The sequence below is a fragment of the Microbacterium sp. ZOR0019 genome (genome assembly GCF_000800925.1).
Taxonomy (GTDB): Bacteria; Actinomycetota; Actinomycetes; order Actinomycetales; family Microbacteriaceae; genus Microbacterium; species Microbacterium aurugineum.
Genome location: NZ_JRKC01000076.1, coordinates 1 through 49,591 on the forward strand (window position 1 = coordinate 1; position 49,591 = coordinate 49,591).

Here is a 49,591-nt window from a genome sequence, read left to right on the forward strand (position 1 = left end):
TCCGCGTCTTCTCGGCATGCGCTTCGGCGAGGCGATCGAGTCCGCGCATCGCTCTCCGTGCTTCGGCATGCTCCGCGCGGGCCTGTGACACCGTCTGCTCCTGCAGCTCCGAGAGCGTCGTCAGATCGGCGAGCAGCGTCCGGCCTGCCACACGCGCCGCGGCAAGGGCGGCGAGGGAGCGGACGTCGACGGCCTCGTTCCCGCTGCCCGCCAGGTGCGCACGCAGCGACCGGTCGCGGGCTTCGGTGTGCTGTGCGTCGATCACCGCCCGTGAGAGCCGCTGCGCAGCCGCTCTCTCCTGGATCTCGCGCACGCGCAGCAGACCCGCCAAGGAGAAGGACCGGCTCATGCGACAGCTCCGAACGTCGAGACGAGCTCCTCGAGTCGACGCCAGGACTCGTCGATCCCGCTCGTCTCATCGAGGGACTGGGTGAGGAAGGCGGAGATCGCCCGCTCATGGGTGATCGCGGCGTCGATGCGCGCGTCCGCTCCCGCCTGGTAGGCACCGATGTCGATCAGGTCGTTCGCCCGTCGACGCGCGGCGAGCACGGCACGCAGGGTCGCCGCGTCCGACCGTTGTCCGGCGGCAGTGATCTTGCCCGCCACGCGGGAGACCGAGCCGAGCACGTCGATCGCCGGATGGTGTCCGGACAACGCGAGCGCCCGATCCAGCACGACGTGACCGTCGAGGATCGATCGCACGGTGTCCGCGATCGGTTCGTTGTGGTCGTCGCCGTCCACGAGCACGGTGTAGATGCCGGTGATCGAACCACCGCGATCGGTGCCCGCGCGTTCGAGGAGGCCCGCGAGGAGCGAGAAGGTCGACGGTGGATACCCGCGGGTGGCGGGGGGCTCGCCCGCGGAGAGACCGATCTCACGTTGCGCCATCGCGACGCGGGTGAGGGAGTCCATCATGAGGATCGCGTGCGCGCCGTCGTCGCGGAAGGCTTCGGCGATCCTCGTCGCTGTGTAGGCGGCACGGATGCGCGCCATGGCCGGTTGGTCGGAGGTGGAGACGACGACCACCGAGCGGGCGAGGCCTTCGGGACCCAGATCGTCCTCGATGAACTCGCGCACCTCGCGACCGCGCTCACCGACCAGGGCGATCACCGTCACCTCGGCGTCGGTGCCGCGCGCGATCATCGACAGCAGCGAGGACTTGCCCACACCGGAGCCCGCGAAGAGCCCGACGCGCTGCCCTCGGCCGACGCTGACGAGGGTGTCGAGCGCCCGCACCCCGAGCGGAAGCGGGGAGTCGATCCGATCGCGGCCCATGATCGACGGCGGAGCATGATCCAGGCTCACCTCGGTGGCGCCGTGCAGCGGCCCCTTCCCGTCGATGGGACGGCCGAGCCCGTCCAGGACACGTCCGAGCAGGGGCGTTCCGGTCGGCACGCGCAGGGGTCCGCCGCGACCGCGCACCGGTGCCCCCACAGTGAGCCCGCTGACGGCGCCCAACGGCATGCACCGCAACCCGCCCTCGCCGACCGCGACCACCTCGGCGTCCACCCCGTCGAGGGTCACCACGTCGCCGACCGCGCCGTCGAGGCCGCGCACCTGCACGCTCAGTCCGCGCACCTGCGAGACGACCCCGACGCGTTCGGGCCGCACGGCCTCGCGCACCGCCCCCCAGGCCGTCATGATCCGGCCTCGGCGAGTGCGCGACGAGCACGCTCGAGCGCGCTCCCGACCCGGGCATCGATGCGGCCGTGGTCCAGGATCGCGACGGCGTCTCCGCGGTCGAGCGTGTCATCGGCGATCAGCAGGAGGCCGGCGATCGTGCCCTCCGTGCCTTCGAGCGTGCGGAGGTCGTCGGGGTGCAGGCGCACTTCGCGGATCTCGTCGGGCTCGCCGACCTCGAGGGCACGGCGTGCCGCGGCGGCGGCGGAGGCACCGGCATCCGAGAGTTCGCCGAGCAGGATGAGCTCCGCGAGCTCGATCGCGCAGCGCAGCACGTGGTCCTGTGCGGCGGAGGTCAGCTCCCGCTCCCGCTCGCCGAGGGAGCGCGCCGCTGCGTGGAGTGCGGAGACGGCGTCCTCGACGCGGCGGGCGGATGCCTGCTCGCGGGCGGCGCGTTCCGCATCTGCGACGCGCTGGGCGGATGCGGCCTCCGCGAGCCCGGCGCGATATCCCTCCGCGTGACCGTCCGCGTAGCCGCGCAGCCGCGCCCGGGCATGCTCCGAGCCGTCCTCGTGTCGGTCGAGACGCGGGAACAGCACGGGAGAGAAGGCGTCAGTAGACATATTCGTCCTCGTCCGTGCGCTGCACCGTGATGTCGCCGGCGGCTTCGAGCGCGCGGATGGTGCGCACGATCTCGGCTCGGGCCTCCTCGACCTGCGACATCCGCACGGGGCCGAGTGTCCGCGCCTCCTCGTCGAGGTTCTCGCGGTTGCGCTCGGAGACGTTGCGACGGATGAGGTCCGCGATCCCTTGATTGGCACCCTTCAGAGCGAGTGCGAGGGAGCGGATGTCCATGCCGCGCAGCACGCGCTGCGTGTCTCGATCGTCGAGCTTGACGATGTCGGCGAAGGTGAACATGCGTGAACGGATGTCCTCCGCGAGCGCGCTGTCCCGATCTTCGATGCTCGCCAGCAGAGCCTTCTCGACGGTCGCTCCGGAGCGGGCGATGATCTCGACCAGCGGCTCGACGCCGCCGAGGGTCTCGGGCGCATCACGGCTCGCGAAGGTCCCGGTGCGGGTCTTCAGCGCATCGGCCACGATCGCGATCGCCTCCTGGGACGCGGTCCCCATGGTGGCGATGGCGTGTGCGACGTCGGTGCGGGTCGGGTCGGGGAGAGCCGCCAGGACGGCGGCGGCGCGCTCGGTGGGCAGGTGCGCGAGCACGAGGGCCACGGTCTGCGGGAGCTCTCCGTCGAGCAGCGTCGCCAGCTGGGCGGGGTCGGCGGAGCCCAGGAAGTCGAACGACGAGTTCATCGCCGTCGAACCGACCCTGCCGAGGACGGCTGCCGCGCGTTCTGCGCCGAACGAGGCCTCGAGAAGCCCGGCGGCGATGTCCCGACCTCCGCGCGCGGGAGGGAGGTGCCCGCTCGCGATGCGGTGGAACTGGCCCAGCGCCTGCGCGGTGGTGGCGGCATCCAGGTCCTGGAGGCCGATGATCTCGGCGGCGACGGCCTCCGCCTCCGACTCCGAGAGGTGCTTCATGACCTCGATCGCCTGTGCACGATCGAGGTTCATCAGGACGACGGCCGCGGTCTGCCGATCGGTCAGCTCGCTCATACGTGCTGCCTGTCGTCGATGAGGGTGCGCAGCAGCTCGGCCGTGCGCTTCGGGTCCTGCCGGGTGAGGGAGTCGATCTCGGCGCGACGACGCTCGAGGCTGACCTGCGCGGGTTCCGGATCGGGCTCGGGCTCGGGGTCGGGGGTCGTCTCGAGGAAGGCGAGCGGGGTCGTGGCCGCCTGGTCGATCGCTGCCGTCGTGGCGCCGGCGCCGATGGCCGAGAGCGGCGCCGGGCGGTCGCCGAAGAGCTGGTCGAATTCGGTCGCCGAGTTCGCGCGGCGGCGCATGCGCACCAGAGCGGCGATGACGGCGAGCAGCAGCGGCAGGGCGATCGCCGCGGCGATGATCAGCGTGTTCAGAAGGACCGCCTGGCGCTCGGCGGCCTCCGTCTCCTTGGCGGCCTGCAGCGCGGCCTGCGCTGCTTCGGAACTGGTCTGGTTGAACGAGACGAGTTCGACGGCGATCGAGTCGCCGCGCTCGGTGTCGATCCCGGCGGCGGTCTCGACGAGGTCGCTCAGCTGTGCGGTGCTCAGGTCACCGCCTGCTCCCGCATCGACCGCGACGGAGACCGACTGGCGAAGCAGCGAGCCGGCGGGTGTGGAGGTGCTCTGCGTGCTCTTGTTGACCGCGTTGGTCTTCGAGGTCTCCGTGGACTCGGAGGTGCCGTCGCCGTCCGTGGACGGCACGGCGATGTTGTCGGGGCCGAGCACTCCCGCGTTCGAGCTCGATCCGTCCTGCCTGTCGGTCCTGGTCTGCTCGGTGAGTGGCGGAGCGCCCTCGGCCGGGGTGTAGGTCTCTTCGACGCGCTCGTTGACGGAGTGATCGATCTCGGCGACCACGGTGACCTTGGCGTTGCCGGGCCCGACCACGGTGTCGAGCATCTGCTGGACGTTCGCCGTGACCCGAGCCTCGTAGTCGCTGGCCTGCTGGTCCACGCCGCCGGTGGTCCCGACTCCCGCGGCCGAGAGCGTCTGTCCGCTCTGGTCCACCACGGCGACGTTCTCGGGCTTCATCCCGCTGACGGCCGCGGAGGTGAGATGCACGATGGCCTCGACCTGCTTCGGGGTCAGCGTCGCGTTGCCGGATGTCTCCACGAACACCGAGGCCGTGGCGTCGACGGTCTCCGAGACGAAGACGCTCTCCTCCGGGATGGCCAGCTGCACCGAGGCCGCCGTCACTCCCTCGATCGACGAGATCGTGGCCGCGAGCTCGCCCTCGATCGCACGCTTGTAGGTCACGGACTGCTGGAACTCGGAGGTCGTCACCCCCATGTCGTCGAGCAGCGAGTAGCCGCCCGAGCTCGCGCCGGGAAGGCCGGCGGACGCCGCGGCGAGCCGCTGGTCATAGACGTCCTTCTCGGGGACGAGCACGGTCGCGCCGCCGTCCGCCAGCTCGTAGGGCACCGACGACGACCGCAGCTGCTCGACCACGGCGTTCGCGTCGGAGGCGCTCATGCCGGAGAAGAGCGGGGTGTACGTGGGGCGGGTGAGCCAGCTGGAGAGCGCGACGATACCGAGGGCGAGCACGGCGACGCCGATGATCGCGATCGTGCGCTGCGCGAGCGAGAAGCCCGCGATCACGCGTCCGATCCGCTGGAACACGGTGGTGACGGCCTGGGGCATCAGGCTTGCATCCGCATGATCTCATTGAACGCGTCGACGCCCTTGTTGCGCACGGCGGCGACCAGCTCGAGCGTCACCGAGGCGCGGGAGGAGGCGATCATCGCGGCGTGGATGTCGTCGAGGTCACCGGTGACCGCGGCGACCTTGAGGGCATCGGACTCCGACTGCAGTGAACGCAGCTCGTCGATCGCCCCGGTGACGCTGTTCGCGAAGGCGGTGTCGTCAGTGCCCTTCGTGGGGGCGACGGGTGGCGTGAGCGTGAAACCCGAGGAGATGCCCTCGATGCCGGCGAGCGGGTCCATCAGTTGCGTCCGATCTGGAGAGCTGCTTCGTAGGCGTTGCGCGCACGATCGACGATGCCGGCGCTGGCCTGGTAGCCGCGCTGAGCGAGGATGAGCTGGCTCATCTGATCACCCAGGTCGATGTCCGGGTAGCGGACGTAGCCGTCCGCGTCGGCGAGCGGGTGGTCGGGCTGATGGACGACCCGTCCCACGGCGCTGCCCTGCACGGTGCCCGCAACGTACACACCGGGCGACTGATCGCTCGGCTGGGCGAGGATGTACCGCGCCCGGAAGGCTGCACCGTCGGTCGAGGTGGCCGTGTTGATGTTCGCGATGTTGTCGCTGATGGCGTCGAGCCACTTGCGGTGCACGGTGAGTCCGGTGCTCGCGATCCCGATCGCATCGAAGGTCATGAGGTCCTCATCGCCGTGCGCATCGAAGAGAACGAGCCGTTCACGGCCTGCGTCGCGAACTGGTAGCGCAGCATCGTGTCGACGCTGGAGAGGGTCTCGGTGTCGAGGTTGACGTTGTTGCCGTTCAGCCGGGTCGGTTCGAGCGAGGTGCCGACCGTCGCGCCGACCCGACCGTCGCCGGCATCGACCGAGCGGGCGAGGGCCTCTTCGAACTGCACGCGCTTGGCGTGATAGTTCGGGGTGTTGATGTTGGCGATGTTGTCCGCGATGGCCCGCTGACGCAGCGCGAGGCCGTCGAGCGCACTCGTCAGTGCGGTGATGGTCACAGAATCGAACACGAACCGGCTCCCCGTGTGTGGCTGGTGTGGCCGATCCCTGGCCGAGTCATGCGAGCCATCCGTGCTCTCCCTGCTCTATCGGCAGGTTCGTGCGCGGCGTTAGGGAGCGGTTTCAGCCGTCCACATCGAGGTAGGCGGGCTCCTCGGGGCGTCGGGTGCCCGGGATGCGGCTCACGGCGCCGAGGTGCTGCCGGAGGCCGTCGAGGTCGGTGCGGGTTCGTTCCATCGCCGTGCGCTGCAGCTCGACGACCTGTCGGGCGCGATCCGCGAGCGCGGGGGGAAGCGGAGCGGCGGGCGGTGTCCAGGGGGCCAGGTCCGCCGCATCCGCGGTGCCGGGGGCAGCGGCGAGGATCCGTTCGGCGTCGTGCTCGAGCCGATCGAGCAGCGCGGTCCACTCGTCCATGCTCACGCCCGGCTCTCCGCCACGGTGCGGGCGGCCTCGTGCCAGGCATCGCGCAGTGGGGCGACGATGCCGTGGCAGGCGCGGGTGCGCTCGGGATCGCGGCCGATGTTGGCTCCGATGAGCGTCTGAGAGAGGAAGACGTAGACCGAACGCAGTCCGGCACTGCCGTTCCAGTCGTCGGTCAGCGAGGAGGACAGCTCCGAGACGATCGCCTGCGCGTGCTGCAGCTGCGCGTTCGCCTCGGCCCAGTCCTCGGCACGCTGAGCGGTCTCGCCACGCTCGATGTCCAGCAGCAGCCGGTCGTAGAGCATGGTCACCAGGCGCTCCGGGGGTGCCGACAGCACGGCATCCTCGCGGTAGCGCTGCTGTGCGCGCAGGGCGGCGTTCATGCTCACTTCCCCCCGTTCGAACTCGAGCCCGGGAGGGCGGCGATCTGCGACGAGAGGTACGTCGACTGCGACTGGAGCTGCGACAGCATGACTTCGAGTCGTGCGTACGTGCGCTCGAGGGAGGCCTTGCGCTGCGCGAGCCGCACGTCCCAGCGCTCCATCTGCTCGCCGAGCCCCTTGACCTCGCTCTCCTGTCCCGTGATGCGGGAGGTGAGGAGCCCGTCGTACTTGTCCGAGTAGATCTTCGCGGTGTCCTGCACGCGCGCGGCGACGTCGGAGAAGAGGCCGGCCACGGCATCCGGATCCTTCGCGAGCGCCTCGGCGAACTTCTCCTCGTCGAAGCTCAGGACGCCGTACATGTCGGTCGAGATGCCGATGGATGAGGGGGAGACCCCGTCGACGGGGTGCTGCACGGCGTCGGCGAGCGCATTGCGCAACCCGCGGACGGTGCTGTCGCCCGTGAAGACGCCGAGGGTGGTCTTGTCTCCCGGCTTCGCGGCGACGGTCGTCTTCGAGCCGTTGTCGATGCGGGTCAGGATGTCCTTGACGGCGGCGATGAAGTCCGCCGACGCCTTCGTCCGTGCTTCGGTGTCGACGGCGACGCCGATCGTGACGGGATCGGCGGAGCGTGCGGTGACCGTCACGTCCACACCGTCGAACAGATCGGTGAACGTGTTGCTCGACGAGGTCAGCACCTGTTCGGCGCTCGTTCCCGCCCAGAGGCGCAGACGGGCGTCGGCGCCGGTGGCGATGACGGCGGCTCCCGCTTCGGTGGAGAGGTCGGATGCCGTGCCGCTCTCGACGGCGGCGATGTCACCGCGATAGGCGCGGAACTGTCCGGCCTCTCCCGAGTCCGCGGCGCGCAGCTGCAGGCGGTGCATCACGTTCCCGTCGGCGTCACGCCCGGCGGGGACGGCGGCGGCGACGATACCCGCGCCCGCTTCGTTGATCGCCTGGGCGACGTCCTGCATCGACGCGGAGTCGGCCGTGACCTGCACGCGCTCGCCCGTGGCGTTCTCGAGCGTGATCACGGGGGGATCGACCGGCCAGCCCTGTGTGGCGGCGGAGACGATCGTGTGGTTCGTGGCGACCTGGTCCACGACGATGTCGGCGGAGAGCGGAGCAGCGCCGGCGCGCGTGGCGACGGTGACCGAGGGCGACGAGGAGGTGGTGGTGAAGCGGGCGAGTCCATCGGGGACCGCGGCTTTCTCGGCTGCGGTCGCGAGGTTCTGGATCGCGGTGTTCAGGGTCTGCAGCTGGGAGACGATGCCGTTCTTGTCGTCCATCTTCGCCTTGAGCAGCGAGCGCGGGATGGCGTGCACGTCCATCAGCGCCTTGATGACCTCCGTGGTCTTCAGGCCGGAGACGAGACCGTCGAGCGAGAGGGACATGATCGCCTTTGCGGATCGGGAGCGGACGGTGTCCGGGCGACGGGCGGAACCGCCGCCCGGACACTACGGCGTGGGTCAGCGCAGGAGCTGGAGAACGCCCTGGTTGGACTGGTTCGCCTGGGCCAGCATGGCCGTGCCCGCCTGCGACAGGATGTTCGCCGACGTGAACTTGACCATCTCGGACGCCATGTCGGTGTCGCGGATCCGGCTCTCGGCGGCGGCGAGGTTCTCCGCCGACACGTTGAGGCTGTTGATGGTCGACTCGAAGCGGTTCTGCAGCGCACCGTAACCGGCACGTGCGGTCGAGACCGCCTGGATCTCGGTGTCGATGTCGGCCAGCGCGGCACCGTAGGTGGCAGCGTCCGTCATCGTGGCCGCGTATCCCTTGATGTCGGCGCCGAGGCTGGCGAAGTCGGTCAGTGCGACCGAGATCTGGTCCTCGGCGGCGACCGCGCCCGCACCGACCTGGAACGTCAGCGTCGTGCCGCCCGAGAGCAGCTTGATGCCGTTGAAGTTGGTGCTCTCGGCGATCCGGGTGAGCTCGTCGCCCAGGGCGCCGATCTCGGTCTGGATCGCTTCGCGCGACTTCGCGTTGTTCGAGTCGTTCGCACCCTGAGCGGTCAGGTCGCGAACGCGCTGAAGGATCGAGTGGACTTCGGTCAGGGCGCCTTCTGCGGTCTGGATGACCGAGATGCCGTCCTGGGCGTTGCGTGCCGCGACGTTCAGGCCGTTGACCTGCGAACGCAGACCCTCGGAGATCGCCAGGCCCGCCGCGTCGTCCGCCGCGCGGTTGATCCGCAGGCCGCTCGACAGCTTCTCGAGCGACTTCGACAGGTCGTTCTGCGTGTTGGACAGGTTGCGGTAGGCGTTGAGCGCCGACACGTTGGTGTTGATCTGCATACCCATAAGGGTTCTCCTCCGTGAATGGTGTTGTACGGGTGACCATCCGTGGTCTCCCGCTCACACCTATCGGCGGAGGTGGCGTGCCCGTTAGCCGGGCGATGAGAAGCGCGGGTCAGGCGGGGGCGGCTTCGCGGAAGATGTCCGCGATCCGCGGACTGCTCGCATCGGCGATCCGCGAGAAGTAGGCGTCGCGGGCGCCGGCGGACACGCGCGTGGTCGTCGTCGGTGCCGCGCCCTCGGCGAAGTACCGATCCAGAGCGTCGCGGAGGAGCCGGATGGCTTCCGAGCGCTGCTGCGACACCGCCGAGTGGGTCACGCCCAGTTCCTCGGCGATCTCCTTCACGGGCCGCTCGTCGAAGTACACGGCCTGCACGATCCGGCGCATACGTTCCGGGAGCGCCGCGACGGCCTGCTCGAGGATGTCGCGGCGTTCGCCGACGAGGGCGGATTCTTCGGGCAGGGGGATCTCGGTGGCGACGTCACGGGCCGCGGGATCGTCCAGGGTGGTCACGGTCCGCGCGGCATCGCCGAGTGCTTCGACGACGACGTCCTTCGTGACGCCCATGGCTGTGGCGACCTCGGTCGGGGTCGCGGTCCGGCCGAGACCGGCGGTGAGCGTCTCGCGGACGGCGACCGTCTCTTTGATGCGCTTGCGGATGCCGCGCGACGCCCAGTCCATGGAGCGCATCTCGTCGGCGAAGGCACCGAGGATGCGACGGCGCGCGTAGGCGCCGAAGGGGACGCCCAGGTCAGGATCGAACGCGTCGGCCGCGGTCACGAGCGCGAGCGCGCCGACGGCCGCCAGCTCGTCACGGGGGATGTGGGTGGCGCGGGAATGGGTTTCGGCGGCGAGGTATCCGACCAGGGGGAGGTTGCTCTCGATGAGGAGATTGCGCTCAGCGCGCGAAGGCATGGGGGATGATCCACCTCTCTGGATGCACTCCGGAAGATCCGAGGAGATGAGCAGATGTGTATATCACAAGGAGCGAGATATGTACATGGGGAGAACTACCCATCGCCGTTCCACATAGTAACCTTAGGGGCGCGGCAGCCGATAGTGACCTTTGGCCGCGTTATGAGGCGTGGCGATCACTGGGGAAAAGGGGATCATGGGAGCCAACGAACTATCGATACAGCTGTGGCGAGAGCGTGAACTGCTCGAGATGCTGCTCTTCAAGCTCGACGAGCAGCAGTTGCTGCTCGCCGCCGGGCGATCCCAATGGATACAGTTTGCCGCGCGTGAGATCGATCAGGTACTCGACAGGCTTCGTGGCGCGGGACTCGCGCGCGCCGTCGAGGTCGCGACCGTCGCCGAGGAGTGGGGGGCTCCCGAGGGCGCGACGATTCGCGAACTGATCGCACACGCGCCGGAAGGTGCGTGGCAGGAGGTCTTCGCGGACCACATGCGGGCGCTGACCAAGCTCGCTGCCGAGGTGGAGCAGATGCGCGACGCCAACGCGGAACAGCTCAGCGGAGTGCTCCGCGCGACCCAGGAGACGATCGCCGCATTGGGGCACGACACCGGGGAGTACACGACGACGGGTGATCGCGCTCGCGACGACGCTGCGCGCATCATCGACACCGAGATGTGACCGGAAGGGGATCATGTCGACCTTCAGTGGATTGAACACCGCGGCCAGCGGCCTCGCGGCGGCCCGACGGGGCATGGACGTGGTGGGACAGAACATCGCGAACCAGAAGACCGAGGGGTACACGCGTCAGCGTGTCCAGACCTCGGCCATCGCCGCCATCGCCCAGACCGGCCGCTTCAGCGTCGGCGCACAGCCGGGGCACGGTGTGTCGATCGACGGCGTGGCCCGTCTCGGCGATGCTCTGCTCGATGCCCGCGTCCGCGATTCCCTCGCCGCGTCCGGCTTCTGGTCCACCCGTGCCGTCGCCGCCACCACGATCGAGGCCTCTCTCGCCGAACCGACCGAGAACGGGCTCGCGGCCCGACTGTCGAAGTTCTGGTCGGGATGGCAGGACCTCGCGAACACCCCCGACTCGGGGGCCGCGGCGTCCAGCATCCTGGAATCCGCGAAGGAACTCGCCTCGCAGATCGCGGGTGGGTACCGGACGGTGGCCGGACAGTGGAACGATGCCCGCGCCGCGGCCGACCGGACGATCACCCAGGTGAACGCGGCGGCGGACCAGATCGCCGTGCTCAACGGCGAGATCCGTGATGCCCTGGCCTCGGGGCGCTCGGCGAACGAGCTCATGGACCAGCGCAGCGTGCTCGCGCAGAACGTCGCCCGCATGTCGGGTGCCGCCGCCACCCTCGAGACCGACGGCACGATGACCGTGCGCATCGGCGGCAACGCCCTCGTCGCAGGCTCCGATGCGCGCCATCTCGTCCTGGACGGACCGGCCACCATCGACGCCGGCCAGCGCTTCACGGTCTCCTGGGCGTCCGCTCCCGGTCTGACGGCATCGATCGACGGCGGAGAGCTCGGCGGTTCGCTCGCCGTCCTCGCCCCGGCCGCGGATGGAGGGATGCTCGCGCAGCTCGCTTCCACCTACGACGCGGTGGCGACGCGGCTGGCAGAAGCGCTGAACACCCAGCATCGCGCGGGGGTCACATCGTCGGGACAGCCCGGCGGCGACTTCTTCACGATCCCCCCGACCGGTTCCGCCGCACTCGGGCTGAGCGTCGCCATCACAGCACCGTCGGACCTGGCGCTCGCCGCCCCGGGCGCCGGTGCCTGGGACGCGAGCAACGCCGACCTGATCTCCCAGATCGGGCGGAGCGCGACCTCGCCCGACGCGCTCTGGTCCGACCATGTCACCCGGTTCGGTGTGGCGACGGCGGCCGACGTGCAGCGCGCGAAGGTGTCCGACGCGGCCGCGGTCGCGGCGGTCGGCGCGCAGCAGTCCGTCGCCGCCGTCGACGGCGACGAGGAGACCATCAGTCTGCTCACCTACCAGACCGCCTATCAAGCCGCGGCCCGGGTGATGACCGCGGTGGACGAAGCGCTCGACGTGCTCATCAACCGCACGGGTCTCGTCGGACGCTGATCGAAGGAGCATCATGATCTCTCGAGTCACCTCCTCGGCCATGACGCAGACGGCCATGCGGCAGCTGCAGTCCAACCTCTCCGAGCTCGCGCGTCTGCAGGAGCAGGCCACCTCGCAGCGTGCCTTCGCCGCGCCGTCCGACGATCCGGCCGCCGCGGCAGCCGCGCTCGCGCTTCACGCCGAGCAGCGACGCAACGACCAGTACGCGCGCAACATCGACGACGGACTCGCCTGGGTCACGGCGGCCGACGGGGCGATCACCGCGAGCACCTCACTGCTCGGGCGGGTCCGCGACCTCACCGCGCAGGGTGCGAACGACGGCGCGCTCGACGCCGTGGCCAAGGAAGCACTGGCCGTGGAACTCGAAGGCCTCCGCGAGGAGCTCTTCGCCCAGGCGAACACCCGGCTGCTCGGACGCTCCGTGTTCGCCGGAACGTCGGACACGGCAGCCTTCGCCGCCGACTACAGCCACAGTGGCGTACCGGGCGCGGAGGTGACCCGACGGGTCTCCGACGGTGCCTCCGTGCGCGTCGACACCGATGGCGCCGCCGTCTTCGGAACCGGGGACGACTCGGTGTTCGCGTTGGTGGACCGGATCGTCGCCGATCTCCGTTCCGGTACCAACGTCGGACCGCGACTCGCGGAGATCGACGCGCGTCGCACGGCCATGCTCGGGGTCCAGGGGTCGGTGGGCACCCGTCAATCTCAGATCGAACGCGCCAAGGAGGCGGCAGTGCAGAATTCCGTGTCCCTCGAGTCCCGCCGCACGGCGGTCGAGGACGTCGATTCGATCGAAGTGCTCGTGCGCCTCCAGGCGCAGGAACTCGTGTATCGCTCCGCGCTCGCGGTGAACGCGCGGGTGCTCCAGCCGTCGCTGATGGACTTCCTCCGATGACCGCGGCGCTGACTTTCCTCGCCCCGCCTCCCGGACTCGCGCCGCATGTCGACTTCGCCCTGGCCCCGGTCGACGGCGCCGACGGACTGTTCGCGATGCGGGCCGTGCAGGACGCGGAGCTGCGGCTCTACCTCGTCGATCCGCGGACGGTGCTGAGCGAGTACGCGCCGATCCTCACCGACGAGCAGGCCGACGCACTCGCTCTCCGCGACGCCGAAGACGCACTGATCCTCGTGGTCGCCCACCCGTCGGCGGAGGGCGTGAGCGTGAACCTGCTCGCGCCGGTGATCGTGAACCGCACGACGGGGGCCGCGTCGCAGGTGATCCTCGAGGACCAGGACTACCCGTTGCGCGCACCCTTGGGCTGAGCCGTCGTTCCCGGCCGGTCCAGGCCGTTCTCCCAGCGGAACCACGGCTAATCTGGAAGGGTGATCCTCGCCGTCGACACCTCCCTGGGTACCGCTGTGGCCCTCATCGATGCCGACGGAGACCTCCGCGCCGAGGCGAGTGCAGCCGACCCGCTCGGCCATGCCGAGATCATCGGCGACCTGCTGGTCGAGGTGCTCGCACAGGCCGGAGCTGGAGCGGTGACCCACGTCGTCGCCGGCATGGGACCCGGACCGTTCACCGGACTGCGGATCGGCATCGCCGCGGCACGAGCCTTCGCGCTCGGACGCGACATCCCCGTGATCGCGGTGCCCAGCCATTTCGCGGCCGCGCTCACCGCGACCGAGACCGAGACGGGGCCGTTCGCCGTCGTCACCGACGCGCGCCGACGCGAGGTCGCGATCACGGTCTTCGACGGGATCGACGCCGACGGGATTCCGCACGTCGTCGCCGAGACGGTCCTGGTGCGCGCGGCGGACGCCGACGCACACCTCGACGGCATCCGACGCATCGACGTCGCGACGCTCTCCGCGCGGGACCTCGCCCGGGTCGGCGCGCGCGCCCTCGCCGCCGGCCGTGTGTTGACGGACGATGAGCCCCTCTATCTGCGGAACCCGGATGTGACGCTGCCCGGTGCCCCGAAGAAGGTGGGGACGTGACCCTCCGCGACGCCGTGCCCGACGACCTCGACGCGATCATGATGATCGAGAACCGCTCCTTCCCGACCGATGCCTGGAGCCGGGAGACCATGGCGTCCGAGCTCGCCAGCCTGCACGGCCGGTACCTGGTCGATGAGCACGAGGGGAGTGTGATCGGCTACGGCGGGGTGCGGGCCCTGCGCGGGAGCGCCGACGCCGATATCCAGACCATCGCGCTCCTCAGCGGATATCGCGGCCAGGGCCGTGGCCGGGCGCTCCTGCGTGCGCTGCTCGCCGCCGCGGCGGAGCGCGGTGCCCGCGAGGTGTTCCTCGAGGTCAGGGCCGACAACCCCGCGGCGGAGGGCCTCTACCTCGCCGAAGGCTTCACCGAGATCGGCCGTCGTCCCCGCTACTATCAGCCGGATGATGTGGATGCGGTCGTGATGCGCCTGGAGCTGCGCCGTCACCCGGTCACCCGAGACGAGTCCGAGGAGGCGACGGCATGAACGAGCCTCTGGTCCTCGGCATCGAGACGAGCTGCGACGAGACCGGCATCGGAATCGTCCGCGGACGCACCCTGCTGTCGAACACGATCGCGTCGAGCATGGACGAGCACGCCCGCTACGGCGGCGTCGTGCCGGAGGTCGCGGCCCGGGCGCATCTCGAGGCGCTCCAACCCGCCATCGATGCGGCGCTCGCCGAAGCGGGTGTGGGCCTGGATGAGCTCGACGCGGTGGCCGTCACGAGCGGTCCTGGTCTCGCGGGCGCGCTGATGGTGGGCGTGGGCGCGGCGAAGGGCCTCGCTGTCTCGATCGACAAACCGCTCTATGCCGTCAATCACCTCGTCGGCCACATCGCCGCCGACATCCTGACCGGCGGCTCCGCACCGCTCGAGTATCCGACGATCGCCCTGCTGGTATCCGGTGGGCACACCTCGCTGCTGCATGTCCGCGATCTCACGACCGACGTCGAACTCCTCGGCGAGACCATGGACGACGCCGCAGGCGAAGCCTTCGACAAGGTCGCCCGGCTCCTCTCGCTGCCCTACCCGGGTGGTCCCGAGATCGACCGCGCGGCGGCCGATGGCGATCCGGAGGCTATCCGCTTCCCCCGTGGTCTCTCCCGGGCCTCCGATCTGGCGAAGCATCGCTATGACTTCTCGTTCTCCGGACTGAAGACGGCCGTGGCCCGCTGGGTCGAGCGGTGCGAAGCGGAGGGGGTCGAGGTGCCGGTGGCAGACGTCGCCGCGAGCTTCCGTGAGGCCGTCGTCGATGTGCTCGTGACCAAGGCGCTCGCCGCCTGCGCGGATCTCGGCGTGCCGAGACTGCTCCTCGGCGGCGGGGTGATCGCGAACCGGCGCCTGCGCGAGGTCGCCCTCCGACGTGCCGCCGAGGCCGGCGTCACCGTCCGCATTCCCCCTCTCTCGCTGTGCACCGACAACGGCGCCATGATCGCGGCCCTGGCGTCGGAGCTGATCTCCTCGGGGCGTCCGCCGTCACGCTTGACGTTCGGCGCGGACTCGACCCTTCCGGTGACCGAGATCCAGATCGCGGAGGGGGCGCCCGCATGAGCGACACCTCGGGTGCGGCCGAGGCGAAGGCCTCACCCACCCCGCCGACGCGCATCGAGAGCCCGAGCGAGCAGGTCGAGCAGCATCCGGCTGCGGCCGCGCGGCTTCCCGGAGCCCGCCGGGAGGGGTATGCCAAGTTCCCCACCGGCCCTGTCGGCATCGAACCCGTGGTCGCGAGCGGTCCCGACATCGACGCGCGAGACGACGTGGAGTGGGAGCCGTCGACCGATGCCTCGCCCATCGACGACACTCGACTCGCGCCGTGGGCGCTGCTGGCGGCGATCGTCGCGCTCGGAGCCTCGTTCTTCGTCGGCTGGGGGATCCCCGTCGCGATCGTCGCGGTCATTGCCGCGGCCATGTCGTTGCGTCGTCCGGTCGAGAGTCGGGCGATCGCGCGGTGGGCGCTCGTGCTGGGTCTCTGCGCGACCGTCTACAGTCTGGGGTGGCTGGTTTGGGCGGGCATGCAGTTCGAGAAGCTCGGGTGACCGGATGCTCGACGCCGAGGAATCGGAGGAGCTGCGCTCCCTGCACGCACGGGCCTATGGCCGCGACTCCGCACTGACGGCCGCTGAGGCGGTGCGGCTCCGCGAACTCGAGGACCGCCGGCGGACCACGGCCGCTGCGCCGAAGAGCGAGGAGCCGACGCAGGTCGAGGAGCCGACGCAGCTCGAGGAGCCGGCGCAGCTCCAAGGCGCGGCGCACGTCGATGGGACGGACTCCGTCGGGCCGTCGCCGGGTGAGCGCCGCGATGAGCCCTGGCCGGCGGATCGGTCGGGAGGCGAGATGTCCGAGCCGATCGCGGAGGCACACGCCTCGCCGGGATCGTCGCTGCGGTCGTTGCTCGCCGTGACGCGGTCGCACTGGCGACCGGTCGCCCTCGCCACCGTGGCCGTACTTCTGGTCGGGGTGGGCGTGGGGTGGCTCGCCTTCGGTCGGTCCCACGACGCACCCGTCGCGCTGTCCCCTGAGCAGCAGCAGTGGGAGGACGACCTCGTCGCGGGTGGGGACTACGATCCCGGCTCGGTCCGTGCGCTCGGGGTGGAGGAGGGAGCGGTCATCTGGACCGCGACGAAGGACGGTCGCGAGCGCACGTGTCTGATTCTGAGCACGGGCGATGTGACCCTGCCGAACTGCGACGAGACGGAGTCCGTGTCCGCGCAGGGCATCTACGGTTCGATCACGGTGCGCTCCGAAGAAGACCTGCAGCGGCAGATCAGCGCGCAGATGCTCTTCACCGCGTCGGGTGAGCCTGCCGTCGCGGTGAACTCGTACGACTACGATCCGACGCAGACGGGGATCACGTATGCGAACGAGGAGGAGTCGCAGACCGCGGCGCGACTGACGCGCGAGGGGTTCGACGCCGGTTCCCTCTGGGTGGTCGGCTACGACGGCGACGTCCCGCTCTGGACGGCCGTGCAGAGCGACACGCAGAGCTCCTGCCTGATCTATGACGGATCCACCGACGATTCCCCGCAGACGTGCCTCGATCCCGAGACGATGCAGGAGCAGGGGGCGAGTCTGGTCCTCAACGTCGTCGACGCCGATTCCGGTGCCGTCACGCACTTCGAACTGGCCTCGAGCACGGGCGCGGGCTACCTCGTCATCACCCACGAAGCGGACGCCGCCGGTGCAGCCGAGGACTGACGCCGAGGAGCTTCGGGCGCTGCAGCAGCGGGCCTACGGCCGCGGGACACGGCTGACGGAGGGGGAGGCCGAGCGCCTGCGCGACCTGGAGGAGCAACGCCGCTCTCCGATCGAGCCCCCGCCGTCGGCAGTCGACGAGGCCGGTGCAGATCCCTCGGCGGACGACGAGGATCCCGCTGCGGAACAAGCGCCTGCGGACGCGACGGTCGAACCTTCCGTGCCGGTTGCGCCTGCCGTCAGCGACGAACCCGTGCCTCGCCGGGGCGCGCTGCGGCAGCAGGTCGTGGCTGCGATCGCGGGGGTCGCCGTCGTGCTCGCGGTCGGCATCGGAGCCGGCTGGGCACTGTTCTCGCCGCGGGACGCGAGTATTCCCCTGACCGGAGAGCAGCAGCAGCGACGCGCCGAACTCTCGGCCTCGACGTTCGATCCCGGCTCCGTCCGTGCGGTCGCCGAGTCGGACGACGCCCTGGTCTGGTACGCGACCAGGGAGGACGGCGCTCTGAGCTGCATGGTCCTCGATGTGAGCGGTCGGGAGCAGACGGACTGCCTCCCGGTCGACGAGGTCGACAACGGGTTGACCGCGGTTCTCCCCGTGGAAGCGGACGGGACGATCGGCGAGGAGTCTTCCGGCGACGGGGCCTTCGGCGTGGAGACGGTCATCGCCACGTTGCGCCTGTCGGTCGACGGTGAGCCGATGGTGGGGATCCAGCGCTGGGGCGGACCGTCCTCGCTGGCGGCGGAGTTCCCGGAAGAGGTGCGCGATCGCGCCGAGGAGCTCGCGGCGGACGGCTTCGGCTTCGGGCTCTCATTGATCACCATGTTCCGGGGGGAGCCGGTCTGGCTCGCCGACCGCCTCTCGGCGCAGGGCACGACGGACAGGTGCCTGATCGTCGACGCGGGCGGACCCATGGCGTGCGTACCGTTCGAGACGGCGGTGGAAGGAGGGCTCGCCACGCAGGTCGTCGACGACGACACGCGCGACGGCAGGGCGACGATCACGGCGCTCGAGCTGAGGTTCACGGGGCAGCAGAACGCGTATCTGGTGGTCGCCGAGGGCGTGCCCGTCGCCACCGTCCCGCCGGGCGAGTCGTTCTTCGTCGAGGCGCCACCCGGAGACCCGATCGAGATCGCACCGCCGGGGGCGGGAACCGGCAGCTGAAAACGGATCAGCTCGCGGCGGAGACCCGGTCGGCGAGGATCGCCACGCGTCGATCGCCGATGCGGGCGAGGATCAGCGTCGCCTCCTGGTCTCCCCGCAGCGTGAGCTTCGTGCGGAAGGCCGCCGGGTCGACGTCGACCCCACGCTTCTTGATCTCGAGTCGGCCGATGCCGTGCGCCTTCAGCGCTGTGCTGATCGCCTTGGGGTTCGCCGGCATCGTCTCGCGCACGCGGAAGGACTGCACGAAGGGGCTCGTCAGCGCCGAATCGGAGGTCAGGTAGGCGATGTGCTCGTCGAGCATCCCAGCGTCGAGGCTCCTGGCCACATCGCCGATCAGACGCGCACGGATGACGGCACCGTCGGGTTCGTGCAGGAAGGCGCCGAGCTCACGCACCGGCTCATCGGCGGCATCTGCGGGTGCGGTGAGCTCGTGGGACCGGTCGTCGCGGATCACCAGGGCCGCGCGGCGGACCCCTTCACGGGCGAGGGCGCCGCTCCACACCACGAGCTCGACGACACTGCCGTCGGCACTCACCCACTGCGACTCCGCGTCGGCGGGCAGCGCATCTCGGTCGTGCGCGGGGCCGAGCTTGATGCCCGTGGACACGCGGCGGGCGACGTCGAACGCCCAGTCGAGGGAGGGGGAGTAGTCGTCGGCCGACACGCGCCGCGTCTCACCGTGACCGGAGGTGCGTCGGGCGGGGTCCATCCAGATCGCCTGGTCGTCCGCGGCGGGCATCGTCTCGAAGGCGTCTTCGGCGGTGTCATGGCGCACCACTGCGCCGTCACCGAACGGCGCGAGGTTGTAGGCGGCGATCGCGGCGGTGACCTCATCGGCGTCGACTGCCAGCACGTCGAGCCCGGCGCCGGTGAAAGCCAGCGCGTCGCCGCCGATCCCGCAGCCGAGGTCGGCGACAGCCGTGAATCCCGCGCTGCGGATCCGCTGCGCGTGGCGAGCGGCGACTCCGAGCCTGGTGGCCTGCTCCAGGCCCGCCCGGGTGAACAGCATGCGTCCGGCGAACGGTCCGAATTTGGCGGAAGCCTTGGAGCGCAGGTGAGCCTGCCCGACGACCGCGGAGACCAGGTCGGGGGAGTGGCCGGCGGCGCGCAGCCTCGAGACCGCGCGAGCGACGTCGGCACTCGATCCGACCGTCCCGACCGCGTCGAGGAGTTCGAGACCGGCGGGGGTCAGCAGGGCGCGCAGCTCGGACATCTCCACGCCCTCAGCCTAATTCCCCGCCACGCGCGGAGCCGTGTCGAGCGGGTGTGCTGGCACTCGCATTGCGTGAGTGCCAGCACACCGCCTACACTGGCATTAGCACTCTCGGGTTGAGAGTGCGAACAAGTCTTTCGTGTCAGCGTCAAGAAAGAAGAGGTAGACCGTGTCGGTTTCCATCAAGCCGCTCGAGGACCGGATCGTCATCAAGCAGGTCGAGGCCGAGCAGACCACCGCGAGTGGCCTGGTCATCCCCGACACCGCCAAGGAGAAGCCCCAGGAGGGCGAGGTCGTGGCGGTCGGCCCCGGCCGTATCGACGACAACGGCAACCGTGTTCCGATCGACGTCGCCGTCGGCGACCGCGTGCTCTACAGCAAGTACGGCGGCACCGAGGTGAAGTTCGGCGCAGACGAGTTCCTCGTCCTGTCCGCTCGCGACGTCCTGGCGGTCGTCGTCCGCTGATCTGCGGAACCTGATCCGGCCCCTCCGCGGGGCAGGGTCGAGGTCCTCGAAGGGGCCCGGATGCTTCGGCATCCGGGCCCCTTCTGCATTCCCGGCGCTAGTGTTGTGCGGTGACCCCTGAGACGACCCGCGCCACCCGGACCGCGGGGGTCGCGTACGCCGGAGCCGCCTACCTGCTCTGGGGCGTGCTTCCGCTCTACTTCCTCCTGCTCGCGCCGACCGGGCCGTGGGAGGTCGTCGCCTGGCGGGTGCTGCTGTCGTTCATGTTCTGCCTCCTGCTGCTCACCGTCACCCGCGGGTGGGCCGCGTTCCGAGCGATCCTCCGGCAGCCCCGGCTGCTCGGCTGGACGGCGCTCGCCGGGCTCCTGATCTACGTCAACTGGCAGGTGTTCCTCATCGGAACCCTCAGCGACAACGTGATCGAGACGAGCCTGGGCTACTTCATCAATCCGATCACCACGGTGCTGCTCGGGGTCTTCGTCTTGAAGGAACGCATCCGCCGGCTGCAGTGGGCCGCGATCGCCATCGCCGCGATCGCCGTCGTCGTGATCATCGTGGCCTACCGTGCCTTCCCGTGGATCGCGCTCTCGCTGACCGCATCCTTCGGTATCTACGGACTCATCAAGAAGAAGATCGGTCCGGCGGTCGATGCCGTCAGCGGGCTCACCCTCGAGTCGTTCTGGCTGATCCCGATCGCCGTCGCGCAACTGATCGTGGTGTCGATGACCCCGGCGGGCATCACGATGGGCGCGAACGGAGGGGTGCACGCTCTGCTGCTGGCGTTCGCGGGAGTCGCGACGGCGGTACCGCTGCTGTTGTTCGCCGCGGGAACCCGGCGGATCAACCTCACGGTGATCGGCATGATCCAGTTCATCACCCCGGTGATGCAGTTCCTCATCGGCGCCGTCGTCCTGCACGAGCCGATGCCGCCGGAGCGCTGGGCGGGATTCATCCTCGTCTGGATCGCCATCGCCGTGTTCCTCGTCGATCTGCTGCTCGCCGGGCGCCGCGGCCGTCGGATCGCCGCGACCGAACTCGTCTGAACCCGGGTCTCTTCTCCGCCCGAACCCGGTCTCGGATCGTTAACGCACCGAGATACTTGCGATCCCTGCGCGCGCGTATCACGGCCTAGTGTTAGAGCACCCGCCTGTGGTCACAATCCACGTTCAGTTACGCAAGGGAGCATCATGAACGCACTGAAGGGCTCGCGCACCGCGAAGGTCTTCGCCGGGATCGCTTTGATCAGCGCATCCGCCATCGTCGTCGCCGGCTGCAGCAGCACGCCGAACGCCGAGCCGAGCGAGGGTGGTGAGAAGCCGGCCGTCGATCTGACGCTCAAGCTCGGCTCGCTCCTGCCCGCGACCGGTTCGCTCGCGTTCCTCGGCGCTCCGATGGAGGCCGGTGTCCAGCTGGCCGTCAACCAGATCAACGAGGCCGACGCCGGCGTGACCATCGACCTCACCACCGCCGACGAGGGCGACCTCGACAACAAGGCGTATGAGACCTCGATCACCAACCTGCAGAACGCCGGCATCACGGCCATGGTCGGTGCCGCATCGTCGAGCGTCACCAAGCTCATCCTCGACGGCAACGCCGGTGCGGGCATCCTCACCGTCTCGCCGTCGAACACGTCCCCGGACTTCACGGGCATCAACCCGCTGTACTTCCGCACGGCGCCGAGCGACAACCTCCAGGGCGAGGTCCTCGGCAACGAGATCGCCGAGGACGGTCACAAGACGCTCGGCATCATCTACCAGAACGACCCGTACGGCACCGGTCTCTTCGAAGCCATCAAGGCGACGTTCGAGAGCACCGGCGGCGAGGTCGTCGCGGATGCGTCCTACAACCAGGGCGACGGCCAGTTCAACGCGCAGGTCTCGGAGATCGCTGCCGCGAACCCCGACGCCGTGGCCGTCGTGTCGTACGACCAGTTCGCGACCATCGCGCCGCTCCTCGGCAACGCCGGGGTCGACACCGGGTCGCTGTACCTCGTCGACGGCAACCTCAAGGACTGGGGCACCGACATCCCGGTCAGCCTCGAGGGCTCGAAGGGCACCCGCGCCGGCGCCGAGCTGCCGCAGGACTTCCTCGACCAGCTGAACGAGGTCTGGACGGCTGACGGCAACGACCCGATCGACGCCGTGACGTACTCCGCCGAGGCGTACGACGCCGTGGTCCTGATGGCGCTGTCGGCTCTGGCCGCCGGCTCGGTCGAGGGTGCGGACATGGCGGAGCAGATGCGCACCGTCTCCGGTGGCGACGGCGATGGCGAGAAGTGCTCCACGTTCGCGGAGTGCGCCGACATCATCAACGGCGGCGGCACGGCGGACTACGACGGCCTCTCGGGCGAGATCACGTTCGACGAGAACAACGACCCGAAGGGCGCCGCGATCGGCGTCTACGAGTTCGACGCCGACAACGTCACCTCGCGCATCAAGTAATCGCACACAGGAAGGCCCCGGATGCACACCATCCGGGGCCTTCTTCTGTGCGGTCACCCTGCTCCGGTCGCAAAAAGGCTCGGTATCCACGCGGATACCGAGCCTTTTCGCGACCGGAACGTCAGGCGGCGTCGGTCCCGAGCGTCCCCAGGTAGAGGCCGATGACCTTCGGATCGTTCAACAGCTCGCGACCGGAACCCTCGTAGGCGTCCTTGCCCTGATCGAGCACGTAGCCGCGGTCGCAGATCTGCAGGCAGCGCCGGGCGTTCTGCTCCACCATGATCGTCGTCACGCCGGCCTTGTTGATGTCGGAGACCCGGATGAAGGCATCGTCCTGCCGCACGGGGGAGAGGCCGGCCGACGGCTCGTCGAGCAGCAGCACGGAGGGGTCCATCATGAGCGCCCGGGACATCGCGACCATCTGCCGCTCACCGCCCGAGAGCGACCCGGCGCGCTGTTTGAGTCGCTTGCCCAGCTCGGCGAAGATGCTGCTCACGAACTCGAGGCGCTCGGCGAAGATCTTCGGGTTCTGGTAGAGCCCCATCTCCAGGTTCTCCTGGATCGTGAGCGAGGGGAACACGTTGTTCGTCTGCGGCACGAAGGCCACACCGCGGCGGACGAGCTTGTCGGCCTTGAGGCCCACGATGCTCTCGCCCTTCACCGTGACGTCGCCCGAGCGGATCTCGACCATGCCGAAGATCGCCTTGAGCAGGGTGGACTTGCCGGCGCCGTTCGGTCCGATGATGCCGATCAACTCGCCCTTGTGGGCCACGAGGTTGGCTCCGTTGAGGATGTTCACTCCCGGCAGGTAGCCGGCGTGTACATCGGTCAGCTCGACGATGACGTCGTCGTTCTTGATCTCGTTGCGTTCGACGGGGGCGTCGGTCATGACTTCTTCTCCTCGATGTCCTCGGCCTCTTCTTCGGCCTCGACCTCGGTCTCGATCTTCTCCCGGATGCGGATCGCGTCCTCCTCCGAGATCACGGGGAGGCGACCGGTGACGGCACCGAGATCGAGATCCTGGTGCGCCCCGAGGTAGGCGTCCACGACGGCGGGGTCCTCCATGACCTGGTCGGGCGGCCCCTCGGCCACGACCCGCCCCTCGGCCATCACGACCACCCAGTCGGCGATGTGCCGGACCATGTGCATGTCGTGCTCGACGAACAGCACGGTCATCCCCTGCTCCTTGAGGTCGAGGATGTGCTCGAGCAAGGACTGTGTGAGGGCGGGATTGACGCCGGCCATCGGCTCATCGAGCATGACCAGGGTCGGATCGCTCATGAGGGCGCGGGCCATCTCGAGGAGCTTGCGCTGACCGCCCGAGAGCGATGCCGCGAAGTCCTGCTCCTTGGCATCGAGCTTGAAGCGGGTGAGGAGCTCGTGTGCGCGCGCCTCGATCTCCTGGTCCTGCGTGCGCCAGAGGAAGGGGAACAGCCCCGCCCAGAACCCTTCGCCGCGCTGGTCCTTCGCGCCGAGTTTCATGTTCTCGAGCACGGTGAGCAGCGACAGTGACTTGGTCAGCTGGAACGTGCGCACCTGTCCCATCCTTGCCACCTTGAAGGAGGGGATGCCCGAGAGGTTCTTGCCGTCGAACGACCAGGTGCCGGCGTTCGGCTTGTCGAAGCCGCACAGCAGGTTGAACAGGGTCGTCTTCCCGGCACCGTTCGGACCGATCAGGGCGGTGATCGCCCCGCGAGGGATCTCCAGGTGATCGACGTCGACCGCGGTGAGGCCGCCGAAGCGGCGCTCCACGGCATCGGCGATGAGGATCGGGTCGACCTTCTTGACCCCGGGGGCTGCGGGACCGGCGGCGAGACCGCCGGTCTTGGCGCGGGGTGTGGTCTTCGCGGGCGTGACCGCCGCGTCGTCGTTACTTGACAAAGGTCATCTCCCTCTTGTTTCCGAGGATGCCCTGGGGGCGGAAAATGACGATCAGCATCAGAACGACACCGATCACGATGTACCGCACGACGTCGGCTTGCGCGCTGGACATCGGGAGGTAGCCGGCGTTCGCCATCGCGGGGAGGAGCGCGCCGAGGAAGGCGAACACCACCCAGAACAGCACGGCGCCGAGTGTGGGTCCGAGCACGGTCGCCGCACCTCCGAGGAGGAGGATCGTCCACAGGAAGAACGTCAGCGACGTGGAGTAGCTGCCGGGGATCACCGCGGACGGCAGGATGAACACGACGCCTCCGAGGGCGCCGATCACACCACCCACCACGAGGGCCTGCATCTTGTAGGCGAAGACGTTCTTGCCGAGCGAGCGCACCGCGTCCTCATCCTCGCGGATGCCCTTGAGCACACGACCCCACGGGCTGCGCATGAGAGCCCACACCACGAGCACCGCCACTGCGAGGCTGATCACACCGACGACTCGGACCCAGAGGTCCGTCGCGTTGTAGGTCCACGGTCCGAAGCCGTAGGTGCCGGGAGGGAACGGGTTCGCATCGCGGAAGCTCTGGTGATAGCCCGAGAGTCCGCCCGCCGAGTTGGTCCAGTCCTTGAACAGCTCGGTCACGAACAGCAGGCGCACCACCTCGGCGGTCGCGATGGTCGCGATGGCCAGATAGTCGGCGCGCAGACGGAGGGTGGGGATACCGAGCACGAGAGCGAACACCGCCCCGCCGAGCAGGCCGACCAGAAGCGCCGCCCACCAGGGGAAGCCGAACGTCAGGATCGAGATCGCATAGCCGTAGGCGCCGATGGCCATGAAGGCCGCCATGCCGAAGTTGAGCAGTCCGGTGTATCCGAAGTGCACGGCGAGGCCCGTTGCCGCGAGCGCGTAGGCGATCGTCGTCGGGCTGAAGAGATAGGAGGCGGTGTTGCCGAAAATACTGCCGAAGTCCATGCGTCAGCCCAACCTTTCCTTGCGCCCGAGGATGCCCTGCGGTCGCACCAGCAGGATCACGATCAGTGCGACCAGTGCTGTCGCGTACTTGAGGTCTGTCGGTACGCCGAACAAGGTCGACACCTCGACCGCGAGGCCGACGATGATCGAGCCGATCAGGGCGCCGATCGCGGAGCCGAGACCGCCGAGCGTGATCGCACAGAACATCAGCAGCAGCATCTGCATACCCATGTCCCACTTGACCCCGGGGCGGAAGTACGCCCACAGGATGCCGGAGATCGCCGCGAGCGTGCCGGCCAGGATCCACACCGTGCGGATCACCTTGTCGACGTCGATGCCCGATGCGGCGGCCAGCTGCGGGTTGTCCGAGATCGCTCGGGTCGCCTTTCCGGTGCGGGTCCTGGTGAGGAAGAAGGCCACGCCGAGGATCACGATGATGCTCGTCGCCATCGCGATCATGTCGATGTAGGAGAGCGAGATGGGCCCGAGCTTGATCGGCTCGGGACTCGCGCCCGGCAGCTGGTAGGTGCTCCCGCCGATCATGTACTGCATGCCGTAGCGCAGGGCGAGGGAGAGGCCGATGCTCACGATCATCAGTTGGACGACACCCAGGCCTCGGCGGCGCAGAGGCTTCCAGATCCCCGCATCCAGGGCCCAGCCGAGTGCCGCACCGCCCACGACCGCGGCGAGGATGCCGAGCCAGGGCGGAAGGTTCCAGAACGTGGTGAAGAGCAGCATGACCACCGCGCCCCACGTGACCATCTCACCGTGGGCGAAGTTCGACAGGCGGGTGGTCCCGTAGATCAGCGCGGCGCCCATGGAGGCGAGGCCGAGCAGGAGACCGAAGTTCAGTCCGCCCACCATGCGCGAGAGGAGCTGATCGAGGAAGGAGACCGTCACCCGTTCGCCGGCACCGAGGAAGAAGTTGACGATCTTGGTCCCGGTGAGGCCGAACTCGAGCTCGAACGATGCCGTCGTCCCCGACACGGGCTGGATGCCTTCGGGGAGCTGGGTCGCGTCGACGATCACTCCGTCCGGAAGCGTGGATTCGTCGACCGTGAGGGTGTACGTCTCCTTCTCGGGCACGTACAGGCGCCACTTGCCCTCGGCGTCGGTCTCGGTCTCGGCCTCGAAGCCGTTGCCCTCGATGGACATGACGACGCCTTCGACGGGCTCGTCCGCGTTGGTGACGACGCCGGCGAAGTAGAAGTCGGTGATCTCCTGTCCGTCGTCCGTCGTCTCGGCCGAGGCCGATGAAGGGGGCAGGAGCAAGACGGCGCTGAGCGCCATGAGGATACCGAGGAAGGCGACCAGCCAGGGGCGCTTTCGATGCACGGCGATTGTTGTGGGTCCCACGCAACCTCCACTTTGAGTGCTGTGTCTCCGCGGTGTCGGGTTCGACCGCGGGGATGGACGACGCACTTGAGCGTAATGCGCGATCGGCGAATCACCTACCGTCGGGGCCAACGGTCCGGTAACGACCGGGATCTGGGAATGTTCTCGGGCGTGTCTCGCTTAGAATCTTCATACGGGCCGCTGCCCCGCGAACGGCCGACGTCGACCACCCCCTCGCACTCGGACATGCGCGACACGCGCAGAAGGAGACTCCATGGAACAGCACGATCCCTTCGGCTTCGTCGGACTGACGTACGATGACGTGCTGCTCCTGCCCGGGCACACCGACGTGATCCCCAGCGAGGCGGACACCTCGTCGAGGATCACGCGGCGCATCTCGGTCGCCACCCCGCTGCTGTCGAGCGCGATGGACACCGTGACGGAGTCGCGCATGGCGATCGCGATGGCGCGTGAGGGCGGCATCGGCATCCTCCACCGCAACCTCTCCATCGCGGATCAGGCCGCGCACGTCGACCGCGTCAAGCGCAGCGAGTCGGGCATGATCACCGACCCCATCACGACCACGCAGGACGCCACGGTCGAAGAGGTCGACAACCTGTGCGCGAAGTACCGCATCTCGGGTCTTCCCGTCGTCGACGACGAGGGCAAGCTCGTCGGCATCATCACCAACCGCGACATGCGCTTCGTCTCCGGCTTCGAGCGTCAGAGCACCTTCGTCAAAGACGTCATGACGCGGGAGAACCTCGTGACCGCTCCGGTCGGCGTCGCCGCCGGCGAGGTCATCGCCCTGTTCGCCAAGCACCGTGTCGAGAAGCTGCCGCTGATCGACGGCGACGGCAAGCTCGCAGGGCTGATCACCATCAAGGACTTCGACAAGAGCGAGAAGTACCCGCTCGCGACCAAGGACGACCAGGGGCGACTCCGCGTCGGTGCGGCCATCGGCTTCTTCGGAGACGCGTGGGAGCGCGCGGAGGCGCTGCGTGACGCGGGGGTCGACGTGCTGGTCGTCGATACCGCCAACGGACAGTCCCAGGGCGTGATCGACCTCGTTCGCCGCCTGAAGGCCGACGCATCGTTCGAGCACATCGACGTCATCGGCGGGAACGTGGCGACCCGGGAAGGCGCGCAGGCTCTGGTCGACGCCGGCGTCGACGCGGTGAAGGTCGGCGTCGGACCCGGATCCATCTGCACCACGCGCGTCGTCGCGGGCGTGGGCGTGCCCCAGGTCACGGCCGTCTACGAGGCGTCGCTCGCCGCTCGTCCCGCCGGTGTCCCGGTGATCGCCGACGGTGGTCTGCAGTACTCGGGCGACATCGCGAAGGCCCTCGTCGCCGGCGCCGATGCGGTGATGCTCGGTTCGCTCCTGGCCGGCACCGACGAGTCCCCCGGCGAGATCGTCTTCCAATCGGGCAAGCAGTTCAAGCAGTATCGCGGCATGGGCTCGCTGGGTGCGATGCAGACGCGCGGCAAGCAGACCTCGTACTCCAAGGACCGCTACTTCCAGGCCGATGTCCCGAGCGACGACAAGCTGATCCCGGAGGGCATCGAAGGGCAGGTCCCGTATCGCGGGCCGCTCGCCGCCGTGGCATATCAGCTGGTCGGAGGCCTCCGGCAGTCGATGTTCTACGTCGGCGCGCGCACCATCGAAGAGCTCAAGACGCGGGGCAAGTTCGTCCGCATCACCTCGGCGGGGCTCAAGGAGTCGCACCCGCACGACGTGCAGATCGTGGTCGAAGCACCGAACTACAAGAAGTAACCCCTGCAGACGAGGAGGGACCGGATACCGCGGTATCCGGTCCCTCCTCGTCGTGGTGTACCCGCGGTCAGCCGCAGGTGTAGGTCACGCCGCCGACCTCCCACACGCCGGGACCGAGGTCGGCGCACATGCCGATGAGTCCGGCGAAGACGGTGACGACGAGGATGATCGCGACGATCTCCAGGATCGTGATGATCGCGCCGACGATGATGCCCGCGATGGCGAGCCCCTTGGGCTGACCGGCCTTGCCGAGCTTCACGGCGGCCACGATGCTGATGATCAGGCCGACGGGCGCCATGAGGAATGCGAGGACCAGTCCGACGATCGACAGCACCCGGCCCGGCGGAGTAGGCGTGGGCTGCGAGTAGGCAGGAGCGGGAGCAGCCGGGTAGCCGCCTCCCGGGGCGGCCGGGGCGCCGGAGCCGGGGGTCGGCTGCTCAGGGTATGGCGGGGGATTCGTCATGCGCTGTCCTGTCTCTGGGGGTACGAGGATTGTGCCCGGCGGCTCCGGACGCCCCGAGCGTAGCGAAGCGTCGGCGCCCGCACCATCCCCTCCGGACGCGGCACGGTCGCACGGACTCTTCCGCCGACGCGGCCCCAGGCGTAGCGTGCGGGTATGTGCCGAAACATCGTCCCGCTCAACAACCTCGAGCCTGCCGCGACCGACGACGAGTGCCACGACGCAGCCCTGCAGTTCGTGCGCAAGATCGCCGGGACGACGGCACCGTCCCGTGCCAATCGAGCCGTGTTCGATCGCGCTGTCACCGAGATCGCTCAGGCGACCCGGGTGCTCCTGGACGAGCTCGTCACGACGGCGCCCCCGAAGAACCGCGACGAGGAGGCGGCCAAGCGTCGGGCTCGGTCCGCAGAGCGCTACGAGGCGATCCGGGTGTATCAGCAGGAGAAGCGCGCGGCACGTGCGACCTCGTGAGAACGAAGTCGCGGGGAAGACGGCCGTGTATGCCAGAATCGACATACCCCGCTCGACTTTCCCGGCGGTTCCGGTGATGAAGGCACCGAGATCGCAGGCCGATCCCCATCGGTCAGGGAACCTCCCCAAGGAGAGCTGTATCCATGCCTGAGGATTCTCCTCGCGTTCTCGTCGTCGATGACGATCCGGACGTCGCCCTGCTCGTGAAGACCGTGCTCGAGCGGCGGGCGGGCTGCATCGTCGATGTCGCGGAAGACGGTCAGGTCGCCGTCGAGCGCGTCGGGGCGCAGCGCCCCGACGTCGTCGTGACCGACATCGAGATGCCGGGGCTGAGCGGCCTGGAGTTGCTGGCCGAGCTGCGTCGAACGGTTCCGACCGTGCCCGTGCTGGTGATGACGGCCCACGTCTCCGTCGAGTACGCGGTCTCCGCGCTGCGTGCGCAGGCGGACGAGTTCCTCACGAAACCGCTCGACAACGCCAAACTCGTCGAGTCCGTCACTCGGCTGATCGAGGAGGGGCGTCGGCGCCGGGAGGGGGCCCGCCAACCGGAACGGGTGCTCGCGATCGGCGCGCACCCCGATGACGTGGAGATCGGCGTCGGCGGACTTCTCGCTGCCCACGCCAGGGCGGGCGACGAGATCACGATCCTCACCCTCTCCCGCGGTGCCAGAGGCGGTGACGCCGACAGCCGACAGGACGAGTCGCTGGCCGCGGCCGAGTTGCTCGGCGCCCGGCTCTTCCTCAAGGACCTCGTCGACACCGAGATCCCCGGCGGCGGATCGACCGTGCGCCTCATCGAAGAGGTGGTGCAGGAGATCCGCCCCACCATCGTCTACACGCATTCGGGTCACGACAGGCACCAGGATCACCGGGCCGTGAGTGAGGCCACGATCGTGGCCACCCGGCGCGTCGGCACGGTCGCCTGCTACCAGAGCCCGTCGTCGACGATCGACTTCCGCCCTACGCGGTTCGTGCGGATCGACCAGTACCTGGACGAGAAGCTCCGGCTCCTGGAGAGCTTCCACTCGCAGACCGCGAGCCGGGAGTACCTCGCACCCGAGTTCGTCACGGCGACCGCACGATACTGGTCGCGGTTCGGGGGTGGGACAGCCGTCGAACCCCTCGAGGTCGTGCGTGAGACGGCGGAGTTCATCGGTGCCCACGAACTCAGCCGACGGGAGAACTGATGACGACGCGCGTACTGGTGACCGGCGCGGGAGGTCCGGCAGGTGTGGCCGTGATCCGCTCCCTCCTCCGCCGAGCCGATCTGACCGTGTTCGCCGCCGACATGGACGGGTGGGCGAGCGGCATCTATCTGGTGCCTCCGGCGCAGCGTCGTCTGGTGCCACCGGGGCGGGACGTGGACTTCGTGCCGGCCATCGCGCGGATGGTCGAAGCCGACGCCCTCGACCTCGTGATCTCCACGGTGGATGTCGAGCTCATCGCCCTCGCCGGACGACGGGACGAGCTGGCCCCCGCGGTCCTGGCCGCGCCCTCGGCGGACACGTTGAACACCGCGCTCGACAAGCTCGCCCTCGCCGAGCGATGCGCCCCGACCGGTCGCACGCCCCGCACGGTCCTCGCCGGCCCCGAGGCGGAGGCCGTCGACTGGGAGTTCCCGGTCTTCGCCAAGCCTCGCCAGGGTGCGGGAAGCCGTGGCGTCCGACTCGTGCCGGATCGTGCCGCCCTCGAGGCGCTGCCCACGGACGAAGGCCTGATCGTGCAGGACTTTCTCCCGGGGGAGGAGTACTCGGTCGACGTCATCGCCGATGCTGCGGGTGCCGTGGTCGCCGCCGTGCCGCGCACCCGTGCCAGGGTCGACTCGGGGGTCGCGATCGCCGGACGCACCGTGCGTGACCCCGAACTCGAGGAGACCGCCGCATCGATCGCGCGGGCCATCGGACTCGTGGGCGTCGCGAACGTGCAGCTGCGTCGTGACCGCGCCGGTCGTGCCGTGCTGCTCGAGGTCAACCCGCGCTTCCCCGGGGCTCTGCCGCTCACGATCGCGGCCGGGGTCGACATCCCGTCGCTCGTCGCGGATCTGTTCCTGGGGCGTGAGCTGCCGGTGAACATCCCGTTCCGTGAGGTCGCTTCGGTGCGCTTCCTGGAAGACGTGATCGTCGAGGTCGAGGACGTGCTGGTCTCCGACCACGCGGGGCACCAGGAGGAGCTGTGAGCCACCCCCTGCTTCGCGGCGATCACCACGTCCATTCGACCTTCTCCGACGACGCCGTCTCGACGCTCTCCGAGAATGTCGAGGCCGCGGCGGCGGCGGGCCTGAGCACGGTGCGGTTGGTCGACCATGTGCGTGAGAGCACCACCTGGGTGCCCGAGTACCTCTCCGCCGTGCGCGCTCTCCGGGTGCCGGACGGGCTCGTGGTGCTCACCGGTGTGGAAGCGAAGATCCTCGACAGCTCCGGATCCCTCGACATCCCGGCTCTGCCGGACGGCATCGACCGGATCCTGATCGCCGACCATCAGTACCCCGGTGTCGACGGTCCGCTCGGCCCGTCCGTCGTGCGCGAGCGGATCGCCGCAGGGTGGGCGGTGGACGATGTGCTCGACCAGCTCGTGAACGCCCTGATCGCCACGATGCGCCGGTACCCGGGCAACCAGCTCGCGCACTGCTTCTCCCTCCTGCCCAAGATCGGGCTGTCCGAGCAGGATCTCGGGGCGGAGCGGACGCAGGCCTGGGCACGTGCCGCCGTCGAGACCGGGACACGGGTGGAGGTCAACGAGAAATGGGCGTGCCCCGGGCCTGAAGCGCTGTCGGCCCTGCAACGGGCGGGTGGAGAGCTCGTCGCCTCCACGGACAGTCATGAAGCGGCGGATGTCGGCCGATACTCCCGTGTGATCCCGCTGCTCGACGCGATCGAGGCCTCGTCATGACGGATCTGACCTGGCTCCAGACAGTCGTCGTCGTCCTCCTCCTGCTCTGCGTGCTGGTCGGCACGCTACCCGTCGTCAACACGGGGTTGCAGTTCCTCGTGCTGCCACTGCACGCGTTCCGCAACCATTACGGCAAGGCGGCCCCGTATCACCCGAACGTCGCGGTCATCATCCCGGCATGGAACGAGGGGCTCGTCATCGGCCCCGCCATCGAACGGCTGCTCCAGCTGGAGTACCCCGGCGAGCGACTGAGGATCTTCGTCGTCGACGATGCGTCCACGGACGACACACCCACCATCGTCGCCGCGAAGGCGGCAGCACATCCTGGACGCGTCGTGCACCTGCGGCGCGAGAAGGGCGGCGAAGGCAAGGCCCACACGCTCAACCACGGACTCGAGATCGCGCTCGCGGACGAGTGGACCGAAGCCGTGCTCATCATGGATGCGGACGTCATCTTCGCACGCGACTCCCTCCGCAAGCTCAGCCGGCATCTCGCCGACGACGAAGTCGGTGCCGCGACCGCCTACATCGCCGAGGGCAGCCGCGACCGAAACTACCTCACGCGCTTCATCGCGATCGAGTACGTGATCGGGCAGCTCTCCGCGCGCCGGGTGCAGAACGTCGGCGGCGCGATCGCGTGCCTCGCCGGCGGGGCGCAGCTGCATTCCCGCGCGAACCTCGAGGCGATCGGCGGACGCATCCCGACGGGGACCCTCGCAGAAGACACCATGACCACGTTCGAAGGTCAGCTCAAGGGGCGGCGCATGGTCTTCGAGCCGCACGCCGTCGTGCTGGCCGAAGAGCCGCGGACGATCGACAGCCTGTGGAAGCAGCGCCTGCGCTGGGCGCGGGGCAACGTGCAGCTGACATCGATCTACCGGAAGCTGTGGTTCCGTCCGAGCCCCACCCATCGCCTGGGGAGCTTCTCATTCGGTCTGGCCTGGTTCACGATCCTGCTGCTGCCGGCGTTCATGCTCCTCGCCGCGGCGGGAATGCTCGCGCTGCTGGTCCTGCACAGCGACATCGCCGAGTTCGTGTTCCGCTTCATGTGGATCTCGGCGGCCTGCATCTATCTCTTCTCGATACTCTTCTCCGTGCAGCTCGACCCGCGAACGGGGAGGCATTCCTGGCGTGAGGCGATCATGTTCCCCGGGCTCGGGGCGCTCCTCCTCATGGCCATCGCCCTCTTCCCGTGGCTGTTCCAGGCGCTTCTGCAGGCGCTCGGCCAGCGCGCCACCGAGCAGACGTTGTTCACCTGGGCGGTGATCTTCTATCTGTGGGGTCCGATCTCGATGCTGGGGATCTGGCTCGCCCGCGCGGTGGAACCGCTCCCTGCCGGCCGCTTCTTCGCCGGCCTGCTGCTGTACGTCTGCGGCTACGGGTCCCTGCTCTGCGCCATCACGGTGGATTCGTACATCAAAGAATGGCGTCGCGCCGACGCCTCCTGGATCAAGACCGAGAAGATCGGACGTGTGGACTCATGACCGCAGCACCGTCACACGACACCGAAGCGGAGGAGATCGCCGAGGATGCGCGCCGCGAGCGGCGACTGATCCCGCAGGCGATCATCGCTCTCGTCGTCGTCGCCGCCGTGGTCATCGTGCGAGAGCTGTTCCTTCGATGACCGGGAGGCCGTTGGCCCTGGTCGTGGAAGACGCCCCCGATCAGGCGGCGCTGCTGCGCCGCTATCTCGATCGCGAGGGCTTCGACGTGTTCATCGCCCGCGACGCCGAGTCGGCGATCGCCGCCTTCGATGAGATCGATCCGGTCCTGGCGGTGCTCGACCTGCTTCTGCCCGGGATCTCGGGGCAGGAGTGCGCGCGTCTGGTACAGGACCGGTTCCCTCGCTGCTTCCTCGTGATCAGCTCGGTGCTCGACGCGGCCGACTACCCGCCGGCGGATGCCGCCCTGCCGAAGCCCATCACCGGGGCCGACCTGCACGCCATCGTGGGGCGGGTCGAGCGATGAGGGCCACGCCGCTCGACCGGGCCGAGAACCGGTGGTATCGGATCTTCGACGACCCGAGCCCGTTGCTCAAGCAGGCACCGACGGTCATCGCAGCCGTCCTCGCGGGGCTGCTCACCTGGTGGGTGCCGGACCTGCCGGTCACTCATGCCGCGTCGGCGGTCGGCGGTATCGCTCTGGTTCTCGGGGCCACCGTCCTCGCCGCGGTGCTCACCGCACGGGGGATCCACGATGGGTGGGCCGTCCTGCTCATCCCGATCCTCGACATCGTCGGTCTCGGCCTCTTTCGCACCGGCACGGGAGGCCCCGGTGCTCTCTTCTCCGCTCTCATCCTCCTTCCCGTGGTCTGGTTGGCGGCGGCACCCGGCATCCGCTGGGTCTTCGTGGTCGCAGGCCTCACCTGCGTCGCGCTGCTCATGCCGTATCTGACCGATCCACCCCACACCTCGACCGAGTGGCTCCGTGGTGTCGTCGCCCCTCTGGTCTTCGCCGCGGTGGCGGCGGTCATCAACCAGCTCTCCCGACAGCAGCGTCTGCGCATCGAGCAGGCGGAGGAACTGGTGGCCGAGCGCACCAAGGCGCTGTCGGAGAACGTCGCGATGATCGTGCAGCTGCGCGACAAGGAGCGCCAGTACCGCGAGCTCCTGGATACGTTCGAGAGCGTCTGGTCGTCGATCACCGCGCAGGCCGTGATCGTCACGACGCGCGCGGGTGTCGTCACGGCCTGGAACCCCGGGGCCGAGCGCCTGCTGGGGCTCTCGGCCGGTGAGGCGCTGAAAGATGTGCGCATCGACCGCTTCTTCTCCACCGCCGTCCTGTCGATGCTGGCGGCGGAGCACGCCGACCGCCTGCAGCCGTCCGATGACCGCCGCTCGGGGGAGAACGAGCTCTCGCCGGGGATCCAGGCCTTGTTCGCGCAGGCCGATGCAGGACTCACGGTCGACGGTGACATCGAGGTGACGACCGCGGGCGGCACGACCGTTCCCGCCCGCGTGACCGTGAGCCCCCACAAGGACGGCGCCGGTGCGCAGCAGGGCTACCTGTTCGTGCTCACCGACGAGACCAGGGCGGTCGAGGTCGCCCGGATGAAGGACGAGTTCGTCGGGATGATCTCGCACGAGCTGCGCACCCCGCTCAGCGCCATCATCGGATTCCTCGATCTGCTCCAGAACGATCCCGGTCAGCCGCTCACCGGCGACCAGCAGGAGTTCGTGTCCATCATCGAGCGCAATGCGCAGCGCCTGCTCAACCTCGTCGGCGACCTCCTCTTCACCGCACAGGTGGAATCCGGGCGGTTCCCGCTCGATCGCGAGGAGGCCGATGTCGCCGAGCTCGTCCGTTCGGCGGTGGTGTCGGCGGGCCCGCACGCGCAACGAGAGGGTATCGAGATCGACGCCGAGGTCGGCCCTGACCCGGTCCGCCTCGTGGTCGACTCCGGAAGGATCGGCCAGGCGCTCGACAACCTCCTCTCCAACGCCATCAAGTTCACGCCGAGCGGTGGTCGGGTCACGGCGCGGGTGCGCCTGGTGGACGGGGGAGTGGAGCTCTCGGTCAGGGACACCGGGGTCGGGATCCCCGAGAACGAGCAGGGGATGCTGTTCACGCGCTTCTTCCGCGCGTCGACCGCGACACGCAATGCCGTACCGGGGGTGGGGCTCGGACTCACGATCACGCGAGCGATCGTCCTGGCGCACGGCGGCACCATGGACGTCACGAGTCAGGAGGGCGTCGGCACCGAGTTCCGGTTCGTCCTCCCCGTCGCCCCTCGCACCGAAGCGCTCACGGGCCTGGGTCACGTCGACTGACGCGGCCGGCCGCGGTTCGTGCCCGGCCGCTCGCGCTGATAGCCTGGTCGGCTCGGCACATGCGGGGCGGAAGGACGGCCACGCACCGTGGGCTACATCGATGTCTCCAGCGTCTCACTGACGCTCCCCGACGGCAGACCGCTTCTCGACGAGGTGACGTTCCGTGTCGGCTCCGGGTCGACGAGCGCGCTCATCGGCCCCAACGGCGCGGGCAAGACGACGTTGCTGCGCATCATCCGCGGCGATCAGTCCGCCGATGACGGGGTCGTGACGATCGAGGGCGGCCTGGGCGTCATGGACCAGTTCGTCGGTCACGGCGAGGCCGGGGAGACGGTCCACCACCTGCTCGTGCGCGTCGCGCCCGCGCGCATCCGTACCGCGGCCGAGACGCTCGAAGCTGCGGAGAACGCGCTGATCGAGCGCGACGAGCACGACACGCAGATGGCGTATGCGTCGGCGATCGCCGAATACGCCGATGCCGGTGGATACGAGCACGAGACCGTCTGGGATCAGTGCACGGTCGCGGCGCTCGGGGTGCCGTTCGAGCGGGCGCGGTTCCGCGAGCTCACGACGCTGTCCGGGGGCGAGCAGAAGCGGCTCGCACTCGAAGCGCTGCTGCGCGGACCCGACGAGGTGCTGCTGCTCGATGAGCCGGACAACTACCTCGACGTCCCGACGAAGCGCTGGCTCGAGGAGCAGCTACGGGCGACGCCGAAGACCGTGCTGCTCGTGTCGCACGACCGGGAACTCCTGGCACGTGCCATCGATCGGCTGATCACGCTCGAGCCCGGTGGCGCGGGTGCCACGGCCTGGGTCCACGGCGGTGGATTCGGTACCTATCCGCAGGCGCGGGCGGACCGGATGGAGCGGCTTGACGAACTGCGTCGTCGCTGGGATGAGCAGCACGAGAAGCTGCGCACCCTCGTCGCGAACCTCAAGGTGAAGGCGTCGGCGAACGACGGCTTCGCGTCTCGGTACCAGGCGGCGCAGACGCGGTTGCGGAAGTTCGAAGAGGCGGGTCCGCCCGAGGAGCGCCCGCCCGCGCAGGATTTCGACATGCGCCTGCGGGGAGCGCGCACGGGCAAGCGCGCCGTGGTGGTGCAGCGCCTGGAGCTGACCGGGCTGATGCGGCCGTTCGACACGGAGATCTGGTACGGCGATCGCGTCGCCGTGCTCGGCTCGAACGGGTCGGGCAAGTCCCACTTCCTGCGCTTGCTCGCGCGTGGTGGCAGCGACCCCGACACCACGCTCGGTCACGTCACCTCGTCGGGGGAGCAGCTGAGCGTGGTCGAGCACACCGGCGCAGCGACGCTCGGAGCGCGGGTCGTGCCCGGTCTGTTCGCGCAGACGCACGCGCATCCGGAGTTCGTCGGGCGCACGCTCCTCGACATCCTGCACCGGGGTGACGATCGTCGCACCGGGATGCCGCGCGATGCCGCGAGCTCGGCGCTCGACCGCTATGGGCTCGTGCGTCAGGCCCTGCAGACTTTCGACTCGCTGTCCGGTGGACAGCAGGCACGTTTCCAAGTCTTGTTGCTCGAGCTCTCCGGGGCGACGCTGCTGCTCCTGGACGAGCCGACCGACAATCTCGACCTGGAGTCGGCCGAGGCACTGGAACAGGCACTCGCGCGATTCGAGGGCACGGTGCTGGCCGTGACACACGATCGATGGTTCGCGCGATCGTTCGACCGGTTCCTGGTGTTCGGCTCGGGCGGGGACGTGTACGAGTCCGACGAACCGGTCTGGGATGAGCGCCGCGTGGCCCGCGCCCGCTGACGATACGGAGGCCGGAGGGGCGGGTACGCACACTGAGAGTCCGCGCGTGGGGATCACCTTCGCCACATCCGACGACCATCAGGAGCCGGGCCGCGTGCGTCCGCCCGAGCCGACCCCCGCTCCCGGGTAGGCTGGACGAGTGACCATGGAGATCGAGCTCGGCCGAGGAAAGCGCGCACGTCGCGCGTACACGTTCGACGACATCGCGGTGGTGCCATCGCGGCGCACGCGCAACCCGGAGGACGTGTCGACCGCATGGACGATCGACGCCTTCGGCTTCGACATCCCGGTGCTGGGAGCGCCGATGGACTCGGTTGTGAGCCCGCAGACGGCGATCATGCTCGGACAGCTCGGCGGGCTCGGCGTCCTCGACCTCGAGGGTCTGTGGACGCGTTACGAAGACCCGGAGCCGCTGCTGGCGGAGATCGCCGGACTCGACGAGGGCGAGGCCACCGTCCGGATGCAGCAGCTGTACTCGGAGCCGATCAAGCCCGAGCTCATCACCCGCCGACTCGCCGAGATCCGCGAGTCCGGCGTCACGGTCGCCGGTTCGCTGACGCCGCAGCGCACCCAGGAGTACTACGACACGGTCGCCGCAGCGGGCGTCGACCTGTTCGTGATCCGCGGCACCACCGTGTCTGCCGAGCACGTCTCGAGCGTCGCGGAGCCCCTCAACCTCAAGAAGTTCATCTACGACCTCGACGTCCCCGTCATCGTCGGTGGCGCGGCGACCTACACCGCGGCCCTCCATCTCATGCGCACGGGCGCAGCAGGTGTGCTCGTCGGTTTCGGCGGCGGGGCGGCATCCACGACGCGTGCCACTCTCGGCATCCACGCGCCGATGGCGACCGCGGTCTCCGACGTCGCCGCGGCTCGCCGCGACTACCTCGACGAGTCCGGGGGCCGCTACGTCCACGTGATCGCCGATGGGGGCGTCGGCACCTCCGGCGACATCGTCAAGGCGCTCGCGATGGGGGCGGACGCCGTCATGCTCGGTGTCGCGCTCGCTCGGGCCACCGATGCGCCCGGCCGCGGCTTCCACTGGGGTCCCGAAGCCCACCACTCGAAGCTGCCGCGAGGCCGTCGTGTCGAGGTCGGGGGAATCGGCACGCTCGAGGAGATCCTCTACGGCCCGGCCCCGGTCGCCGACGGCACCGCGAACCTCATCGGCGCGCTGCGCAAGTCGATGGCGACCACCGGATACTCCGACCTCAAGGAGTTCCAGCGGGTCGAGGTCGTGCTCGCGCCGTACGAGGCCTGAGGCACAGCGCTCGACCGTGACGACTCCTGCTCTGTTCCCCCCGACCCTCCGCGAGGTCATGCTCCGGGGGCGCTGGATCGGGGTGCTGCTGCTGTGCCTCCTCGTCGCCGGGGTGTTCGCCTGGCTCGGTCAGTGGCAGTTGGAGCGCGCGATCGACACCGATCCGCCCCCCGCCGGCCAGACCGAGCAGGTGCAGCAGCTCACCGATGTCGTCGAGCCGGGTGAATACCTCCCCGAGCCGCTCGTGGGCCAGCGCGTCGAGACCTCGGGGCGCTGGATCCCCGAGGACTTCATCGTCGTGTCGAGCCGTTTCAACGACGATGTCCCGGGGTTCTGGGTGACCGGACAGTTGCGGGTCGCAGAGCGCACGTCGATCGCCGTCGCGATCGGGTGGACCCCCGATCGGGAGACCGCGGATGCGGCCGTGCGGGAGCTCGAAGCCGACGCGGACGGGTCAGAGGTCGAGGTGACCGGTCGGGTGATCTCGGACGAAGGACCCCGTGTCCCTCCGCACTCCGCGCCCGAGCAGTTGGACCGGATGTCGCCCGCCGCTCTGCTCAGCCGATGGCACGACATCGAGCAGCTTCACGTGTACCGCCCCTACCTCGCCTCGACCACGGCGTCCGCGGGGCTGGTCGACATCTCGTCGCCCGCACCCGAGGAGATGTCGCCGGTCAACTGGCTGAACGTCTTCTACGCGGTCGAGTGGGCCATCTTCGCGGGCTTCGCCTTCTACCTCTGGTACCGCCTGGCGAAAGACGCGTGGGAGCGCGAGGTCGAGGAGTTCGAAGACGCGCTCGGTCGGGAAACCACCTGATCATCGCGCGCATCCGCGCGCTCGACGGTGCGCAATTGTGTGCTCCCGTGCGGCGATAGCGACCTTCGTCAGGGGTCCCTCGGGCCATCCGGTGAGCGCTCGGTGACGAATCGGGAAACTCCGTTGAGGATGTCCTGACCGCTCCGTATGCTCGCACCATGTGAGCGCGCTGGGAGTTTCCCCTGTGTGCCGTGACAGTCCTGAGAAGTGTCGAACCCGACCGAGGAGACAGCACCGATGATGTCCGCCCCAGACGAGAGGAACCGCATGGTTCCGGTCTCGCACCGTAGAAGTCGGGGGCGCATCGGCGCTCTCGCCGTGACCTGCGTCGCCGCGCTGAGCTTCGGCTCGCTGGCCGCCGTTCCCGCCGCAGCCGACACCACGGGCACGGGGGTGGTGATCAACGAGGCGTATCTCTCCGGCGGCAGCGCGGGGGCGGCCTTCAAGAACAAGTTCGTCGAGCTCTACAACCCGACGTCCGCCGCGATCACCCTCGATGGCATGTCGCTGCAGTACCGGTCCGCCAGCGGCACAGGCGCCTTCAACGGTGTGGCCGCGCTCACCGGGGAGATCCCCGCCGGCGGCTACTACCTGGTGCAGGGCAACAGCAACGGCGCGAACGGTGCCGAGCTCCCCACGCCGGATGCCGTCACCACCCTGACTCCGAGCGGCACCAACGGCACACTCGCCCTCGTCGAGGGCACCGCCGCCGTCACTCTCACGCCGGGTTCGACGGTGGGTGTGGACGGTGTGGTCGACCTGCTCGGCTACGGCTCGTCGAACACCTTCGAGACGAAGGCGGCCACGGCGCCGTCGGGGAACACCGACGTCAAGTCGTTGAACCGCACGGGCGCTGTCGACACCGACGACAACAGCGCGGACTTCACGCTCTCTGCGACGATCACCCCGCAGGGCTCCGGCGGCACCGGCCCCGGAACAGACCCGGGTGAGGATCCGATCGCGGCGACGATCGCCGAGGTCCAGGGCACGACCGATGTCTCCCCGCTGAACGGCCAGACGGTCGAGGTCGAGGGCGTCGTCACGGCGGACTACCGCACGGGCGGCTACAAGGGCATCGTCATCCAGACCCAGGGCTCCGGCGGGGTGACGGATGCCACGCCGGGCGCCTCGGACGGGGTGTTCGTCTTCCTGAACGCGCTGTCCCCGACACTCGAGATCGGCGACCTCGTCTCGGTGACCGGTGCGGTGAGCGAGTACTTCGGGCAGACCCAGATCGCCCCGGCTGCGGCCGGTGACGTCGCGGTGCTGACCGCGGGAGTCGGCGTCCCCGCCGTCACACCGCTGCCGGACTCGGTGCGCGGTGCCGATCGGGAGCAGTACGAGAACATGTACGTGGCACCGGAGGGAAGCTACCGCCTGGCCTCCAGCCACCAGCTGTACAACTACGGAACGCTCTGGCTGAACGCCGGTGAAGACCTCGCGGTGAAGAGCACGGAGACCACGCGCCCCGGCGACGAGGCCACCGCGATCGCCGCGGCCAACCGCGCTAACCGCATCCTCCTGGATGACGGCTGGTCGATCCAGGTCACGAACAGCGGCCACCCCGGCGAGCAGCCGTACTTCACGAAGGACACCGTCGTCCGCAACGGCGACGTCGTGGACTTCAGCGACAACGGCTATGTGCTGCAGTGGGGGTTCGACGACTGGCGTCTGCAGCCGGTCGTACCGATCGACGATTCCTCGTCGGCCGACCTCAAGGTCGGATTCGAGGCGACGAACCCGCGGACCGCGTCGGCTCCGGAGGTCGGCGGCGACGTCCAGGTGGCCTCGTTCAACGTCTACAACTACTTCACGACGCTGAAGAGCGAGAACTCGAACGCCCGGGGTGCGGCGAACGCCGCGCAGTTCGCGATCCAGAAGTCGAAGATCGTCGCGGCGATCAACGGTCTGGACGCCGAGATCGTCTCCCTCATGGAGATCGAGAACTCCGTGAAGCTGGGCAAGCCGATCGACTCGGCGCTCGAGGATCTGGTCGCCGGCCTCAACGACGACGCGGGCGCCGAGGTGTGGGACTACGTGCCCACGCCCGACGCGCTGAACGACGCGGCCACCACCGACTACATCACGAACGCCATCATCTACAAGAAGGATGCCGTCACGACGGTGGGCGACAGTGCCACCGTCACGGATGAGAGCGTGTGGGGCAACGCCCGCGAGCCCATCGCCCAGGCGTTCGACATCGACGGCCGTGTGGTCACGGTCGTGGCCAACCACCTGAAGTCGAAGTCGCCGCCCCAGGGCGCGGGCGCTGAGCCGGCCGACGGGCAGGGCTTCTTCAACGCCGACCGCGTCGTGCAGGCGAACGCGATCCTCGCCTTCACGGAAGACCTGGAGGAGACGACGGGCAGCGGCGACATGCTGCTGATCGGCGATTTCAACGCCTACAGCGAGGAGGACCCGATCGACGTGTTCACCTCGAAGGGGTGGAGCGACCTGGTCGCCGATACGGCATCGGGGCAGTACACGTACACGTTCGACGGTGAGCTCGGTTCCCTCGACCACGTGATCGCGTCGCCGTCGCTGGCCTCGTCGATCACGGGCGCCGGAGTCTGGGGCATCAACTCTCCGGAGTGGAGCGACCGCGGCTACGCGTTCGGCGCCACCGAGGAGGGCACCCCGTACCGCTCCAGCGACCACGACCCCATCATCGTCGGCGTCTCCGCGGAGATCCCGCCGGTGAGCATCGACGTCGTCACGGTCAACGACTTCCACGGAAGGATCGAAGCCGACGGCGCCGCCGCGGGAGCCGCGGTGCTGGCAGGGGCTGTGAAGCAGTTCCGTGAGGCGAACCCGAACACGATCTTCGCCGGTGCCGGCGACCTGGTCGGCGCCTCGACGTTCACCTCGTTCATCAACGACGACAACCCGACGATCGACGCCCTCAACGCGGCCGGTCTCGACGTCAGCGCAGCGGGTAACCACGAGTTCGACCAGGGCTGGGAGGACCTGCGCGATCGGGTGCAGGACCGCGCGGACTGGGAGTACATCGCCTCGAACGTGTTCGTCACCGAGACCGGTGAGCCGGCGCTCGCCCCCGCCTGGGTCAAGGAGCTCGACGGTGTGAAGGTCGGCTTCATCGGAGCCGTCACCGAGGACCTCGACTCGCTCGTCTCGCCGGAGGGCATCGCGGACCTCGAAGTCCGGAGCATCGCCGATTCCGTGAACGCGGTGGCCGACGACCTGCGTGACGGCGACGAGTCCAACGGGGAGGCGGATGTCATCATCCTGCTCGTGCATGAGGGCGCTTCCAGCGTCGAGCTGTCGAGCATCACCCCGGATTCGCCGCTCGGCGAGATCGTGTACGGGGTCGATGAAGACGTCGACGCCATCGTGTCGGCCCACACCCACCTCGCCTACAACCACGTGATCGATGGCCGCCCGGTCGTCTCCGCGGGGCAGTACGGCGAGAACCTGGGCCTGATGAACATCCAGGTCGACGCCACCACGAAGGACCTGATCTCGATCACCAACGAGATCAAGCCCCTCACCGAGGCCGGCAAGCCGCTCTATCCGGCAGTGCCGGAGGTGCAGACGATCGTCGACAAGGCGAAGGCCGAGGCCGATGTCCTGGGAGCGATCAAGGTCGGCGACATCACGGCGGACTTCAACCGCGCGCGTCAGACCAACGGCTCGGAGAACCGCGGTGGAGAGTCCACCATCGGCAACTTCGTCGCCGACGTGCAGCAGTCGTCCACCGGCGCCGACCTGGCTCTCATGAACCCGGGCGGTATCCGCGCGAACCTCACGTACGCGTCCTCCGGAGCATCCGATCCCGACGGCAACGTCACCTACCGAGAAGCGGCGACGGTCCAGCCGTTCGCCAACACGCTCGTGACGCTCACGCTCACGGGTGCGCAGCTGAAGAGCGTGCTCGAGGAGCAGTGGCAGCCGGCGGGTTCGGCACGTCCGTTCCTGAAGCTCGGGGTCTCGAAGGGGCTGGTCTACACGTACGACCCCGCAGCGGCACAGGGTTCGCGGATCACCTCGATGACGCTCGACGGCACGCCGGTGGATCCTGCGGCGGACTACACGGTCGCGGCCAACTCGTTCCTCGCTGCGGGAGGAGACAACTTCTCCACCTTCAAGGAGGGCACGGGCAAGCGCGACACCGGCAAGATCGACCTGCAGTCGATGGTCGACTGGTTCGACGCGAACAAGACCGCCAGCCCCGATTACGCCCAGCGCGCGGTCGGTGTGTCGGTCAGCCCGGCGGACGCCGACGGGTACAGCGCCGGTGACCAGGTCACGGTGTCGCTCTCGTCGCTGGCGTTCAGCGCGGGCGAGCCGGCTCCGGGAGAGGTGTCGCTCTCGCTGGGAGACACCGTCCTGGCGACGGGTGCGGTGGATCCGACGATCGTCGACACCACGGATGAGGGCGGTCGTGCCGCTCTGACCTTCACGGTTCCGTCGGGTGTCTTCGGCGAACAGGTCCTGACCGTCGCGGTCGCCGGGACGGGGACCACCGCGCAGGTGCCGTTCACGATCGCCGGCGAGGAGGAGTTCGCGGGCACGATCGCCCTGGGCTCGTCCAAGGTGTCGGCGGGCAAGAACCTCAAGGTCACCGGCCAGGGGTACGAGCCCGGTGAGACGGTGACGATCGAGCTGCGCCCGAAGAAGGGCAAGCCGGTCGAGGTCGGCACGGTCCAGGTGTCCGCGGACGGCACCTTCAGCACGCAGGTGACGGTGCCGAAGAGCGCTCCCTCGGGCAAGTGCACCGTCGCGGCGGCTCAGGCCGATGGCGACGAGGCGACCGCCACGGTCAAGGTCAACCGCGCCGGCGGCATCATCGGTGCGATCCTCGACTGGCTCTGGGAACTCCTCACCAGGTGGTTCTGATCCGTTAGTCGGATGACACGCACGAAGGCCGTCGGGAGTGCTTCCGGCGGCCTTCGTCATGCCGTCGGAACTCAGGCGGTCACCGTGACCGGAGCCCACACGAACCCGTCGGGGTCGACGGCGGCGCCGAGCGCACCGTGGACCGTGAGCCGATGCGAGCCCGACCCGGCCGCCGGAACACCCGCATCCTTGGCGAGCGATGCATACCGATACAGGCCGAGGCCGATCGGGCTCGCTCCCGTGTCGAACTGCACGTAGCTGCGGCCGAAGCTCTTCGCGACCGGGACGCCCCGGTCCGCATAGAAGTTCTTCGACGCGACCACATCCTTCGCGCCGAGCAGGAGGATCATCTCGTCGATCGTGCGGCTCGGGGGAGCAGTGTCCTTCTTCGCCGACGTCGCGACCTTCCAGATCGCGCCGTCCGGTGCCTGGATCGTGCCTCCGACACCCCAGAGGGACTTCGAGACGGGGCTGATCACGCGGGCGCCGGCGGTGACGGCAGCGTCCACGAGGGCGCGGACGTTCGCCGGCTGCGAGACGACGAGCGACAGCGTGTACCCGCGGAAGCCGGAGGTCTCGGCATCCGCGGTGCGGAGGCGCAGGCGGTCACCGAGGTCGAAGGCCTGCGTGTAGAACGAGCGGGCGGCGTCCACGTCCGGGACGTCGAGGGTGAGGGAATCGATCGTGGTGTTCATGCAGGAGACGCTACGGAGGCTCCGCGGGGGCCGCTTCTCGATTCCTGATCGATGTGCGGAGGCCCGGACGCTGCTGTCAGAGAGTCAGGACCCGCGCGTCTGCCTACGGAAGCGACGGGCTGGCCACTATCGGATAGGTGACGTCCTCGCCCCGGTGCCTGACTACTTGAGTGAGGACGCTCCCGCTCGCGAGATAGGAGGTCTCTACTGCGTTGCCTGCAGCATCCGTCGCCCGTGGCGCAGCGATGATCGCGATGATGAGTTCGATGTTCGGCGTGCCGGATGGGCGGGTGACGAGCGCGGAACCGCTCCTGTGGAGCGAGACAGTGGTCCCGGTGCCGAAGTCATAGCTGTACTCTTCCGGCTGCTCAGCAGACGCGATGAGTGTATTCGTCTTCACGGAGCTTGCCGCCGTCATCACCGTGACGGACGGAGCAGCCGCGGCGGCGGCGAAGGCAGGTGCCTCTCCCGCGAGCAACAGGCCTCCGATCATGGCACCCGCCACCAGCGTGGACAGTCGATACTTCGGGATACGCATCGTGTTACTCCTTCGTGATGTCACCGTGACACTTCGACCGACCATAGGGAAGAACCGATGATCTGTCTGTCGGCCATTCGGAGGACATGACGCGCGCCCCGGATTCTCGGACATGAGGTGGCGAGATGATCGTCCGGGAAGGAAACCAGGACAGGCTCGGGCCCCCATCGACGCCGACTAGACTGGACGCATGCCCGAACCGAAAGTCGCCAGCTTTCCGGCGATCCGCGGTGCGCTGAAGTTCTACCAGATCGCGTCGATCATCACAGGAGTCATGCTGCTCCTGCTGCTGACCGAGATGGTGCTGAAGTACACGCCGATCCACCTCGAGCTCTTCCTGGGCGGCTCCGGAGGACCGCTCTGGTTCGCCGGCGTGCTCGCCGGGCCCGACTGCCAGTGGTGGTCGCTCTTCGCCCCGATGACCAACTCCTGCGAGATGACCTCGTTGGGCGACGGGTTCAACCTGTCCCTGTTCATCCTCGTGGCGCACGGGTGGTTCTACGTCGTCTACCTGTTCGCGTGCTTCCGCATGTGGAGCCTGATGCGCTGGCGCTTCCCGCGCTTCATCATGCTCGCGCTCGGCGGTGTCGTGCCGCTGCTGTCGTTCTTCATGGAGGCGGTCGTCGCCCGTGAGGTCAAGACCTATCTCGCCACCCGAGAGGCCGCCGAGGCCTCCGCCCCCGCCCCGGAAGGTGTCCGTTGACCGAACAGTCCGAGACCCAGCAGCGTCCTGCGCTCGTCGTCGACTTCGGCGCGCAGTACGCGCAGCTGATCGCCCGCCGCGTCCGTGAGGCGGGCGTCTACAGCGAGATCGTGCCGCACACCGCCACGGCTGCCGAGATCGCCGCCAAGAACCCGGTCGCGATCATCCTCTCCGGCGGACCCTCGTCCGTGTACGAGGAGGGGGCGCCGCGCCTCGACCCCGCGGTCTTCGAGCTCGGTGTCCCGACCCTCGGCATCTGCTACGGCTTCCAGTACATGGCCCAGACCCTGGGCGGCGAGGTCGCCCACACCGGCCTGCGCGAGTACGGCGCCACCGATGCCGTCATCACCGGCGACGGCGGAACCCTGCTGGGCGGCCAGCCCGCGGAGCAGAACGTCTGGATGAGTCACGGCGACCAGGTCGCCAAGGCCCCCGAGGGCTTCGACGTGCTCGCCACGACCGAGGCCACCAAGGTCGCCGCGTTCGCACACGAGGAGCGCGGCTTCTACGGCGTGCAGTGGCACCCCGAGGTCAAGCACTCCGACCACGGCCAGCGTGTGCTCGAGAACTTCCTCCGCAAGGGGGCGGGTCTGGCCTCCGACTGGAACAGCGGCAACGTGATCGCCGAGCAGATCGAGCGTATCCGTGAGCAGGTCGGCGAGGCCCGCGTGATCTCCGCGCTCTCCGGTGGCGTCGACTCCGCGGTCTCCACCGCCCTCGTGCACAAGGCGATCGGCGACCAGCTGACCGCGGTCTTCGTCGACCACGGTCTCCTCCGCAAGGGCGAGCGCGAACAGGTCGAGAAGGACTACGTCGAGTCGACGGGTGTGCGGCTGATCACGGTCGACGCGGCCGACACGTTCCTCGGCCACCTGAAGGGTGTGACCGACCCCGAGGAGAAGCGCAAGATCATCGGACGCGAGTTCATCCGCGCGTTCGAGAAGGTGCAGCTCGACCTCGTCGCCGAGGCCAAGGCATCGGGCGGCGCTCCGGTGAAGTTCCTCGTGCAGGGCACTCTCTACCCCGACGTCGTCGAGTCCGGCGGCGGAGCGGGGACCGCGAACATCAAGTCGCACCACAACGTGGGCGGCCTCCCCGACGACCTCGACTTCGAACTGATCGAGCCGTTGCGCGCGCTGTTCAAGGACGAGGTCCGGGCGATCGGCCGCGAACTCGGCATTCCCGAGGCCATCGTGGGGCGTCAGCCGTTTCCGGGGCCCGGTCTCGGTATCCGGATCATCGGTGAGGTCACCGCTGACCGTCTCGAGATTCTGCGTGAGGCCGACGCCATCGCCCGCGAAGAGCTGACGAAGGCCGGACTCGACCAGGAGATCTGGCAGTGCCCGGTCGTGCTTCTCGCCGACGTGCGCTCGGTGGGTGTGCAGGGTGACGGTCGCACCTACGGCCACCCGATCGTGCTCCGTCCGGTGTCGAGCGAAGACGCCATGACCGCCGACTGGACGCGCCTGCCCTACGACGTGCTGTCGAAGATCTCGAACCGCATCACGAACGGCGTCCGTGACGTCAACCGTGTCGTGCTCGACGTCACGTCGAAGCCGCCGGGGACGATCGAGTGGGAGTAGGGGGCTCGGTGCTCCCCGATGCGGCGGCGGCTCTGCCCGACGCCGAGTACCTGGTGCTGTCGAGCCGGTTGATCCCGGGACTCGACGGCGGGTACACGATCGCCACGCTCGCGCGCGCCCGGCAGCTCGCCGGGGCGGGAGTCGCCGACGGGGCGGGACCACAGCTCCTCACGTTCGACCCCGGGACCGCTGCGGACCACGCCGCGCATCGGCGCACTTTCGTCGAGCACGGGGCACTCGAGGACTCGTCGCGCCTGCGAAATCTGTTCGACGAGGCGGTGGAGCCCAGCGGCGGCGCGGCGGGATGGCTGAGGGTGGCCGCCGACTCCGCGGTGGCCGCTGACCCCGGAGTCGAGTACCGGGTCCTCCGGGACACCGAAGACCGTCCTTTCGTGGCGCTCCCGGTGATTCCCGGCAACCCGGACTGGCACCTGACCGACGAGCCGGTGCTGGTGTTCGACGCCGACGGTGAGGCTGTCGGAGCTCTGCACGGGTTCCGCGGTCTGTACCGGGCCTGGCTCGACCACGTCACCGCTGCCTTCGGCGATCGCCCCATCGTCGTGATCTGCGAGTCTCGCCAGCTCGGTGAGCTCATCGCGGACTGGTCCGACCCGCGGGTGCGCATCGTGCACACGATCCACACCATGCACGTCGAAGCGCCGTACACCCCGGACTCGACCATGAACACGCTCTGGACGCGCTGGTTCCGGCTCGCCGACCGGTTCGATGCCGTGATCTGGCCGACCGCGACCCAGCGCGACGACGTGGTCGCGCGGTTCGGGGACACGGCTTTCCACGCGGTCGTCCCCAACCCGATCGCCCCCGTCGCTCCGCGCCCGGATCTGCGGGAGGACGGGCTCGTCGTCGTGCTCGGGCGCCTCGCTCCCGGAAAGCGCGTCGACCATGCGATCCGCGCCTTCCTCGCCGCCGATGTGCCGGGTGCGCGGATGGAGATCTGGGGCGGCGGGCCGGAGCAGGAGCGTCTGCAGGCGCTGATCGATGAGCTCGGCGCGGGGGATCGCATCGTGCTCGCCGGGTACTCCGACGCCCCGGGGACGGTGCTCGACCGCGCGTCCGTCCTGGTCACGTCCACGGCTTTCGAAGGCCAGCCGCTCGGCGTGGTCGAGGCGCTGCTGCACGCGACTCCCGTCATCTCGTACGACGTGCGCTACGGCATCCGTGATGTGCTGCAGCGCGGTGGCGGGATGCTGGTGCCGAGCGGCGACATCGATGCGCTCGGCCGAGCGATCCGCACGCTCCTGACCGACCCCGAGCGTCTCGCGGCGTTGAGCGCGGAAGCGCCGTCGGTCGCCGCGGCCTGGAGTCCCGAATCCTCGCTCGAGGCCCTCACCGCCGCGATCGCCGCCGCGGTCGCCGCTCCGCCCCGTCGCGCCTGACCCCGCCCC

The 49,591-nt window shown here is 69.1% G+C and carries 50 protein-coding genes; 29 read left to right on the forward strand and 21 right to left on the reverse strand.

Annotation, left to right across the window (positions count from 1 at the left end):
- From L978_RS15250 to L978_RS15310, 13 genes are all read right to left on the reverse strand, one after another.
- A partial coding sequence (locus L978_RS15250) for a hypothetical protein (RefSeq protein WP_047524140.1) occupies nt 1–349 on the reverse strand: 349 nt, incomplete at its 3' end.
- On the reverse strand, nt 346–1,641 hold the full coding sequence (locus L978_RS15255) for a FliI/YscN family ATPase (RefSeq protein WP_047524141.1): 1,296 nt from the start codon (nt 1,639–1,641) through the stop codon (nt 346–348). The genes L978_RS15250 and L978_RS15255, both read right to left, overlap by 4 nt.
- Nucleotides 1,638–2,243: a FliH/SctL family protein gene (locus L978_RS15260; protein WP_081997085.1), complete on the reverse strand. Its 606-nt coding sequence runs from the start codon at nt 2,241–2,243 to the stop codon at nt 1,638–1,640. Before L978_RS15260 ends, L978_RS15255 begins: the two co-directional genes overlap by 4 nt.
- The gene (fliG, locus tag L978_RS15265) at nt 2,233–3,237 is read right to left on the reverse strand and encodes a flagellar motor switch protein FliG (protein WP_047524143.1); all 1,005 of its coding nucleotides are present in this window, start codon (nt 3,235–3,237) and stop codon (nt 2,233–2,235) included. The genes L978_RS15260 and fliG overlap by 11 nt, the downstream gene beginning before the upstream one ends.
- A complete protein-coding gene (gene fliF, locus L978_RS15270; RefSeq protein WP_047524144.1) occupies nt 3,234–4,859 on the reverse strand; it encodes a flagellar basal-body MS-ring/collar protein FliF in 1,626 nt (541 codons plus the stop codon). The genes fliG and fliF overlap by 4 nt, the downstream gene beginning before the upstream one ends.
- A complete protein-coding gene (gene fliE / locus L978_RS15275) occupies nt 4,859–5,161 on the reverse strand; it encodes a flagellar hook-basal body complex protein FliE (RefSeq protein ID WP_047524145.1) in 303 nt (100 codons plus the stop codon). The genes fliF and fliE overlap by 1 nt, the downstream gene beginning before the upstream one ends.
- Nucleotides 5,161–5,553: a flagellar basal body rod protein FlgC gene (locus tag L978_RS15280; RefSeq protein ID WP_047524146.1), complete on the reverse strand. Its 393-nt coding sequence runs from the start codon at nt 5,551–5,553 to the stop codon at nt 5,161–5,163. Before L978_RS15280 ends, fliE begins: the two co-directional genes overlap by 1 nt.
- Complete coding sequence (flgB, locus tag L978_RS15285; protein ID WP_047524147.1) at nt 5,550–5,891, reverse strand: flagellar basal body rod protein FlgB; 342 nt, start codon at nt 5,889–5,891, stop codon at nt 5,550–5,552. Before flgB ends, L978_RS15280 begins: the two co-directional genes overlap by 4 nt.
- A 112-nt stretch (nt 5,892–6,003) precedes the next feature.
- Nucleotides 6,004–6,294 (reverse strand): hypothetical protein, encoded by a 291-nt coding sequence (locus L978_RS15290; RefSeq protein ID WP_231555080.1) that lies wholly within the window; start codon nt 6,292–6,294, stop codon nt 6,004–6,006.
- A gap of 2 nt (nt 6,295–6,296) precedes the next feature.
- Nucleotides 6,297–6,683 carry a flagellar export chaperone FliS gene (gene fliS / locus L978_RS15295; protein WP_047524149.1) on the reverse strand — a complete coding sequence of 129 codons (387 nt, stop codon included), beginning with the start codon at nt 6,681–6,683 and terminating at the stop codon, nt 6,297–6,299.
- 2 nt (nt 6,684–6,685) lie between these two features.
- Complete coding sequence (gene fliD, locus L978_RS15300; RefSeq protein ID WP_047524150.1) at nt 6,686–8,074, reverse strand: flagellar filament capping protein FliD; 1,389 nt, start codon at nt 8,072–8,074, stop codon at nt 6,686–6,688.
- A 75-nt stretch (nt 8,075–8,149) separates the two neighbouring features.
- Entirely contained in the window at nt 8,150–8,980 is an 831-nt protein-coding gene (locus L978_RS15305; protein ID WP_047524151.1) for a flagellin N-terminal helical domain-containing protein, read from the reverse strand.
- A 109-nt stretch (nt 8,981–9,089) separates the two neighbouring features.
- The gene (locus tag L978_RS15310) at nt 9,090–9,890 is read right to left on the reverse strand and encodes a sigma-70 family RNA polymerase sigma factor (protein WP_047524152.1); all 801 of its coding nucleotides are present in this window, start codon (nt 9,888–9,890) and stop codon (nt 9,090–9,092) included.
- Between the two features lie 196 nt (nt 9,891–10,086).
- Between L978_RS15310 and L978_RS15315 the strand changes: the two genes are divergently transcribed.
- From L978_RS15315 to L978_RS15360, 10 genes are read left to right on the forward strand one after another with little or no spacing between them, the layout of a single operon-like run.
- Entirely contained in the window at nt 10,087–10,569 is a 483-nt protein-coding gene (locus tag L978_RS15315) for a flagellar protein FlgN (protein WP_047524153.1), read from the forward strand.
- A gap of 13 nt (nt 10,570–10,582) precedes the next feature.
- Nucleotides 10,583–11,992, forward strand: a complete 1,410-nt coding sequence (gene flgK, locus L978_RS15320; RefSeq protein ID WP_047524154.1) for a flagellar hook-associated protein FlgK — start codon at nt 10,583–10,585, stop codon at nt 11,990–11,992.
- Nucleotides 11,993–12,005: 13 nt separating this feature from the next.
- A complete protein-coding gene (gene flgL, locus L978_RS15325) occupies nt 12,006–12,887 on the forward strand; it encodes a flagellar hook-associated protein FlgL (RefSeq protein WP_047524155.1) in 882 nt (293 codons plus the stop codon).
- Nucleotides 12,884–13,255: a flagellar assembly protein FliW gene (locus tag L978_RS15330; RefSeq protein WP_047524156.1), complete on the forward strand. Its 372-nt coding sequence runs from the start codon at nt 12,884–12,886 to the stop codon at nt 13,253–13,255. Before flgL ends, L978_RS15330 begins: the two co-directional genes overlap by 4 nt.
- Before the next feature lie 60 nt (nt 13,256–13,315).
- The gene (gene tsaB / locus L978_RS15335) at nt 13,316–13,933 is read left to right on the forward strand and encodes a tRNA (adenosine(37)-N6)-threonylcarbamoyltransferase complex dimerization subunit type 1 TsaB (RefSeq protein ID WP_047524157.1); all 618 of its coding nucleotides are present in this window, start codon (nt 13,316–13,318) and stop codon (nt 13,931–13,933) included.
- Entirely contained in the window at nt 13,930–14,418 is a 489-nt protein-coding gene (rimI, locus tag L978_RS15340) for a ribosomal protein S18-alanine N-acetyltransferase (RefSeq protein WP_047524158.1), read from the forward strand. The genes tsaB and rimI overlap by 4 nt, the downstream gene beginning before the upstream one ends.
- A complete protein-coding gene (gene tsaD, locus L978_RS15345; RefSeq protein ID WP_047524159.1) occupies nt 14,415–15,482 on the forward strand; it encodes a tRNA (adenosine(37)-N6)-threonylcarbamoyltransferase complex transferase subunit TsaD in 1,068 nt (355 codons plus the stop codon). Before rimI ends, tsaD begins: the two co-directional genes overlap by 4 nt.
- On the forward strand, nt 15,479–15,967 hold the full coding sequence (locus L978_RS15350; RefSeq protein ID WP_047524160.1) for a hypothetical protein: 489 nt from the start codon (nt 15,479–15,481) through the stop codon (nt 15,965–15,967). Before tsaD ends, L978_RS15350 begins: the two co-directional genes overlap by 4 nt.
- A 4-nt stretch (nt 15,968–15,971) precedes the next feature.
- Nucleotides 15,972–17,126 carry a hypothetical protein gene (locus tag L978_RS15355; RefSeq protein WP_052193799.1) on the forward strand — a complete coding sequence of 385 codons (1,155 nt, stop codon included), beginning with the start codon at nt 15,972–15,974 and terminating at the stop codon, nt 17,124–17,126.
- Nucleotides 17,110–18,285, forward strand: coding sequence for a hypothetical protein (locus L978_RS15360; protein ID WP_047524162.1), 1,176 nt, complete (start codon nt 17,110–17,112; stop codon nt 18,283–18,285). The genes L978_RS15355 and L978_RS15360 overlap by 17 nt, the downstream gene beginning before the upstream one ends.
- 7 nt (nt 18,286–18,292) lie before the next feature.
- Here L978_RS15360 and L978_RS15365 read toward each other — a convergent pair whose 3' ends face one another.
- Nucleotides 18,293–19,498, reverse strand: coding sequence for a THUMP-like domain-containing protein (locus L978_RS15365; RefSeq protein ID WP_442921852.1), 1,206 nt, complete (start codon nt 19,496–19,498; stop codon nt 18,293–18,295).
- 169 nt (nt 19,499–19,667) lie between these two features.
- On the opposite strand from L978_RS15365, the gene groES reads away from it, so the two are divergent.
- From groES to L978_RS15380, 3 genes are all read left to right on the forward strand, one after another.
- Nucleotides 19,668–19,964, forward strand: coding sequence for a co-chaperone GroES (gene groES / locus L978_RS15370; RefSeq protein ID WP_047524164.1), 297 nt, complete (start codon nt 19,668–19,670; stop codon nt 19,962–19,964).
- 110 nt (nt 19,965–20,074) lie between these two features.
- On the forward strand, nt 20,075–21,007 hold the full coding sequence (gene rarD / locus L978_RS15375) for an EamA family transporter RarD (protein ID WP_047524165.1): 933 nt from the start codon (nt 20,075–20,077) through the stop codon (nt 21,005–21,007).
- A 144-nt stretch (nt 21,008–21,151) separates the two neighbouring features.
- Nucleotides 21,152–22,405: an ABC transporter substrate-binding protein gene (locus L978_RS15380; protein ID WP_047524166.1), complete on the forward strand. Its 1,254-nt coding sequence runs from the start codon at nt 21,152–21,154 to the stop codon at nt 22,403–22,405.
- 121 nt (nt 22,406–22,526) lie between these two features.
- Here L978_RS15380 and L978_RS15385 read toward each other — a convergent pair whose 3' ends face one another.
- The 4 genes from L978_RS15385 to L978_RS15400 are packed head-to-tail and all read right to left on the reverse strand — an operon-like array spanning nt 22,527 to nt 26,543.
- On the reverse strand, nt 22,527–23,294 hold the full coding sequence (locus tag L978_RS15385; protein ID WP_047524167.1) for an ABC transporter ATP-binding protein: 768 nt from the start codon (nt 23,292–23,294) through the stop codon (nt 22,527–22,529).
- Nucleotides 23,291–24,286, reverse strand: coding sequence for an ABC transporter ATP-binding protein (locus tag L978_RS15390; protein WP_052193800.1), 996 nt, complete (start codon nt 24,284–24,286; stop codon nt 23,291–23,293). The genes L978_RS15385 and L978_RS15390 overlap by 4 nt, the downstream gene beginning before the upstream one ends.
- On the reverse strand, nt 24,276–25,253 hold the full coding sequence (locus L978_RS15395) for a branched-chain amino acid ABC transporter permease (RefSeq protein WP_047524168.1): 978 nt from the start codon (nt 25,251–25,253) through the stop codon (nt 24,276–24,278). The genes L978_RS15390 and L978_RS15395 overlap by 11 nt, the downstream gene beginning before the upstream one ends.
- A gap of 3 nt (nt 25,254–25,256) precedes the next feature.
- Nucleotides 25,257–26,543, reverse strand: a complete 1,287-nt coding sequence (locus L978_RS15400) for a branched-chain amino acid ABC transporter permease (RefSeq protein ID WP_081997086.1) — start codon at nt 26,541–26,543, stop codon at nt 25,257–25,259.
- Nucleotides 26,544–26,862: 319 nt separating this feature from the next.
- Between L978_RS15400 and guaB the strand changes: the two genes are divergently transcribed.
- The gene (gene guaB / locus L978_RS15405; RefSeq protein ID WP_047524169.1) at nt 26,863–28,365 is read left to right on the forward strand and encodes an IMP dehydrogenase; all 1,503 of its coding nucleotides are present in this window, start codon (nt 26,863–26,865) and stop codon (nt 28,363–28,365) included.
- A 67-nt stretch (nt 28,366–28,432) separates the two neighbouring features.
- Here the strand turns inward: guaB and L978_RS15410 are convergent, their stop codons facing one another.
- Nucleotides 28,433–28,828: a hypothetical protein gene (locus L978_RS15410; protein WP_153243676.1), complete on the reverse strand. Its 396-nt coding sequence runs from the start codon at nt 28,826–28,828 to the stop codon at nt 28,433–28,435.
- Between the two features lie 153 nt (nt 28,829–28,981).
- Here L978_RS15410 and L978_RS15415 point away from each other — a divergent pair, with 153 nt between their 5' ends.
- The 12 genes from L978_RS15415 to L978_RS15465 all read left to right on the forward strand — a co-directional run bounded on the left by L978_RS15415 (nt 28,982) and on the right by L978_RS15465 (nt 44,666).
- Nucleotides 28,982–29,296 (forward strand): DUF2277 domain-containing protein, encoded by a 315-nt coding sequence (locus L978_RS15415; RefSeq protein ID WP_047524170.1) that lies wholly within the window; start codon nt 28,982–28,984, stop codon nt 29,294–29,296.
- A gap of 143 nt (nt 29,297–29,439) precedes the next feature.
- Complete coding sequence (locus L978_RS15420; protein WP_047524171.1) at nt 29,440–30,483, forward strand: response regulator; 1,044 nt, start codon at nt 29,440–29,442, stop codon at nt 30,481–30,483.
- Nucleotides 30,483–31,472, forward strand: a complete 990-nt coding sequence (locus L978_RS15425; protein ID WP_047524172.1) for an ATP-grasp domain-containing protein — start codon at nt 30,483–30,485, stop codon at nt 31,470–31,472. The genes L978_RS15420 and L978_RS15425 overlap by 1 nt, the downstream gene beginning before the upstream one ends.
- Nucleotides 31,469–32,185 carry a PHP domain-containing protein gene (locus tag L978_RS15430; protein ID WP_047524173.1) on the forward strand — a complete coding sequence of 239 codons (717 nt, stop codon included), beginning with the start codon at nt 31,469–31,471 and terminating at the stop codon, nt 32,183–32,185. The genes L978_RS15425 and L978_RS15430 overlap by 4 nt, the downstream gene beginning before the upstream one ends.
- A complete protein-coding gene (locus L978_RS15435; protein ID WP_047524174.1) occupies nt 32,182–33,669 on the forward strand; it encodes a glycosyltransferase family 2 protein in 1,488 nt (495 codons plus the stop codon). The genes L978_RS15430 and L978_RS15435 overlap by 4 nt, the downstream gene beginning before the upstream one ends.
- Nucleotides 33,666–33,809, forward strand: a complete 144-nt coding sequence (locus L978_RS19010) for a hypothetical protein (protein WP_197055675.1) — start codon at nt 33,666–33,668, stop codon at nt 33,807–33,809. The genes L978_RS15435 and L978_RS19010 overlap by 4 nt, the downstream gene beginning before the upstream one ends.
- Nucleotides 33,806–34,153 carry a response regulator gene (locus L978_RS15440; protein ID WP_047524175.1) on the forward strand — a complete coding sequence of 116 codons (348 nt, stop codon included), beginning with the start codon at nt 33,806–33,808 and terminating at the stop codon, nt 34,151–34,153. The genes L978_RS19010 and L978_RS15440 overlap by 4 nt, the downstream gene beginning before the upstream one ends.
- Entirely contained in the window at nt 34,150–35,955 is a 1,806-nt protein-coding gene (locus L978_RS15445) for a sensor histidine kinase (RefSeq protein ID WP_047524176.1), read from the forward strand. The genes L978_RS15440 and L978_RS15445 overlap by 4 nt, the downstream gene beginning before the upstream one ends.
- Before the next feature lie 87 nt (nt 35,956–36,042).
- Entirely contained in the window at nt 36,043–37,731 is a 1,689-nt protein-coding gene (locus L978_RS15450; RefSeq protein WP_047524177.1) for an ABC-F family ATP-binding cassette domain-containing protein, read from the forward strand.
- A gap of 145 nt (nt 37,732–37,876) precedes the next feature.
- Nucleotides 37,877–38,992: a GuaB3 family IMP dehydrogenase-related protein gene (locus L978_RS15455; protein ID WP_047524178.1), complete on the forward strand. Its 1,116-nt coding sequence runs from the start codon at nt 37,877–37,879 to the stop codon at nt 38,990–38,992.
- 58 nt (nt 38,993–39,050) lie between these two features.
- Nucleotides 39,051–39,809, forward strand: coding sequence for an SURF1 family protein (locus tag L978_RS15460; protein WP_052193804.1), 759 nt, complete (start codon nt 39,051–39,053; stop codon nt 39,807–39,809).
- A gap of 267 nt (nt 39,810–40,076) precedes the next feature.
- Nucleotides 40,077–44,666, forward strand: a complete 4,590-nt coding sequence (locus L978_RS15465) for an ExeM/NucH family extracellular endonuclease (protein WP_231555079.1) — start codon at nt 40,077–40,079, stop codon at nt 44,664–44,666.
- Between the two features lie 71 nt (nt 44,667–44,737).
- Here the strand turns inward: L978_RS15465 and L978_RS15470 are convergent, their stop codons facing one another.
- Nucleotides 44,738–45,361: a glyoxalase gene (locus L978_RS15470; RefSeq protein WP_047524180.1), complete on the reverse strand. Its 624-nt coding sequence runs from the start codon at nt 45,359–45,361 to the stop codon at nt 44,738–44,740.
- Nucleotides 45,362–45,464: 103 nt separating this feature from the next.
- Entirely contained in the window at nt 45,465–45,899 is a 435-nt protein-coding gene (locus tag L978_RS15475; protein WP_047524181.1) for a hypothetical protein, read from the reverse strand.
- A 190-nt stretch (nt 45,900–46,089) separates the two neighbouring features.
- Between L978_RS15475 and L978_RS15480 the strand changes: the two genes are divergently transcribed.
- The 3 genes from L978_RS15480 to L978_RS15490 are packed head-to-tail and all read left to right on the forward strand — an operon-like array spanning nt 46,090 to nt 49,582.
- Nucleotides 46,090–46,602: a DUF3817 domain-containing protein gene (locus L978_RS15480; protein WP_047524182.1), complete on the forward strand. Its 513-nt coding sequence runs from the start codon at nt 46,090–46,092 to the stop codon at nt 46,600–46,602.
- Nucleotides 46,599–48,185: a glutamine-hydrolyzing GMP synthase gene (gene guaA / locus L978_RS15485; protein WP_047524183.1), complete on the forward strand. Its 1,587-nt coding sequence runs from the start codon at nt 46,599–46,601 to the stop codon at nt 48,183–48,185. The genes L978_RS15480 and guaA overlap by 4 nt, the downstream gene beginning before the upstream one ends.
- 8 nt (nt 48,186–48,193) lie before the next feature.
- Nucleotides 48,194–49,582, forward strand: coding sequence for a glycosyltransferase (locus tag L978_RS15490; protein WP_047524184.1), 1,389 nt, complete (start codon nt 48,194–48,196; stop codon nt 49,580–49,582).
- Nucleotides 49,583–49,591 lie beyond the last annotated feature (9 nt).

Bases quoted from the DNA above. Each gene is read 5' to 3' on its own strand.
- tsaD (WP_047524159.1), top strand. From the start codon at position 14,415: ATGAACGAGCCTCTGGTCCTCGGCATCGAGACGAGCTGCGACGAGACC.
- flgK (WP_047524154.1), top strand. From the start codon at position 10,583: ATGTCGACCTTCAGTGGATTGAACACCGCGGCCAGCGGCCTCGCGGCG.
- L978_RS15445 (WP_047524176.1), top strand. From the start codon at position 34,150: ATGAGGGCCACGCCGCTCGACCGGGCCGAGAACCGGTGGTATCGGATC.
- L978_RS15355 (WP_052193799.1), top strand. From the start codon at position 15,972: ATGCTCGACGCCGAGGAATCGGAGGAGCTGCGCTCCCTGCACGCACGG.
- L978_RS15475 (WP_047524181.1), bottom strand. From the start codon at position 45,899: ATGCGTATCCCGAAGTATCGACTGTCCACGCTGGTGGCGGGTGCCATG.
- L978_RS15260 (WP_081997085.1), bottom strand. From the start codon at position 2,243: ATGTCTACTGACGCCTTCTCTCCCGTGCTGTTCCCGCGTCTCGACCGA.
- L978_RS15480 (WP_047524182.1), top strand. From the start codon at position 46,090: ATGCCCGAACCGAAAGTCGCCAGCTTTCCGGCGATCCGCGGTGCGCTG.
- L978_RS15330 (WP_047524156.1), top strand. From the start codon at position 12,884: ATGACCGCGGCGCTGACTTTCCTCGCCCCGCCTCCCGGACTCGCGCCG.
- L978_RS15315 (WP_047524153.1), top strand. From the start codon at position 10,087: ATGGGAGCCAACGAACTATCGATACAGCTGTGGCGAGAGCGTGAACTG.
- guaB (WP_047524169.1), top strand. From the start codon at position 26,863: ATGGAACAGCACGATCCCTTCGGCTTCGTCGGACTGACGTACGATGAC.
- L978_RS15460 (WP_052193804.1), top strand. From the start codon at position 39,051: ATGCTCCGGGGGCGCTGGATCGGGGTGCTGCTGCTGTGCCTCCTCGTC.
- L978_RS15425 (WP_047524172.1), top strand. From the start codon at position 30,483: ATGACGACGCGCGTACTGGTGACCGGCGCGGGAGGTCCGGCAGGTGTG.
- L978_RS15470 (WP_047524180.1), bottom strand. From the start codon at position 45,361: ATGAACACCACGATCGATTCCCTCACCCTCGACGTCCCGGACGTGGAC.
- fliD (WP_047524150.1), bottom strand. From the start codon at position 8,074: ATGTCCCTCTCGCTCGACGGTCTCGTCTCCGGCCTGAAGACCACGGAG.
- L978_RS15255 (WP_047524141.1), bottom strand. From the start codon at position 1,641: ATGACGGCCTGGGGGGCGGTGCGCGAGGCCGTGCGGCCCGAACGCGTC.
- L978_RS15310 (WP_047524152.1), bottom strand. From the start codon at position 9,890: ATGCCTTCGCGCGCTGAGCGCAATCTCCTCATCGAGAGCAACCTCCCC.
- L978_RS19010 (WP_197055675.1), top strand. From the start codon at position 33,666: ATGACCGCAGCACCGTCACACGACACCGAAGCGGAGGAGATCGCCGAG.
- L978_RS15305 (WP_047524151.1), bottom strand. From the start codon at position 8,980: ATGGGTATGCAGATCAACACCAACGTGTCGGCGCTCAACGCCTACCGC.
- L978_RS15395 (WP_047524168.1), bottom strand. From the start codon at position 25,253: ATGGACTTCGGCAGTATTTTCGGCAACACCGCCTCCTATCTCTTCAGC.
- fliE (WP_047524145.1), bottom strand. From the start codon at position 5,161: ATGGACCCGCTCGCCGGCATCGAGGGCATCTCCTCGGGTTTCACGCTC.
- fliG (WP_047524143.1), bottom strand. From the start codon at position 3,237: ATGAGCGAGCTGACCGATCGGCAGACCGCGGCCGTCGTCCTGATGAAC.
- L978_RS15440 (WP_047524175.1), top strand. From the start codon at position 33,806: ATGACCGGGAGGCCGTTGGCCCTGGTCGTGGAAGACGCCCCCGATCAG.
- L978_RS15290 (WP_231555080.1), bottom strand. From the start codon at position 6,294: ATGGACGAGTGGACCGCGCTGCTCGATCGGCTCGAGCACGACGCCGAA.
- flgL (WP_047524155.1), top strand. From the start codon at position 12,006: ATGATCTCTCGAGTCACCTCCTCGGCCATGACGCAGACGGCCATGCGG.
- L978_RS15415 (WP_047524170.1), top strand. From the start codon at position 28,982: ATGTGCCGAAACATCGTCCCGCTCAACAACCTCGAGCCTGCCGCGACC.
- fliF (WP_047524144.1), bottom strand. From the start codon at position 4,859: ATGCCCCAGGCCGTCACCACCGTGTTCCAGCGGATCGGACGCGTGATC.
- L978_RS15400 (WP_081997086.1), bottom strand. From the start codon at position 26,543: ATGGCGCTCAGCGCCGTCTTGCTCCTGCCCCCTTCATCGGCCTCGGCC.
- L978_RS15280 (WP_047524146.1), bottom strand. From the start codon at position 5,553: ATGACCTTCGATGCGATCGGGATCGCGAGCACCGGACTCACCGTGCAC.
- L978_RS15410 (WP_153243676.1), bottom strand. From the start codon at position 28,828: ATGACGAATCCCCCGCCATACCCTGAGCAGCCGACCCCCGGCTCCGGC.
- L978_RS15420 (WP_047524171.1), top strand. From the start codon at position 29,440: ATGCCTGAGGATTCTCCTCGCGTTCTCGTCGTCGATGACGATCCGGAC.
- L978_RS15435 (WP_047524174.1), top strand. From the start codon at position 32,182: ATGACGGATCTGACCTGGCTCCAGACAGTCGTCGTCGTCCTCCTCCTG.
- L978_RS15365 (WP_442921852.1), bottom strand. From the start codon at position 19,498: ATGTCCGAGCTGCGCGCCCTGCTGACCCCCGCCGGTCTCGAACTCCTC.
- L978_RS15350 (WP_047524160.1), top strand. From the start codon at position 15,479: ATGAGCGACACCTCGGGTGCGGCCGAGGCGAAGGCCTCACCCACCCCG.
- L978_RS15385 (WP_047524167.1), bottom strand. From the start codon at position 23,294: ATGACCGACGCCCCCGTCGAACGCAACGAGATCAAGAACGACGACGTC.
- fliS (WP_047524149.1), bottom strand. From the start codon at position 6,683: ATGAACGCCGCCCTGCGCGCACAGCAGCGCTACCGCGAGGATGCCGTG.
- L978_RS15455 (WP_047524178.1), top strand. From the start codon at position 37,877: ATGGAGATCGAGCTCGGCCGAGGAAAGCGCGCACGTCGCGCGTACACG.
- L978_RS15380 (WP_047524166.1), top strand. From the start codon at position 21,152: ATGAACGCACTGAAGGGCTCGCGCACCGCGAAGGTCTTCGCCGGGATC.
- L978_RS15465 (WP_231555079.1), top strand. From the start codon at position 40,077: ATGGTTCCGGTCTCGCACCGTAGAAGTCGGGGGCGCATCGGCGCTCTC.